The organism is Kribbella antibiotica, from assembly GCF_004349055.1.
GTDB classification, from domain to species: Bacteria; Actinomycetota; Actinomycetes; order Propionibacteriales; family Kribbellaceae; genus Kribbella; species Kribbella antibiotica.
Map to the genome: position 1 here is coordinate 1 of NZ_SMKX01000044.1, position 55,294 is coordinate 55,294.

Sequence of the window (55,294 nt, forward strand, 5' to 3'; positions counted from 1 at the left end):
GTGCCTGGACCGACTCGTACTTGTCCGGCAGGAGGCTGGTCTGGTCCTTGCTGGTCACATCGCCGAGTGTCGGCGCGAAGGCGAGCACGGCGACAGCCGCGACCACCCACGCAGCGATCACCTTCCATGGATTGCCGACGACGAATCGCCCGAGTTTTGTGAACACCTCGTACCCCTCCCAGTGGTCAGCAGGTATCCTCTACCTGTCGGTCGGTAAGTAGACTACCTGCCGACCGGTAGTTGGACAAGATGAGAGGATGGGTGACGTGCAGCAGGTGACGAATCCCCGGGACACGAAGGCGGCTATCCATCGGGCCGCGCTCGACCTGTTTTCGGCGCAGGGGTACGAGAAGACGAGCCTGCGGGAGATTGCCGAGCAGGTCGGCATCACCAAGGCGTCGCTCTACTACCACTACAAGTCCAAGCAGGAGCTGCTGCGCGCGATCATCGGCACCTTCCTCGACGACGCGCGCGAGGTGATGGTGCGCATCGAGGGGCTCGAGTGGTCGCCGGAGGCGGAGCGGGACGTGCTCAGCGCCTACCTAGACGTCACGATCAAGCACCGGACGATCGGTCCGTCCCTGATGCGCGACATCGGCGCGATCCTCGCCGCGTTCGACGAGGACCTTGAGGGCATCCTCGCGATGAGCCGCGGCTTCCAGCTCTGGCTGGGCGGCATCAATCCCACGAACGCCGACCGGCTCCGCGCCATGGCGGCGATCGAGGTCCTCGGTGCGGCGATGTCCGTCGACCTCCCGCCCGGCGAGGAGGTCGACGCCGAGATTCACGCCACCCTCCTCGACGCGGCGCTCGCCGTACTGGCTCGTCGCGACGTCTAACCGTCGAGGTGGGCCTTGACGGCGTCCAGGTTCGAGTCTCGGTGACCGGCGGGTGGCGGCTACTTCTTGGTGCCGTACGTGACCGACTGGAATCCGCCCTGCCGGCCAACGATCACTTCGGAGAGAGGGCCGTACCTCCGAACCGCTTCGGTCGGTGTCATTCGTGCGGTCACCGCCGCCTGACCGCCTTCGGTCCGCTCGTGGCCAATCGCCGGTTCGCCAACCCGCGCCCAGGCGACAGGCTCGCCAGACCAGCCGTCGAACAGACTACGTTGGTCCGCCGTACCGAACGCGGTTTGTGATCGTTGAGGCTTACCTGCGGAACTTGTCGAGCAGGGCCAGGAACGGCGCGATCAGCGAGCCGACGATTGCAACGACTGCCACGACGCGGCGGGCGATTGAGGGGTTCCATGCCCGGTAGTTGGTCGTGTCGCGTGGTGCTGCCCATCCCGGGCCAAGTGGGCTCAGGTCTCCGATCACTGCAACGCGAATCACGCGAGTGATGGTCTCGCTCGACCCGATCGTCCGCGTGCCGTTCGCGAGGTCGATCAGCTCCGCGAACAGTGGGCGCGCGGACAGCATGATCTGCTTCTGGTCGAGCCCTGGCAGGGTCTTTGCCCTGCGCCACAACGTGTTGTGCAGGGGTTTAAGGGCGCTCAGGAGCGCGTACCGCTCTGGCGTGCGTGCCTGGGACCATAGTTCGGCCGGTGCTCGCGTGGGTTCCAATGTCGTGTACGGGCCTTGCGGCGGAAGTTCCGCTGGTGGTTGGGATGCCGGATCGCACGCACGCCCAAGTCTCCGCAGAAGTACGTCGGTGCTGCGCATCCGTACCTCGACAATCACAATGATTGCCATCAGGACAAGGGCGGGGAGAAGACAGGCCGCACCTGCCAGTCCCAGGATCGTTATGCCACCCCGCCATGCTCCGGCGAAGCCACTCGCTATGGGGACTGTAGGCAGCGACACCGCGATGATGCTGGTGATGTTCGACCGGACACGCTCCCGCGCGAGGTCGCGGATCTGTTGATCATCGACGCCGTGCCGGGTGAGCCATGCCAGGTCCTTGGCAGCCAACCTATCAACAGCGCCAGGTACGTAGATGGCCAGAGTGACGGTGATACCGCAGAGAACCATCAAGGTTGAGTCGCCAAGCCACGCATCTTTCTCGTACATAGCCAGGGTTAGTAAGAGATAGACCAGCACACCGAATGCTCCGAGGCCGGTAAGCAGCGCTGTCGCTGGGATGCGGAAGCTGCCGGCTTGGCGCACAGCTCCGCGCCATCGCGTCAGAGGCATCCAGAAGAACATGGCGCTCAACGTCAGCACCATGGGAATCCATAGGGTCTGTAGCAAGACGACGCGGACATATTCGTACAGCTGAGTCATGTAGGACGGCTCCTAGAACGTCGCAGCCTGCCGCTCGGTCACGAGAATCTCAAGGTGTCGGTTTGGCGGAGGTGGGGACTATGCGGGCGGGGATGTTGAACTCCTTGCAGAGGGCGAGGAGGCCCGTGGCGTCTATTAGTTGGAGGGGTTTGCCGTTGGCGAAGGTGTAGCTGGAGGGGCCGTAGCCGCTGGTGGTGATGAGGATGCCGGTGGTGGCACCTTCGTGTTGCATGGTGCCGTAGAGGTCGCGTACCGCCGCCGGTTGAACGGTCTTGCGGTAGAGCTTCACTTGGATGACGTACTTGCCGCCGCGGATCGGGGTGGGGTCGTAGGCGACGCAGTCGACGCCACCGTCGCCGTCGGCTTTGAAGAGCAGTGTGTCGAAGCCCATGCGATTGAAGAGGTTCTGGATGAAGTGTTCGAACTCTTTCGGGGTCAGCTCGAGGAGGTTCGGGCGCTTGTCGATGCCGCTGATGATGTCGACGGCATCGATGACACGTGGGTCGGCTTTGTCGAAGGTCATGACCGGCTGGACTGCCTGGAGTTCGTCCGGGTGCGGGGAGACTTCGGCGGCGAAGTACTTGCGGATGCAGGCGACCGGGTCCAACTTCTCGAGGACAAGCCCTTCGAATTGGTCGCGGGTTGCTCGCAGGGTGATCAGGCAGGGCTTGATCGTCTGACCGGTCGACGGGTCGATCGCCTTGACGATTCCGTTGAAGACGACCGTAGTGACCAGCTCACGCTCAGCCGCGCTGAAGACCACCTGGAGGGCTCGGAGCGCCATCTGAGCTACGAGTTGCTGATAGAGCTTCCGTACGTCCGCGATAGGGCGGGGTGTGCTTTCGATGGCGTCCCGGGTCTTGATGTACTTGAACGTCTTCTTATCCGGGATGATTTCGACTCCGGGGATGCGCCATTCGAGAGCCAGCAAGTTCGACTCGGGCACGTAACCAGCCAGGCGGCGGGTAGGAAACCCCCTGGGATCTGGCGTCCGTTCGATCAGCATCTTGAAATAGCGGCTAACAGCAAGCCTGTCGCCGGCTCGCACTCGTTGGGCAAACAGCTTGATTTCGTCGTTGTGCTTGGCGGTCTCCGCGTCCTCAGCGCCCTGTTCGCGCGCCTGCTGGCTTCTCAGGTTCGCGACACGTCCGAGTCGGGCGGCTTCAGCGGCTTTGTGCGCTTCGACATCTCGGGCGAAGGCGCGCTCGGCTTCGGCCTGCCGCCTCGCGTAGCGACCTTCGCCGCCGAAGAGTCGAGAGAGGGCGCCGGGCGGGAAGGGGGCGTAGTTCCCCCAGCCAGGTTCCGGCGCGGGGCGTGCATCGTCCCCGAGATCGAGGCGTACGACGGTCCGCCTGCGCAGCAGAGAGTTGAAATCGATCCGCGGTGGCGGTCCCTTGAGCGACCTCGCGAGAAGTCCGGAGAGCTCGCCTACCCGATGCTCGGCTTGTGCTGTCAGCCTATCGGCCTCGTCGAGCCGCGACTGAACGTACGCCTCGCGTTGCTCCTTCTCCAGAGCCTTCCGCTGCCGTTCGAACTCCCGGGCCGCCTGTGCCTGGGTGCGCTCGTTAGCCCGGCGTTGAGCCTCCGCTGCTCGGCGCCAGTCTGTGTTCTTTCCCCGGCTCGCCATCTGGCTACCTCCTAGCTGGTCGCTTCCGGGATCAGACCGTACGGCGGAGAGTCCGCCCGCCGGGTGAAGCGGATGACGATGTCCTCGTCAACACTCTCGGGAGGAGAGTTGTCGACCACGATGAGCTGTGCGCCGGCGCCGTCTGTGGCCAGCCAGTTCTTCGCATGGGCGTAGAAGTTCTCGACCAGTTGCGCGTCGGCGAAGTCACGGTCGTCGCCCTTGGAGTTGTGGCCCAGGTTTTTCTGCGGGCTGTCGATGATCAGCAGGCCGGGAGCGTCCGCATCCCGCTCGTGCGCAATCTCCCAGAGCGCGAGATTCCATGCCAAGGCGATCAGGACCATGCCGCCACTGCTGGCGGCCGTGTAAGGAAGATGCCGGACATGGGGAACCAGGTCGTCCCCGATGAACGGATCCTGCAGCTTTGGGTAGCCGATCTCGGTGAGGATCTGACCGAAGCGTGCTGACAGGTCGTGGATCAGTTCGGCTCGATCCGGGCGCTCGCGATGTTCCTTCCGCTGTGCATTGATCCGTCTGGCCTCATTGGCCAGTTCCTCGGCCTGGGCGTCCGCTTCGGTCACCCGCTGCCAGGCCGCCAGCCCGGTCTGTGCAGACTGCTGGACCAGCGTGGCCTGAATGAGACGTTCGTTCAAGCCGTCCCGAATCGCAAGCCAAGGGGCCGGCGCTGTGACGATCGCGTCGACTGCACGAGCCGCGGCGTCAGCTGCCTCGTTGGCCACGACGCTCTCTTCGAGCAAGACGTTCTGGTGCAGGGTGAGGCGTTGCACGTAGTCGTTGAGGCTCTTCAACCGGGTTTTAACGGCTCGGAGTTCGGCTTCCAGGACAGCAACGGAAGCTTGGCTTGGATCATGCGAGTCATGGTCATCAACCGGGTTGTGACAAAGCGAGCAGTGACCGTCCACGATGACAGGTGAGGTGGTGAGTGTGTTGAAGCAGGCCGGACAGGTCGTGACCTGCAACGGATCGAAGAGCCGCTCGGCCTCGAGCAGGAAGTTGAGCTTGCGCTGATCGTCGGCATACTGACCGCGGAGAGCGTCCAGGCGCGTGATCAGGCTGCGGCGATCGCTGACGCGGATTTGGGCGTCCTTGGCGTTTCGTTGGGCCCGATCGAGTTGCTGACGCAGGTTCACGGAGGCAGCCTGCGTACTTCGTTGCTCCACGTCTAATGCTGCGAGCTCGGTACCGAGCGAGGCGATGGTTGATGCGGCCTCGCTCAGGTCCAGCTCCAGTTGCATCGGTCCGCGGGGATGTTCCGAGTCAGCGAACTGCCGCAGCGCGCGTGCTTTTCCCTCGGCGATCCGGGCGTTCTCGCGTGCAGTGCGGTACCGAGCGGCCAGGAAGGCCTGCTCGTTGTCGTGGATGCCGAACATGGCGTCGATCGACTGACGGAACTTCTGGCGCACCATGTGGTTCGCCTGCTCGAAAACCAGACTGCGGTTATCGAGCCGTTCGTTGGGCACGAAGATGACCCGAAACAGGTCGCGGATGCTCAGCAGGTCGCTGTCTGTTTCGTCCTTCGATGCTGACTCTGGAAGCAAGACACCTTGCAGATTGCAGGCAGCTAGGAGGAACTGAGAGAGCCCGTCAGAGTCGCCCACCGGTTCTACACTCAGGCGCAGCTCGTCCGCCGATCTCAGCTCATCAAGCCTCGATGTCCAGACCGAAGCGAATTTGGATGCGCTACCGGTCGCGGCACGCTCGATCACAGTCGGCGAGCCGTCGAGCTCGGTCTCCAGCAGAGCTGACCGGACCGCCTGGAGGACTTCCTCGTGTTGAGGATGCGTGCTGCCTCCGAGGCAGTAGCGGATGTAGTCGAGGATGGTGGTCTTGCCGGTCTGGCTCGGTCCGGCGATCACCGAGAGCGAGCGGATCGTCGAGCGTTCGCGAAAGCTCACGCCGTAGGTCCGGTCCGAGCCGGTGGACCCCGCGAGGCGTAGCTGGCCGATGCGAATTCCGGTCATCGGTTGCCTCCGTCGGGTGGAGCTGCAGGAAGTTCGGACAGCGGGGGTACGACGGCGTCGGTGACTTCATCGAGGAGGTCGAGCAGCAGGGACGAGTGGCCGAGCCAGGTCTCGACGTTCGATTCCAGGCTCTTCGCGGACATCGGGTAGAGACGGCGCAGTACGATCTCGGACGACTTGCGGTAGGCATCCGCGTATGCCGTGCGGAGCGCCTCGGTAACCTGTGCACCTTGGGGTGTGATGACGTACCCGTTGCTGTCGATCGCAGCGAGTCTCAGGGCGACGAGTTGAGCGACATCGTGCTGGAGCCGCCGTCGGCGGGACGCGAACCGCTGGCCAGAGCTCGCATAGGCGAGCTGGGCGCGGCTGAATCCGGCGATCTCCAGCGTCACGGCATCAACAGGATCAGTCTTCTTACTGCCATCGAGGACGATGAACGGATTGTCGGCGAAGAAGTCGTAATACCCCAGTCGGTCGAGCGATTGAATCTTCCGACCCTCCTGCTGTGCCACAGCCAGGAGCAACAGCATCCGTGCGAGCCTGAACCGAGTATTGTCCTCGGGCCTGAAGGTGGCTGCCTCCTGCGTCGCGGTCAAGGTGTCGCCACCGGCTCAGCCTGACCTGCTATGGCAGGCGCGTTGCCATCGGGAACCTGTACGACGTCGCCTTCGACGGCCCCCGGCTGCACGTGTGATGCGGCGACGTCGCGCCAGTGGGCGACCCAGCCGGCCTTCTTCTGCTCGACCAGGCGGTGGGCGGTGCCCTTCTTGTGGGCTCGCGCGAGGTGCAACCCGTGAGGATTGGGGCAGGCCGCCGCAGCATCGGTGACGAGACTCAGCAGACGAGGCAGTCGTCCGTCGTCCTGCGCCGTCACTAACTGCTCGTTGAAGTTGCGTTCCCAGATGTCGTGCACCTCGAGATGCAGCTCCGTCATCGAGGTCATCGCATCCTCGTGGCCTTTCGCTTCGAAGTCCCTGATCAGTGCGTCGGTCGCGAAGAAGTGGGCGCACGCCGAGTCGGTCTCAACGCTGCCCGCCTCGCGTAACTGGCGCACGAACAAGGCTCCTTCGAACTGCGTCAAGTCGTCGGTCACCGCGATCGGCTCGGCGGATTGGATGCCCAAGGCAACTGGTATCGATTCCACAGTATGCGGGAAGTACTCACGGCGGACGTCCATGGCGTCCCGGGTGAGCAGCTGATTGCGCAGTTCGGTGCCGTCCCACAGTTGGATCGCGATTCCGGTGGCTGCCGACTGTCGCTTTGCCCAGCCTTGGAGCCACTTCAGCTGGTCCGGTGCCAGCTTGCACGGCACCGCTAGCGTCCAGGCTGTGATCTTGTACTTCTCTGCGGTCGCGTGCTTTACAGCGCTTTCGAACGAGGTCCTGATCTGCGACTGTGGCGTCTTGTCCTGCCAGTCGCGGATGTACTTGGACTGCCAGACCAGGACAGAGCCACCGGCCAGCTGCCCCCAGAACGTGTCGATTCCCCAGTCCCGGTTCCCGGGGCCTTCGACCGTTGTCGCATCAGGGTGTTTCACCTTGACGAGGTCGGTGACCAGCATCTCGAAGCGATCGCGCGCGGCCCCGGACGACCCGGCGTCGCTGTCGAACCTGGCGAACAGTTGCGGCACATCAGGCAGGGCGGGATTTGCCATCAGAGCTCATCCGATCCCACGCCGACGCACCCGCCCCCCACCCCGGCCCCTGGAGCGCGCCTCCTGTCACCCGTCACCGGCGTCATGTCGGCGACAATATCTGCCCCGCTCACGCTCCGCTACATTTCGCGTGTCGAGGGCGGGGCAGGCTGTTGTCCCCGGCAACAGGCCCGCTCTTGCACGAGGTGTGCGTGAATTGCGGTGGACACCGTTATTGGCGATGGCTTGGCAGCGGGTTGCCGTTGGGCTGCCGGACAGACGGATCCGGGCCCCGGCGATCGTCAGCCGCTGGTAGGCCTCGGTCGCGATTGCCGAGCCGAATCGGAAAGACTTGAGACAGCGCCAGTTGCCGGCCGCCGAAACCAGTCATCACATCCCGAGCGCCGCGCCAACCGTAGATGGCCTGCGCGGAGTCGCCGACCATGACGAGCTGTGCGTGCCTGCCCTGATCGAGAAAGACCCGCTCGACTGCCGGGTCCTGTGCCTCGTCCAGCAATAGAAACTCGCCGGGAATCTGCGGGCGGGTCAGTGCCCACATCTTCAGGTAGTGATCGTGCTTGAACGGCACCTTTCCAGCGACTGTGCCAGCCTCACCGTGGACATCCGCGACCGGTCCATCCGCTCCTTGAACCGGTGCCGACCGCCTTGAAAGCCAGGCTGTGCGCGGTCGAGCTCCGGATGTTGCTGCCGAACCTCCGCTCAGCCTCGACCGCGATCGACTTGTTGAACGCCAAGTACCGGCCTTGCCGTCGCGTCGCCGTACCGAGCATCGTCAATGTCGTGGTCTTCCCGGTCCCGGCGCCGGCTTGCAGCACCAGGTCGTCACCTCTGCGGAAGGCAGCCACGGCATCTTCCTGCTCCGGTGTCGGACGGTGTGACGGCATCGACTTCCTCCCTACGACAAGTGTGCGGTGCCACGACAGGCCAACCACCAGGTCGTCATCCAGAACGACGATCAACAGCGGATCGGCGCGGTCACAGCCGCAGCACTCTGCGGGAATGCCAGGGCGCCATCCGTTAATCAGTGTGTGCGGTGGATGGAAAACTCTGTGCTGTTGAGCAGCTTGTCTAGGGATTGGCGGCTGCCAGGAACGAAGGACAGCCGATCGAGTGCGTCACGGGCCAGGGTCATGTATCGCTGGGAGATCGACTCCGCCTGGGATCGTCCTCCGGCCTTGTCGATAAGTTGTGTGACCAGAGAAATTTCGTCTTCGCTGAAGGGCTCCGGGCGTGCGTACATCCGGCGAAGGTTCTCGCCCCCAGGGTTGTCGGCCGTGAGGGCGGCGACAACCGGACCGGACTTCTTCCGGCGTCGCACGTCGGTGGAGACGGGCTTGCCGACGGCGTCGGGCGTGCCCCAGATGCCCAGGATGTCGTCGATGAGCTGGAATGCGACTCCCACATGGTGACCGAACACGTTCATCTCCTGGACCGTTTCCTCGCGCGCTCGCGCGCAGATGGCGCCGAGGCCGGCCGCGCAGCCGAAGAGCGAACCTGTCTTGGCCGCCGCCATGGTGATGTAGTCGTCGACTGTGACGTCGGAGCGTTGCTCATAGTCCAAGTCGAGCATCTGGCCGCGCAACATGTACTGGAAGCTTTCGGCGAGATGGCGGGCCGCGCGGGCGGCCACTGGGCTGTCGAGCAGCACCTGAAACCCCAAGGTGAGGACGGCGTCACCGGCCAGGATGGCCTCGGGCGTGCCGAATGCCGCCCATACCGCAGGCCGATGCCTTCGAATACTGTCAGCGTCGATGATGTCGTCGTGGATCAGCGACTGGTTGTGGACCAGGTCGACGGCCAGCGCTCCGGGAAGCGCGTCCTCCACGGATCCGCCAAGCGCCTCCGCGACGGCGATGGTCATAATGGGACGAAGTTTTTTTCCCGCCGGGGACGTCGAGGGTTCACCGGTGCTGGTCTGCCAGCCGAAATGATATGCGGCGATGTTGCCAAGCGGATCCTCGAGCCCGTTGACGGCAGCGTGCAGAGCCTGTTCGGCGAACTCGTTGGTCCAGCCAGGGAGGCGGTTTTCATGGAAGTTCATGGCCATCGACTCCCGCTGCGTACCGAGAAGTCGGTCCGGCACCTTTCTTGGAATCTCCGACAAGTAGGCAGGACTCCAGATAGTTTGCGGCTTTGCCAAATTCGACCGGCGCCACCTCCCGATAGCGAGCAGTTTCCAGCAGCCACTCAACATTGCCGCCGAGATGATTGTGGATCATGACACAGGAATCCTGCACCGTCTTGGCCAGATCGGGGCCCGCGAGGTCGGCAAACCGCTTTTCCTCGAGTAGGAGTTCTTCGATTCCGTTCTTGATGTTCAGATCGACGACATTCACTGCTTCTTGATAAGAGCAGCCACGGCCATGTCGCGTCGCGATGACGACGTTGCTCTGATCATGCGAGGTGATGTCCTTTTCCAGGGACAGAATGTCGTTGCACCACCAGATGATGTTTTCGGCGATGCGCATCAAGTTCTCAGCGGGACCGGGCTCGGCTTCGGTGCCGAACAATCGGGCCGGAATCTCGATACCTGCACAGGCCAGCCAAACCTCGATGGCGGTGCGGTTGATGCTGCCGCTGGCTCTCTCGGCTGCCAACTCGTTCTCGGTGGGGACCCGCCCCGACGCCTGTCGCGTCATCTCCGTGTTGATGGAATCGAGAACGATCCGCGTACCTCCACGGAACCGGCGGCGCCATTCCAGGCTCATGTCCGCGGCGGTGCGTTGCCACAGGTCGGCGAACGACTTGCCCAATGTGGTCCTGGTCTGGACCGATGCACAGTCCTCGGTCAGCGCCGACATGAGCTCGTCGAAGACCGTACGCGCGAGTTGGAGGTCGTAGCGCAGTTCGCCCTCGTCGCAGTGATCGTCGAACACCACGATCCAGGCCAGCCAGTCCGTCACCAGATCCACAGTGGTCTGGCCCGCGTGGGGATGGATACGCGCACCGAGCCGCTCAAGCCTCGCAGCCAGGAGATGACGCACTGCGATGTCATTGCGTGCGAGCCCCATGCGGTACGCCCAGCCCAGACAATGTTTGCCTGCGGCGACCGCACCCGGATGGAGCAAGCTTGCGAACGGCAAATTGAGCTCGGGCACTATCAGGCTCTCATTGCCAACGATGAGGCGACCTTGCGTCATCGAACGACCTCCGGCGAGAAGTTGGTGTTGAGCGACCGAATAGTTCCCTTTTCCGACACTGAGTTCTGGAAAGGAAACTTCATGACCTGCGACCGCGCGGAGGGTGGACAGATACTCATGCAGAACCTCGCTCGTCCGCCGCAGGTTCCGTCGAATCGGGTTCGCAACCTCGCCGCTCGGCTTTCCCGCGCTCACAAGTCCAGGAAGTGATCGCCCGGACCTCCCAACGATTCGGCGCCGGACCATACTCAGCAGAAGACCACTCAAGTAGCGGAGCCTCCTTGAGACCTTCCGCAGCTTTCGAGGCATTGAGCATGCCCAGACGCTACCCATGGCATCACTCAGAGCAGAAGGCTGCTTTTGCCCATGGAGACCATTGATCCTGTCGATACCACCGCGGCTGTTCTGGCGTTCAGGTAGCCGATTCTCCGACGCTGTACACATTGCCGCCGAGGGATCCGGATCAGCACTCGGTCGTCCACGCTGACGGTCTCATCGAGATTGTGTTCCCCGCGGGTTCGCGCCAAGGGCATCGAGGATCGCCGACGGTACGGGCGGACTCTCTTCCAGTGCGCGATCCGCTTCGCGGGGCCAGTGCCACCTTGAGCCCCTACCAGCCATCTGCCACCCGCCGAAACCGTCGAACCGCGCTCAAGGCCGCAGCACCAACCCACCTTGAGCACCCTCAACCATCCCCCCGGCCGCACAAACGACTGAACAGTGCTCAACGTCGCACCAGCCCACACCGAGCCCCAACAGACCAGCCCGGGTCCACCCCCGAAACCTCACGCCACCGCGACCCACGCTCAGCCCAACCACGCCGGGCCCTCACCAAAGCCCTGAGACCACCCGACCGTCACCCACCTCACGAGACTCAACAGCCGACCACGCAATGCAGGCTTCAGACCGGGTAGTGCTGCGATGGCCTGGTCCAGCAGGGCGACGTGGTCGGTGGCGGTGTTGCTGCCGGCGTTGCCTGGCCGCAGCAGCCCGGCCAGTGCTTCTCCGCCGGCGATGTCTGGGCGGTCCAGGTAGCACAGCAGGGCGTGGAACCCGAAGCCTTCCTGTTGGGTGCTGCGTTTTCCTTGTCCGAGTGCACGGTCAGCAGGGTCACGTCGAAGTGGAGCCACAGTTGTCTGGTCTGGTCAGGTCCGGGCCTGCGCCGACCGTCCAGGCTCGTTCTCGTACTAGGGCGCCACGCGGTCGGGTCGGCAGCGACCGGCCCGAACCAGGTGCGGCTGGTCCCGCAGCGTCCGCAGATGCCGTAACGCGTTCCCACCATCGTCGATCAACGCCTCGGTCCACCCGTCGACCAGCCCGGTCGCGGCCGCCAACTCCCCGCAACAACGCGGTCCCGGCATGCGACACGATCCCTCTACCGTCCGCCGACACCCTGAACCGACGCGCCGCCTTGCTAACCTCACCTGAGAGTGCCTTCCTGCTCGGGACGATCTGGACTTCGACAAGCCCAATTTTCCCTTACGGACAAGGCACTCTCGCCCTTTCACCTCACGCGTCCCGCCAATTTCCGTGAAACGTGGAGGCTAGCCGGGCGGCCGATTCTTGCCGAGCGTCTCGTGTGCGGCGACGAACTCGTCGCTGCACAGTGCGGCGAGGCAACTGACTTCGCCGGCCAGCATGAATGCGGTGATGATTTCGGCGAGTTTGGCTGCTTTGCCGTCGCCGTAGCAGCCAACCATCTCGAGCGTAGCCTCATAGGCGGACAGACCAGTTCCGCCGCCGATCGTGCCGACGATGATCGTTGGCGCTGTGAGGGTGACCTCGAGCTCGCCTTCAGAGATGAACCGCGAGCTCAGGATCAACTGGGAGCATTCGCCGAGGTAGGCCATGTCCTGTCCGAATGCCTGGAACAGTGCGGCCATCCCGTTGACTCCGTGCACGTTGAGCGACGTCGCGCCGTTCAGTGCCAGCATGTCCTTCGCATCCCTGATGTAGTCGTCGAGTTCGTGTAGCGTCGTCCGTCCGAGTCGTTGCATCACCTCTGCCGTGAGGACGGTTCGCGCGATGACCTTCTTGCCCTTGGTGCGGGCAGGGATGTTCTTCTTGTCCTCGCAAAGCGGGAAGTGGGCATGATGGACCAGGTCGTTGCTTTGTGACACATAGCGTGCCACGGCGGCTATTGCTTTGCTGACCATGTTGCTGCCCATAGCGTCGCCGGTTGAGCAGGCAATCGAGATGGTGACCGTGGAGCCGAGACAGTCCACGGCCAGGTCCGTCACGGCGATGTGGTTTCCGGTAGCGCGGACGATTTCGGTGATGGTGCTGCGATGTGCGGTGATCCAGCGTCGTAGTTCGCCGGACTCTCGAAGGGAGCCGGTCTGGAACTGCGCGGAACGCAGGAAGTAGTCGTCGTAGGTCAGGGTTTCGCATCCTCCTGACTCGTTGATCATTTTTGCGCCACGTGAGTAGGACGCGGCCAGGGCACCTTCGAGGGTCGCCATGGGAGCGATAAAGGTCCCGGCTGCTGCAGATCCGGAGATGCGCAGTGGACCGCACAGGGCGAGTGGTACCGGTACAGCGCCGACGAAGTTCTCGATGTTTCCAGCGACGTCGTCTTCGCTGAGCGTTGTATCGAGGTGGTTCACGAGGTGCTGCTTATTCCCTAGAAGGGTCCGGATGGTGTCGATCCTGGCCGAGTGGCTGTATCTGTCGATACGCAGCTCGCCGGGCGGAACACCGTGGGACGTGGATGCCGGTGCCGAGATCTCTATCACTGGTGGCTTTCCAATGGGGGGAGTCGTGTGGCTGTGTGGACCGAGCTGCGAGCTGCATTCTGGCCGACGGAAACCTCGTCCTCGTCCAGCCGATGAATTTCGCTTGGGGGGTAACTGCCTAGGACCGTCACTGCGTACATTTGTGCCCGCAGGCTGTCGATGATCCTGGCGCCGAGTCCGGAGGTATTGGACGACTCGAAGTCTATGTACAGCGAATAGCGCCAGGCGCTTCCCGGGATGGGGTGGCTGTCGAGCCGCGATACGTTCACCCCTGGCACGTCGAAAACGCTTAGCGAGTGTTGCAGTGAACCGGAATTTGGCCCAGTGCTCACGATGACGGAGGTTTTGCCAGCCATCGACGCGGCCACCGGTGAATTGTCGATCAGGAAGAATCTCGTGCGGTTGTTGGGGGCGTCGTTGATTGGCCCGGCGACGATGGTTCCGCCGTATCTCTTCGCCGCATGTTCGCCGCCTACGGCTGCCCAGCGAATGTCTGACCGGGCCACTACATCGCGCACACTCATCGCTGTGTCATCGCCCTCGACCAGGCGGGCGTGGGGGAGATGGGCGCCTAGCCAGGTCTCGCATTGCTCCAGGGCCGGCGTTTGAGAGATTACGTCGGTGATGGATTCGAGGCTGAGGCTCCCTGCGGTGATCAGGTACTGGTCAACGTTCAGGCAAGTTTCTGCCTGTACCTGGACTGTCGCGGTCTGTAGCAGTCGGTGGACGGCGTTGATCGAGCCGTAGACGCTGTTCTCGACGGCCACGACTGCACTATGCGCGCGTCCGCTGCCTACGGCGTCGAAGACCTGCCTGAAGGTCGTGCATGGCATGATCGTGAACGGTTCTGTCAGTAGTTCGCACGCCGCCTGGTGATGGAACGAGCCTTCGATCCCCTGAATGGCGACCAGTTTCCGCGGCGCCGCCGGCCAAGTGTCAGCGTGATCTACGTGGGTGGAATTTCGCCTCACGATCCCGGTACCTTTCTCTTTGCGCAGCAGTAGCGAATGGCCGTGCTGCCGCCGGAAACGACTTGAAGTTCCAGCGGGGGATTCGTTTTATGTAATTGCCGATTTTGGGGATGACCCGCAGATCGACTATCTAAACCGCGCAGCCTGTGGGCCGTGTGGATCGCGCTCCGCTCGGCTTTCCCGCGCTCACAAGTCCAGGAAGTGATCGCTCGGACCGCCGGCACTTTCCCGTCAGATGAACAATCAGGCAGAGATTCCCTTGGGACCTTCCGCGGATTTCGAAGCAATGAGGATGTGCAGACAGTACCCGTAGCGTCACGTAGAGCAGAAGGCTGTCTTTGCCCATGGCAATCATTGCTCCAGTCGATACCACCGCGGCTGTGCGATGGCAGGTGACCACTCGAGCGAGCAACGGTGCCGTTCGTCGAGGACGTGCGTGAGTCAGTCGGACGGTGGGCGGCAGGAAGCCGGCGAGGGTCGTCGTGGTTCGCGGCGGCGGTGATCAGCAGCAGCCGGGATCCGGCCGTGACGCGGGTTCTGTAGAAGGCTGCGCCGACCCCATCAGGATTCAGTCCCATGTTTGGTGGTCGAGTAGCCGAGGCGTTCAGATCGACGGAGACGCTCGCCTGTAGTACGCCGTACCGGGCCGGCACGGCGCCGGCGGTCGGAACCAGGACCGACCACAGCCGTCGCCCGCCACCGAGCAGGCACCGCAGTCACTCAAATCGTTCGTCAACGACTGGCCGGTCTTCCGGTATCGAAGGAAGAAAACCCTGTGGAGATCCGCAGGGTTCGGGATCTTGATCCGTAGATCTCTGTCAGACCGCACCAATTCGCCGGACCATCGCCTAGCGTGAATTTGGGGGATCGGTCGGCTGGTCGCCTAGTGAATTGGGGTCATCGATGCCCTGTGGAGGTCGAGTTTCTAGGTGTCAGTGAAACGTTTCAGTGCGATGTGACGGTCGCTATGAATCACCAGGTTGCCTGCAGTGTCCCACCAGCCTTGCTGGGTTTAATTCGTCAACCGCCTCATGAAGGATTCATCAATGAAAACAATGAAACGCCGTCTGGCTGCAATCGCCGCAGGCGCGGTGACTGTCGGGGTTATCGGAACGGTGCCGGCTTACGCGATCAACGAGGTCAATATCGTCCGCTGCACGTTCGAAAGCGGGTATTTCGGCGTCAGGTTCCAGGAGCCGGCGGCGACGCTGGCCGCCCGGCGTTGCTTCGCCAACGCTGGCGAGATGAATATCAATCAGAAATACGTCAACGGTTTCTCCAGTGGTAACAACGCCGGCTGGTTCATCTACGCCCCAGGTGACGGCTCGGAGTATCGCCACTGCTTCCCGAAGAACCAAGTGATCTACAAGTACTACGGCCACATCTACGAGCTGCGCATCAACCCACCCGGCACCCCCTGTCCGTAGTTGAGGGGTGTGTGGTGGTATCGACTTGAGAGATGGTCTCCATAGGCAAAGCGACCTTCCGCCAAGAGAGTGCTCTCAATGGGTTGACATCGTCCACATCGGAACGCGGCCCCGAAACCGGTGGCTCCCAGCGTCAGCGGTCTCTAGGCCGCGTTCCCCCCTTGTGTGGGGCAGCAACCCTGGATGTTGGCCGCCCGCAGCTTTCCGGGGTATGTGGCCTACGCGTATGCGTGGGAGATGATCGGCGCGTTCAATGAGTTGGGGTTCGCGGCGCTGGACCCAAAATGGAGCGGGGTCGACCGAAGCGGTTCGGCCGTCTGCAGGGTCGCCAAGACCCGCCGTCCAAGCTCGGCCGGGCGTTCACGACTTTGAGCCTGTCGAAGCTGGCCGAGTACCTAGCCGAGCACAAGCACATCAAGATCAGCGCAGAGTCGGTCCGTCGGATCCTCAGCCCCGGCGCGGTTGGGGCCACCTACAACCGAATCCGCGGAGTGCGGCAGATGTTCGGCGCGCTGGACCTGGCCACCCGGCTAGATGTTCTACCGGTTCCGTGATCGCAAACGCTGGACCGAGTTCCTGGGCTTCCTCAAACAGCTCCGGGCGCGGTGCCCGACCGGGCAACTGCACGTCCTCCGGCGCACTTGTCGGCAAGGTCGGCTCCGTCTTCGTGGCAGCCGGTACGCAGTACGGCGGTCAAGAGTCCACCGCCCTGACCTTCCACTCACGTTGCTTCATCGCGGCATGCTGGTCGTCGGTCTGCTCCACTACAAGTACCGGGAGGGCTTCGAGAACATCAAGGCTGGAAGCCCGTAGGGCGCGTCGACCGTCACCGCCGGCACCCGGCGGCCCAGCGACTTCGAACTCGCAACAGCCCGCTGCCAGGGCCGACATGTCACCAAGACTGCTGCCGTATTCAGTGGCGAGCAACCACGTCACCTCGTCGGCCAGACCCGGTGAAGCAACCTCGCCACATTTCTGTTCAGTCGTCGGCCGCGACGGGGTGAAGTCGGCGCAAGTAGATTAGCTTCTGCCACGAGCTGCGTTATTGCCGCCACGTTACGGTGATGTTCGCCATCGAGCGGCGGCCCTGCAGGCGAGGCCCTCGTTCCGAGGTTCGAGAGGGCTGATCTCCCGTGTGGCCACGGGTCTGCCGCGCTGACCTGCTGTCCGCAGGTATCGACGGCAGACATGTCGGTCATAGGCAAATGGCCACTTCCCGGTATCAACCGGCGCTGATAGCGTTCGAGGAAATTGATCCGGGGGTCCTCGGTCACGGTGAGGCTACGTCAGAGCTTGCCGCCGATCTCGGAGATCCTGTCGCGCAGCCACTTCTGCGCCGGAACGCACGAGTTGCGTGGATGCCAGAACATAGCCACGGACAGCTTTGGCATGTCAGCGGTCGTCGGGACCTCGCGCAGACCAAGCGAAGGTCCCATATGTTCGAACAAGCGGCGTGGGACGACGGTGATCAGATTGGTTCGGGCAACCGTTTGCAACGCCAGTCCGAGCGAGTCCACCGTGATGGCACCGTTTTGGCGGAAGCCCTGCTCGCTGGGTCGGACGTCGGGGATTGCAAGGTCGGGCACCTTGACCAGTACTGCCGGATGAGCTGCGATCTCCTCGGCCGACAGCGGTTCGTGGTCCGGAGCCCTTGCTTCGTCGGCCACGGTGACGAACTCGTCGGTAAAAGCCAGCAGATGTGGGTAGTTCAGCAACTCCTCCGTCGCCAACTGCAAGGGCCAGAACACGAGGTCGCACCGCCGCAACCGTAAGGACTCGATCCGGTCCGGCCGCAACGACTCGATGGCGAGTCGAACACCCGGCGCAGTCTGCGGCAGGTCGAACATGAGCGGATGCAGCAGCAGGGTGGTGGCGTAGTCACTGGCGATCACCGTGAAGGTCCGCTTGACGCTGCCGGGGTCGAAGGTCGATCCGGCCGTCAGTGCCTCTGTGGCGGCTAACAGGGCGGTCTCCACTGGCTGCTGCAACGACTCTGCGAAGGGCGTGAGTACTAGTCCGCGGCCTTCCCGCACCAGTAGCGGGTCGTCGAAGTAGCGTCGGAGTTTCGCCAGAGAAACGCTCATCGTGGGCTGTCCCACCGCTAGCCGCTCCGCGGCTTTGGTCACGCTCCGTTCCAGCAGCAGTGCGTCCAGCGGCAGCAGCAGATTGAGGTCGATCCTGGCCCACTCTTCGGTTGCCATCACTTCTCCCAAACCTTCTGTTCTCCGGGCGGTCAGTCCCCGGATCGGTTCCTGGGATTGGCCGCAATCATCCCATAGCACATTGAGGATTTCCCAGCAGTTGCATGAAGCCCCGGTCGGTGTCGGCTCCCGGCGCTGGAGGCGTTGCTGGGTAGCTATCTCCACGAAGGCATCGACGTCCGCTCCGCCCAGGCTCCAGACCTGCACGAGGTCTAGACCCGAGGCAAGGAAAGAGGTCTTGGCCCGAGGCAAGATAAAGGCATGCTCACATGCCAACCGGATGGCACCTTGATCGAGACCAGCCGGGTAACGGTCAAGAACGACAACGGAAACCACACCTGGTACTCCGGCAAACACAAGAAGCGCGGCAGCTGCATTCAGGTCAGGCGAATCCTGCGGCCCTCATGGGGAAGTCGATCTCCGATATGAACTCGGGCTCAGGTATGGGTCTGGTCAATGGGCAGGATGGCCGATTCGTAGCTTCCGGTGCTCGAACGGTTACGGATAGGTTTCGCAGCGTTGGCCACCCGGCGAAACGAATCCAAGCAGTCCGCGCCCCCGTCTGTTGCGAGGTTGTCATGTTTGATCTGTTGGACAGCGACTGCGACTGTTGCCACCTCGGTCCGGCTTCTCGAGGTGCTGGCGATGCCTGACGCCGTCGCATCGCCGCACAGCAGTTCCGCCATGGTTCCGCGGCGAGCCGCGAACTACACCGCGACTCGGCCTCCACACGACGCCACGCGGTCGCGACATACCGATGTCCCGGAGCCGGATGACCACGGCGGGGCGATCGTGCGGGCGATCGCGGTGCTTGGTGCGGATGCTCTGATGTGGGCGGTCGCGGATCTGGCTGGGTTGCCGGTTCCGGAGTTGCTCGTGGGGCTGGATCTCTTGGTCGCTGACGGGATGGTCGTCATCGGTGCTCCCTTGACCCTGACTCGTCGTGGTGCGGCCTGTAGTGCATTGACGGAGATGCCACCTGGCCGGCGGATTCAGGCGCACCTTGAGGCGGCGCGCCTCTTGAGGGAGGCTGGCGCCGGTGCCCGGGCGGTTGCGGCCCAGCTCATGCAAGCCGGCCCGGTCGGGCTTCCCTGGGCGGCCGGGACGCTGCGTGCCGCTGCCGCTGAGGCGAGTGATGGGTCTGAGGCCGAGGCATACCTGCGTCAGGCGTTAGCTGAGCGTATCGACGGCTATCAGCGAGCCGCCGTCATGATCGATCTGGCGGTACTTCGTGGGGGTGCCGAGGCCCGCGATTCCATCGAGATGTTGGTCGAGGAACTTCGGCGGACGTCGCATCCAGCGGGCGTACTGATCCTCGCTGATGAAGTGCGACGCAAGATGATCGCCCAGGGACGGCATCTGGAAGTTCCGCGGCTGCTCGAACTCGCAACCAGCCGTGTGGCAGGTGGGAATCATCCGGCAGAGGCGAGACTTCGGCTGCAGTGCGCGGCGTTCCGTGCCAGGTCGCTGACCGGTGTCAAGGCTTTGGAGGCGACCGTGGAATGGCTCGGGAAGCGGGCCGGAGGAGAACCGGAGCTAGCGCTGCCGCTGCGGGCCGCACGAGCTTCGCGCGCGACGCTACTCGGTCGCGATGCGGAGCAGGCATTGCACGATGCCCGAGCAGTCCTGGCCGGCGCTGGTCCCGAGATGCAGTTCGAAGACTGCTGGCACGCGCTCTTCGCCATGTCGACGGCTGCGGCTCCGGCGGAGCTGGACGCCGCGGTACTCGTACTCCGGAGCAGGCTGGCTGCTGATGCCGATGCATGGGACTTGGCCGAACTCGACAGGTTCCGGGTGCAGGCGTTGCGTCGCAAGGGTGACCTGCCGGCAGCGCTCTCACTCCTGAAGCGCCTGCTCTCGCGCACCGAAATCCTGCGGAATCAGCCCTTGGTGGCCTGTCTGGTGTCGGCCTTGGCCGAGACAACGGTTGCCGCCGGAGGCGGCAGCAATGCCGCGGATCTCCTGGCGGTCCACAAGTTGCTCGACGGGAGGGCCGACATGGACGTCCTGCCGTTCCTCCTTCAGGCCCGCGGCCAGGTCCAGCTTTCATCGGGCCAGTTCGACTTCGCAGTGCAGTCCTTCCTGGAATGCGGGAGCATGCTCACCGGCTCGCTGGTCGACAACCCGGAGCTGATTCGATGGCGACCAGGCGCTGTCCGGGCGCTGTTGCGGCTGGATCGTGGGACGGAGGCGGTTCAGCTCGCCGAGGAGAATCTCGACCGTGCGAAGACGTACGGCGCACGGGGGGCGATGGGCTTCGCACGGCTTGTCCTGGCTGTGACGCAGCCGGAGCAGGCGCGACGGGAGTTGCTGACCCAGGCCGTCGAAGACCTGAGCGGCGCCGGTCAGTTGCTGGATGAGGCGCTGGCGCGCTACGAGCTCGCGAAAACGCTCCGGTCGGATGGTGACGATCAGCCGGCCGATCAACAGTTCCTGCGGGTGGTGTCGCTGGCCGATCAGTGTGGAGCCCGTCCGCTGGCGGAGCGAGCGCGATCAGTGGCACGACCCTCGGCGCTCCCGAGCTGGCGCCGAGGGCTGACCCCGCAGGAGTGGAAAGTCGCACGGCTCGCGGCCGGCGGCTTGTCCAACGCGGAGATCGCGAAGGAAATGTTCCTGGTCCGCCGGACGGTCGAATTCCACCTGTCCGGGGTCTATCGAAAACTCGAGGTCTCCGGACGAGGCGAACTCACGGACCTACTCCGCGACGTCCGATGACCACGCCGGGAGCGGCCTCCAACAGCCGATAGTCGCTCTGGCTCCACCAGGACTTCGTACCCACGGTTTCACTTTCTGCTCACCGTCAAGCTCAGGGGTGTCGAGGCAGATGACGTGGGTCCCACGACAGGAGCCCCGCCGACGGTTGATCGAGGGCCAGGTGGGCTGCTCCGATGGCTCCCGCGTCATCACCGAGAGCGCCGAGAGCGATCAGCGGCGGTTCGGGGGTGATCGGGAGCAGCGTCTCGCGCAATGGCTCGAGCCACTGCGCGAGGGATGAAGCGACGCCTCCGCCCAGGACGATGATGTCGGGGTCGTACGCAGTGGTAAGGGTGGCCAGCAGTTGACTGAGCGCTTCGAAGGCATCGGACCGGGCAGATCGTAGTACTGGTTCAGTGAAGATGGCGCGCGGATCATCGAAGCCTGCCGCTTGTGCGGCCCGTGTCATGGCGCTGCCCGAGCAAGCGTCTTCGAAAGTACCGTGCCGGTACGGCAGAGCTCCGAACTCGCCGACGGCTCCTGACCGGCCAGTCAGCAGTTGCCTCTGCAGAAGGGCCGCCGTACCGACGCCGGTTCCGACCGTCACCATGACCGCGTCAGTCGAGTCCTGAACGACGCCGGCTTTCGCCTCACCGTACAGAGCGGCATTTGCGTCGTTGACGAAACATGAACCCGGCAAGGCGTCCGAGAATGCGGTGCCCTCGAGTCGCGGTGCGTTGGGTGCCGTGCGGATCACTCCCGTCCGCGGATGCACCGCGCCGGGTACTCCGATCACCGTTCGGATCGGTCTCGTCCCGGCCAGCTTCGCGATGCGTTCGGCGAGTTGGCGGGCAATCTGCACACCAGTACCCCGCGGGGTGGTGTCTCGCTCGCGCGCCACCACCCGACCGGCTGGGTCGACGATGGCGATCCGGGTGTTGGTACCGCCCAGATCAACTCCGCACACGATGTCCATCAGCGTCTCCTCTCAGTACTCGGCGCCGGAGACCGAGGCGTTTGTTTGATGATGGAGCCGATTGCACCAGCGGTGCCTCGGCCTTCACCCGGGTCACTCGTCCGAGCCTGACACCGAAGATCGACGGCGGTGACCATCGGCCCTACCTTGGGGTTCGGCCGGGGATGGGAGCGACTTCGCGGACACTGAACCACTTGTAGTACTGAGGTATCGAGGTGGTGATCCCGTCGGTGCGCAGGTAGACGGAGTAGTTGGGCCACGTGAACGGCTTGCTCGCATCGCCGTATGGGTCGTCGTCAGGAGAGGTCACGTGGGTGCACGGTGTCCCGGAGGACAGGTTGCCGTCGTCGGTGTAGGAGTTCACGAGCACCCAGTTGCCGCCGTGCCTCGGCGGTGACGGGTTGGTGGTGTTCCCGATCGACATCTCCTTGTAGAGTTCGAGGCGTACCTGGGTGTCGTTGTGCCAGTCGCGGTCGTTGCCGGCGTCGATGTTGCGGGCGACGAACTTGTACCCGATCCACCGGTTCAGCGGCAACCGCCCGTCGACGCTTCCTTCCGCTGCGGTCCAGTACTTCGGCTTGGTCGCGGTTCGAAAGTTGGTGTTGGGGGTGTGGTACAGCTCCTTCTCGAAGTCGACCCGGCCGTCGAACAGCATCCGGGCGCCGTACCCGCCCGAGGCGCATTGCCAGTTGTCCGGCCAGTGGTTGGTCTTGGCAACGGCTTCGAGGCCGGCCCAGCCGACTCCGGAGTCTCCGGTGCTGTAGGCGTAGAAGGTGATCTCGACGTTGTTCCACTTGTCCTTGGCGCTGATGCCTGGGGGGACCTCGCGCGAGTCGTTCTTGCGGACGTAGACGCGCGGGTACTCGCCGGTGATCTTCAGCTGGCCGGCGCGGTCCCCGGCCGAGCCGTAGATGTCTGCGGAGAACTGACCTCCGGACATCACGAGTTCGGGATCGGCCGCGAGGTTGTTGGTTCCGCTGTAGGTGCGTGCCGGCCCGTTCTTCCAGTTGTTGTTCCACCGTTTGCCGACCGATGGGTTGAGCATTCGCAACCCGAATGCGTCGAGGCCACGGCGGCCGCCGAGGGCCGGGCCGGTGGTTTCGCTGGTCGTCGACGCCGCCACGGTCTGGTCGGAGATGATGATTGGAACGCTGACCGCGGTCGCGAGTAGCGCGACTCCCGCGAGGCGACTGGTTCTCCAGAGTTTCACAGTGCTGTCCTTTCGTGGGTGTGGTGGGTCAGTCCTTGACGGCTCCGGCGAGCCCTTCGATGAAGTAGCGCTGGAAGAAGATGAAGACCAGGACGATCGGGATCACCGACAGCGTCACCGCGGCGGCGAAGCCGGACAGGTCGACGCTGTACTGCTGGGTGAAGGCGCGTAGCCCGACCGAGACCGTCCTCAGTTCGGGGTTTCCGAGAGTGAAGATGAGCGGGACGAAGTACTCCTGCCAGCTGGAGGTGAAGCCCAGGATCGCGGTGGTGGCGATGATGGGCTTGGCGAGCGGGAAGATCAGCCGGAAGGTACGCAGGAAGCCGGCGCCGTCGATGGCGGCGGCGTCGAAGAGTTCTTGGGGGATGGCTGCGAAGTAGCCGCGGAACAGCAGGGTGCTGAAGCCGACGCCGCTGGTCAGTACCAGCACGATTCCCCAGATACTGTTGAGCAGGCCGATGGTCTGGATGAGGTCGAAGATCGGCAGGATGCTGGTGGCGGTCGGCATGAACAGGAATGCCAGGATCAGCAGGCTCATGGTTCGGCTGCCGGGGAAGGTGTAGCGCGCGAGGGTGTAGCCGGCCAGTGCGGCCGATACCACGGTGATTGCGGTGCTGGCTGTGCTGTAGAAGATCGAGTTGATCAGGTAGCGGCTGAAGTTCGCGGTGGTCCAGGCGCGTTCATAGTTCTCGGCGGTCCAGTGGTGTGGCCACAGGGAGAACCCTGAGGTGTACATCTCGTTGGATGTCTTGAACGAGGAGAACACCGGCCATAGGAACGGATAGAGATAGAAGAAGGACACGGCCAGCATCACCGCGACCAGGGCGACGGAGGCGGGCGTCCATTTGCTGCTCCGCAGGGTGCGTTTGGCCATGGCTAGACTCCGTACTCTTTGCGCTTGAGCTGGGCGCGGCCGACGAGCTTGCCGACCAGGGCGTAGATCAGCAGCACCGTGACCCCGAAGATGAAGGCCGCGGCGCTGGACGTGCCGAACTGTGGTCGGGCCTGCGCGAACGCCATCTCGTAGACGTAGTAGTTGATGACGTAGGTGTCCGTGCCGGGTCCGCCGGAGGTGAGGATCTGGATCCAGTCGAAGATGCCGAGCGACCAGATCAGTCCGAGTGCGGTGATGATGACAGCCATCGGCCGTACCAGCGGCAAGATGACGTGCCACATCCGCTGCCGGCTGTTCGCACCGTCGACCTCAGCGGCATCGAGTAGGTTCTGGGGTACCAGTTGCAGGGCGGCCATCCAGAAGATGACGTACTGACCCATGATCTGCCAGGTCGAGATGACCGCGATCGTGGCGAAGGCGATCGGCCCGGACCGCAGGAAGTCCACCGGCTCGTCGACCAGGTGCAACGTCGACAGCAGGTTGTTGATCGCGCCGTCCGAGGGGCTGAGCAGGTAGTAGAAGACCATCGCGACGATCGAGGCCGGCATCAGCCACGGCAGGAAGAACACGGTCCGGAAGAAGGTGGGCCACTTCAGCCAGGAGCGGGTCAGCAGCAGGGCGAGCAGGAAGGACAGCGGCAGCTTGATCAGGGTCTGCCCGATCGTGAACAGCCAGGTGTTCAAGTACGCCTTGCCGAACAGCGGATCACCGAGCACCTTGCGATAGTTGTCGAGTCCGACGTTCGGTGAGTCGCCCAGCGTTCCGATGCCGTCGAAGTCGTGCAGGCTGAACTGGACGGTTCGGACCAGCGGCCAGACTGTGAAGGCCAGGAACAGCAGCGCGAACGGAAGGATCATCAGGTAGATGTATCCGAGGTCCGAGGTGCGCAGCGGGGTGCCCGCCGCCGTCTTCCCGAAGCGGCGCCTGCGTCCGTGGATGCGATTCGCCATGGTTGCTCCAACCTCTCCCTGCCGCGATGACGTCGAGATGAGGGGGCGACGGTCCGGCCTGTCATCCAGGCCGGACCGGTCACCATCGAACTGTGGTGTCACTTCGTGTACTTGAACGGGGTCACGCCGTCCCACGCGGGTTCGGCGAAGCAGTCGGTGGAGACCTTCAGTCCGGCCGAGGCTTCCTTGCCGAGTTCGGCCTCGAAGACCTTGTTCTGCTTGTCCTCCACGGATCTGGCCATCGAGGGCCAGTCACCGCCGCTCAGCAGAAACTTGTTGATCGTGCTGTGCACCAGGTTCTCCTGGATCTGGTCGACCTTGGTCAGGGCCTGCGACTTGGCCAGGTCCGGGCATTTGAGGGCCGGTACCGGGGCCAGGACATGCAGCTTCGGGTCGAGCGGCAGCAGGTCACGGGTGGCGTTGTCCTTCGGTAGCCACTGAGCGGCTTTGTCCGGGGCCACCCAGGGAAGCAGATCGAACCCCTTCTCGGTGAAGTGCTGGGCGTACCACCCGTTGGGTCGGGTCATCCACTCCAGGAACTGAGTCGCCTCCTTCGGGTGTTTGCTCTGCGAGCTGATGAAGAGCTCGGGCAGCGGCGGTCCCTGCGGGATCCGTCCGGCGTAGCCGTCCGGGGCGGCCGTCGTCTTGGCCGGCGGTAACGCGACACCGAAGTTCTTGAACTTGAATGTCTCGGGGAAGACCGTCGACATCCAGCCGCCGTCGAAGTAGAACGCCGCCTTGCCGCCGGCGACCGCCTGCCGGGCGGCGATCTTGTCGTACTGGCCGGGCAGGACGTGCTTCTGCTCGTACAACGACCGCAGGTACTGGATCGCCGCGACGAACTGCGGGTCGGACGTCTCGGTGAACTTGCCGCTCTGCGTCGAGACCTTGCTGGGGGTGTACCCCTTCACGTTGACCGCGACGAAGGTCGACAGCAGGCGCTCGATCTCGTCAGGGCTCTGCGTCGACTGGGCGATACAGCTCGCGCCGGCCTTCTCCTTGATGGCCTGACAGGCGGCTGTGAACTGGTCCCAGGTGGCCGGCAGATTGCCGGTCAGGCCTGCCTTGGCCAGGACGTCCTTGTTGAAGTACATGTACCCGTACCCGATCGTGCCCGTGGAGGGCGGGCGTGGGACCGTGTAGATCTTGCCGTCCTTGCCGTAGATCGGCTCCATCAGGTCCGACGTCCCGCGGAACCGGGACTTGAAGTCGGCCGGCAGGACGGAGGCGTCGAGCGGCGCGGCCCAGTTGTTGCCGAGGACATCGGTCAGCTCGAAGTAGTCGCCGGCCGTCGGCCAGGTGTAGGAGAACAGGTCCGGAGAGTTCTTGCTCCGGAAGCTGAGCGGCAGCGCCTGCTTGTAGTCGTCCTCGGCCAGCGCCTCGGGCACCACCGTGATGTTCGGGAACTCCTTCTTGAACTCCGCCGCGGCCTCCTTGTAGAAGCCAACCCGTTCCTGGCTGTAGCCCTGCCATTTAAGGGTGACCTGGCCGTCCGCGGACGACTCGCCGCCGCTGCTGCTGCAGGCCACAAGTGTGACCATCGCCAGAGCGGCGCCCACCGCCGGCCAGCTGAGCTTGTTGGGTTTCATCGGTACTCCGTTTCGTTGTGAGAACTGGGATTCGGCCCCAGCCATTCTTCTAGGTGGGATGCGACGAAATCGTCGTCTTGCAAAGCGGGATAGGCAGCTGTGACGCGGTCGATCTCCGCGAGTTGGCCGGCCGATAGCTGTTCGTCGGGGTCGAGCATCGTGAGGTTGGCCAGCAGGCCTTGGCGGCGAAGGATCTCGTGCAGGCCTGGCACCGATCCGGCGAATCGGTTCGCCGCGTCGAACAGGGCCGCGTTGGCATCGGTCAGTTGTGCCGCGGTGAGCAGCAGTTCCGCACTGACCGGACCTCGCTTCGCGAGCTCGACGAGAGCGACGGTGGGCCTGGTCCAGACGGCGGCCTGCCCGATCAGCGCGCCGACGATCCGTTTGGTCCGGCCGGCGAACTCGAACGGAGTCATCAGGTCGAGCAGGATGTTGTCGTCGTTTCCGGTGTACAACGCGATCTCGTCGGCGCGGCTCGACTCGCAGACGGCGCGTACGACGTCCTGGGTGAAATACCGGCTGAAGGGCGCGATCTTGATTGCGGACAGCGAGGGCAGCTCGGCCAGCCTGGCCCAGAAATCCGGGCCAAGGTAGGCGCCGCCGACATCGGGCTGCAGGTAGAAGCCGAAGACCGGCATCACCTCGCCGACTTCGGCGACGCGTTCGTGCAGAGCGGTGGCGTCGAGTCCGCGCGGAATCACCATCGCGAGGTCGTACCCGAGCCCCCTGGCCAGGTCAGCCTCCTGGGCGCTCTCGACGCCGGCGACGAGAACCGTCGTGCGGTCGTGTCGTTTGACCTCCTCAGCGGCCAGGGTCAGCACGGGCTCGAGAAGACCGGCGTCACGGATCCCGAACTGGGTGGTGTGTACGCCGACGGCCAAACCGCCCGCTCCGGCCGCCAGGTAGTAGCGGCTCAGTGCGCGCTGACGGCTTTCGTCGAGCTTTCCGTCCTCGGTCAGCGCCAGTGGGTGCGCGGGGATCAGGACGCCCTCATGCAGCGCAGCTGCGGTCTGCGGTCGCATCAGAATCTTCCGTCTCGCTGCTGGAAGTGGCTGTCCTTGCCGTGTACGGCGCCTTTGGCCAGGACCCACTCGGCGGTGTGCTCGATCAAGGTGCGCACCGGAAGGCTCGGATAACCGAACAGGTCGTGGCCGCGGGTTCCGTTGCTGAGCAGGGCGGTCGGGCGTTCTTCGCCGGTGAAGATCGGCTTGCGGCCGAGGAGGGCGCCGAACTGCTCGGCGACCCATCGCACCGACACCGTCTCGGGGCCGGCGGCGTTGATGACCAGTGCAGGCGCCGCGCAATGCTCCAGCAGTCGCAGCGTCATGGAGTTGACGTCGCCCTGCCAGATCACGTTGACGTTGCCCATGGCAAGGTCGATGGACAGACCGGCTCGGACGGCCTTGGCGATCTCGAGAAGGACGCCATATCGCATCTCGACGGCATAGTTCAATCGGACGATCGCGGTCGGAGTGCCGTTGGTTCGGGAGAAGTGCTCGAAGATGCGCTCACGGCCAAGACAGGACATCGCATACTCGCCGATCGGACCCGGGGGAGTGGACTCGTCTGCTCCCCCGCTGGTGACCGCGACGAGGGGATAGACGTTGCCGGTGGAGAAGGCAACCGTTCGTGCAGTGGGGTACCGCTCGCAGACGCGGCCGGGCAGGTAGGTGTTGAGGGCCCAGGTTGTGCTCTCCGCGCCGCTGGTCCCGAACTTGCGACCGGCGAGGTAGATGACGTCGGCGGCATCAGGCAGATCGTCGAGCGGGTCGAGCAGATCCGCCTTGAACGTCTCGACGCCGGCGGCGTGTAGCCGATCGGCCAGGGCCGGTTCGAGGGAGCGCGCGACGCCGATCACCTTGTCGGTGCGCCCCGCCGCATCCATCGCGCGCCGGGCCATGATGGCGAGTTCGGGGCCGAGCTTGCCGCCGACACCCAGCAGGATCAGATCGCCCGAGCCCTCGGCGATGCTCTTGACGACCGCGTCGTCAGGCGCGGAGAGGATCTCGTGAAGTTCATTCAGTGTGCGCATCAGTGGCTTCCGATCAGCGTGGTGAAGGAATCGAGGGCCTCTTCCAGTGGGGGCACGCCGGGGTACCAGGCGCGCTCCCACTCCAGCGAGAGCCAGCCGCGGTAGCCGATGGCGTCCAGTTGCGAGAGGACTTCGAGCAGTGGGACGGTTCCGTGGCCGGCCAGGACCGGGGTGAGCTGGTCGGGCGCCGCGACGTCTTTCAGTTGAACGTGGCGGAGCCACGGGGCAAGGAGCCGCGCGGTCTCGGCGATCTCTTCACCGGCCCGCCACGGGTTGACGACGTCCCACAGCGCGCCGATCCGAGGTGAATCGACCGCAGCGCAGATCCCCGCGACGGCCTTCCCGGAAAGAAAGGAGTCGTGGGTCTCCAGCAAGACCGTGACGGGGCTGTCTGTGATGCGCTCGGCAATTGCGGCCAGAGTTTCGACTGCTCTGTCGTAGACTCCGCCGCCGAACACCCGCACGTAGGGGCTTGCGAGCCGTTCGGCGATCTCGACGTGGCGCAGTACTTCGGCGGTGGGGTCACCGTCGGGACGAGCGACCTGGACGTAGGAGGCGACACAGAGGGCCTGGATGTCGCCGAGTTGCTCGCGGACTGCGCGGAGCCTGCCGGGCGTCGCGTCCGGGGAGACGGGTTCTCGGTCTGCGCAGCGCAGTTCGACGGCCCCGCAGCCGAAGCGTCGGGCGAGGTCGGCGACGTGCTCGATCGGGTCTCCCGGGCAGCCAAGAGTGCTGAACGCCAGGCGCCTCATGCCGCAGCCTCCTCGTCGACGGCCGCGATCGACACAGGTCTGCCAAGAGCGGCCGATTCGTACGTCGCCTGCACGGCGGCCACGACTGACAGCCCGTAGTCGCCGTCGACGGTCGGAGCCTCGTTACCCGCGAAGTCGATCAGCTGGTCACGGAAGGCAGACACGAAATCCTGGCGGTCGGTCGGCTCCCGCAGCTGGACGGACCGGCCGGCTTGAAACATCCAAAGACCAGTGTGGTCGGACAGGCGCAGTGCGCCTTCTTCGCACACGACCTCGGTCTCGTTCTGTGGAGGCAGCCCGGTACTGGTGACCGAGATCCCCACCTGCAGGCCACCTGCCAGGCTGAGCAGACCGACCGCCTCGGTCTCCACCTTGAGGCCAGGCCTGCGCCATACACGGGCATCCACGCCGATGACACGCTCGCCGGCCAGGACTTGTGCCCTATCGATGCAGTGCCCGCCGATGTTCATCATGATGCCGCCGCCTGCCATCTCCGGGTCGAAGAACCAGGAGGGACGTACGGCAGGGTCGTAGTCGACGGCGCGGCGTTCGGTGATCAGAAGCGGCCGGCCGAGCTGGCCCGACCGCAGCACGTCAGTGGCCTGGCGGACCGCGGGGACGAATCGTTGCAGGTTGCCGACGGCCAACCGCACTCCGGCCTTGGCGCAGACGTCGATCATCAGCCGGCAGTCGGAGACCGTGGTGGCCATGGGCTTTTCCATCAGGATGTGCAGACCCGCTGCCGCGGCGTCCACCGCCATCGGCGTGTGCAAGGCGTGGGGTGACGTGATGACGACGCCGTCCAGGCCACCCGCGGCGAACATCGACCGGTGGTCGTCAAAGACCTGCGCATGTGCTTGAGCGGCCAGCGTCTCCGCGGCATCCCGGCGCACATCACAGACCGCGGTGATGTCGACGACCGGGAGGCCTGCGGCCGCCTCGACGTACAGGGTCGCGACGCTTCCCGCGCCGACCAGGCCGAGTCTCACTTAGATGCTTCCTTTCACAGGAACGCGCATTGGTGCGGTCGAGGATCGAAGAACCAGGCGTGGCCGCAACTGAACCTGGGGAACAGGGATGGCGGGTCCGCTTTCCAACCGGCGCAGGAGCAGTTCGGCCGCCAGCGCGCCGACCTCGGACTTGGGGGGCGCCACGGTGGTCAACGGCACCTCGCCGATCTCGGCGACTTCGTCGTCGTAGGCAACGATCGACAGATCGCGGGGAACCGACAGGCCGACTCGGCGCAGGTGCGGTAGCAGACCCGCGGCGTCACGGTCACCGAGGCAGAACACAGCGGTGATCTCGTGTTCACGGCACAGTTGCGCATAGGCCGCGAGCTCCTCCTGCGTCATCCACTCGCCATGCAGCACCACTGCTTCGGGGACCTCCTCGAGGCCGAGTTCGTCCGACGCGCGGTGGAAGGCCTCCGCCACCGGAGCTCCGGTGGGGCTGTTGACGCGGCCCAGGTGGCCGATCCGCCGATGTCCGAGTTCGGCGAGATGGCGAACGGCCGCATACGCGCCGCCCAGGTGGTTGCTGCAGACATAGGCCGTGGCGTCGTCGGGGGCGGGATTCGCGGGACGCCGTTCTACCAGGACGTAGGGGACCGGCAGCTCGTGCAGCCGGTCGACGTGTGCCTGTGGGTCCTCCACCATGTGGAGATTGGGAACGAGGAGCAGACCGTCCACGCCCGCCTGCAGCAGATGCCGCGTCTGCTGCTCCTCCAGTGCCAGGTCGTAGTCCGAACTGGAGAGCATCATGCGGACGCCCGCCGCGCTCAGCACCCGCTCGATTCCCTCGATCACTTTCGGGTAGAAGTACGAGGTCGACGGCACGAGCACGCCGACCAGCCGGCGGGCGCCGGGGGCTGGGGGCGGTACGGCGAGGACGAAGGTGCCAGATCCCTGCCGTCGCTGCAGCAGACCCTCCTGGCCGAGCACGTTGATCGCGCGCCGGACCGTGTTGATGCCGACCTGATGCTCGCGTGACAGTTCGTGCTCGGTCGGCAGCCGCACGCCGACCGGCCACCGACCCTCGGCGAGGCCTTGTCGGAGGAGTTGCGCGAGGGCGACTGACTTCGTCCCTCTAGGGAATGAATGCAGTCCATCAGGTGCCGTCATAGTGGGAGTTTGCTGAGCAGTAGGGGCTATGTCAATCCCTAAATGGCGACAATCTGTGATTCATGGGGAATGAATTTCTTCCATTTGTGTCTCTCTTCAGGTGGTCATTCCATTGATTGCGTCCCTTCGTTCGGGCTACGTTCTGCTTCGTCATGGAGGGGAGAACGACGCCTATGGGTGCGGAACACATCGCTCTGCGAGCGCGCTGGGCAGACATCCTGATCGGCCGCGAGATCGATCCTGGAGATCCGATCTTTTGCGGAGCGCTGCGTCGAATGAGCGACGAGGCCGTGGCTCTGACCGAGGTCCTGCGGGCTGGGCTGGAACATCACAATTCGATGCTCATGCGTCAGTCTTTCCAGCTCTTGCGGACCCTGGCTGTTGCTTGCCGGACGCCCGGTGCCGCGCAGTACGGCGATGCCGGCCTGGCCACCGAAATCGTCGCCGGCCTGGATCTGCTGTGCGAGCGTGCCTACCGTCCAGGCGTCGAGCCGGCCGGAAACTGGTGGGACTGGGAGATCGGCACGCCACACGCACTGACGGATACCTGCGTGCTCCTGTACGACATTCTCATCCCGGATCAGCTGGCCGGCTACCTGGCGGCCGTCGAACATTTCGTGCCTGACCCGCGGTGGCAACAGGCAGGTGTCAATCCGTCGACCGGCGCTAATCGCAGCGACCTGTGCCGGGCGCAGATCCTGTGCGGCCTTCTCGCCGGAGACGACCAGAAGATCTCCGAAGGGGTCGCCGCTCTGCCGCCGTCCTACGCTTGGTCGGACTCCGGCGACGGGTTGCACAAGGACGGATCCTTCATCCAGCACTACAACATTCCCTACACCGGCCTGTACGGCGTCATCCTGCTGGACGGGTTGGCGAACCTGTTCGCTCTGCTGGCGGGATCGCGATGGGAGATCTCCGATCGAAGCATCTTGCACGAAGCGGCACTCGAGGTGTTCGCGCCGGTGGTGTGGAACGGGCTGGTGTTCGACGCTGTCCGTGGTCGAGGGGTGGTTCGCAGCTACCGATCGGACCACAAGGACGGTCGGCTCGTCATCGCTGCCCTGCTCCGTCTCGCGGAGGACGTGCAGCCCGAGGTTGCCTCGCGCTACCGATCGCTGGCCAAGGGATGGATCGAGCGCAGTGGTCACGAGCCGTTCATCGATCACGCATTCGTTCCCCAGTTGGCGCTGGCCAAGGCCGTGCTGTCCGACCGTACTGTCCTGCCGGCCCCGGAGCCGGTGGAGCACCGGCAGTTCCCGGACATGGATCGGGTTGTGCATCGCCGTCCAGGCTGGGCGTTCGTCATCAGCATGGCGTCGTCGCGAGTCGGCCGTTACGAGGGAGGCCCGATCGAGAACGAGAACCTGCGTGGCTGGCACACCGCCGCCGGTATGACGTACCTGTACGTGGACGGGGACCGAGGTCAGTTCTCGGACGGATTCTGGCCGACCGTCGACCCATACAGACTTCCCGGTACCACGGTCGACACTCTCCGACTGGCCGCCGGGGACGGCTACCGCGAGACCACGTCAGCGAACTGGGTCGGCGGGACGACGCTCGGCCAGTTCGGCGCGGTAGGCATGCAGCTCGAAGGGCTGGGCTCTGGAGAGGTGGCCTCCAGCCTGCGGGCGACCAAGTCCTGGTTCTGCTTGGACGATGTAGTCGTGGCGCTCGGCGCCGGGATCGCTGCTACTGACGGCCGAACCATCGAGACGACAGTCGAGAACCGCCACCTGAAGGATGTCGAACTCGTCATCGACGGGCGGGACTACCCGATCGCCGGCGCGCCGGCCGTGGTTGATGGAACGCGATGGGCGCATCTCGGCGGTGTCGGCGGCTACCGGTTCTTGGTGCCTGCTGACCTTCAGATCGTGGTCGAAGACCGGACCGGCTCTCATCGCGACATCGGTCCTACTGACCCTCTCGGTACGTCGCTCACCAGGCGTTACTGCACTCTCTGGCTCGATCACGGACTCAATCCCACTGCCGGCGCCTATGCCTACATGGTGCTTCCGGGAGCCGGGCAGGACGAGACTGTCGCCCGCCCGGCGCCACAAGTCCTTGCCAATACCCCAGCCGTCCAGGCGATTCGCGATGGACAGACCGGGGTGACGGCAGCGAACTTCTTCGAGGCAGGGAGCGCCGGCGGGATCACGGTCAGCGGGCCGGCCTCCGTCGTCGTTCGGGAGCAGGATGGTCACCTCGAAGTGTCGGTCACCGACCCCACCCGTGGAGCGGGGCCGGTGACCGCCGTTCTCACATGGCCGAGTAGTGCGCCGCGAGCCGGCTAGCCGGGACCTCGTAGCCATAGACGGCGACCTTGCCGATCGCCCCCTGGAAGTACGACGCGAAGTCGCGGGTGCCGATCCGGAACGGCGCCGTGCCGTTGCCGGGAATGATGGAGTAGCCCTGCAGGCTGTCCGTGTCGCGCAACACCCCGTTCTTGTAGACCTTCGTGTATCCGGTGGGGTAGGTCGAGCTGGTGTCGACCGTGTTGATGACGAGGGTGTAGTGGATCCATTGGCCGGCGGTGACCGTGTCCTGGAAGTAGCTTCCGGCGCCGAGCCCGCCGGCGAGGTTGAAGGAGTATCCAGAGATCCGGTTGGGGCGGCTCTCAGCGTTCGCCTGCGAGTACATCCGGGCCGTGTACTCGTGCTGGTTGGCGACCCCCTTGCCCATCCAGTGGACGTACCCGGAAGCTTCTTGATGGGTGAACTGCAGGACGTCCGGCCGCAGCCATGCCTCGACGGTCAGCCGCCCGGTCGTCGGTATGCTCAGATAGTTGCTGTCAGCAATCTGCGCGTACTGGGACGAGCCGTTGAACTTGGTGGCCGGATCCCCGTTGGGCATCGATGTCGCCGTCGGCGAACCGAAGTACTTTCCGGTCCGGCCACGGCCGCTGCTGTCCTTGACCGTGCGGCCTGAGTCGCCCATCCGCCAGTAGGCGGCAGGTGAATCCGCAAGGACAGCGGTGTCGTACGTCGACAGGCCCCTGCAGGACTCGCCGAGTTCGGCCGCCATGGCCGAACCCGGGGCGATGACAGCGGTGAGAAGGGTCAGACTTGCGATGATCAAAGTGGACAGTTTTTGCTGAGTCTTCATTGGTCTCACACCTCACGCCGGGGGAAGCGGGGCGACTTCCCGGACGCTGAACCACTTGTAGTACTGCGGGATCGCCGTGGAGAGGCCGTCGGTGCGCAGATAGATCGAGTAGTTCGGCCAGGTGAACGGCTTGCTGGCGGCACCGTACGGATCGTCGTCAGGCGACGAGGTGTGGGTGCAAGCGGTGCCGGAGGACAGGTTGCCGGTGTCGGTGTAGGAGTTCGCCAGAACCCAGTTGCCGCCGCCCGAGGGTGCGGCCGGGTTGATCGTGTTGCCGATCGACATTTCCTTGTAGAGCTCGAGGCGTACCTGGGTGTCGTTTTGCCAGTCGCCGTCGTTGCCGGCGTCGATGTTGCGGGCGACGAACTTGTACCCGATCCACCGGTTCAGCGGCAACTTCCCGCCGACGCTGCCTTCGGCCGCGGTCCAGTAGTTCGACTTCGACGCGGCCTGGAAGTTGGTGTTGGGGGTGTGGTAAATCTCTTTCTCGAAGTCGACCCGGCCGTCGAACAGCATCCGGGCGCCGTACCCGCCCGAGGTGCACTGCCAGTTGTCCGGCCAGTGGTTGGTCTTGGCAACGGCTTCGAGGCCGGCCCAGCCGACTCCGGAGTCCCCGGTGTTGTAGGCGTAGAAGGTGATCTCGACGTTGTTCCACTTGTCCGCCGCGCTGATGCCGGGTGGGAGGGAGAACGACTCGTTCTTGCGGACGTAGATGCGTGGGTACGCGCCGGTGATCTTCATCTGGCCCGCGCGGGTACCGCTGGAGCCGGAGACCTCCGCGGCCTGGTCGCCGTTCGCAAACGCCAATTCGGGATCGGCTGTCTGGTTTCCCGCGTTCGTGTAATTGCGGGTGGAGCCGTTGTTCCAGTTGCTGTACCACTGCTTGCCGACCGACGGGTTCAGCATCGTCAGGCCGAACGTGTCGATGGTGCTGGGACCACCGGTGCCGATGTCGGCGGCCGTCACGCCGTCGTAGCGGACGTCGCCGTTAAAGGACACCAGGCCCGACTTGCCGGCGGTCAGCGCACTGTCAGATGCCGACAACTGCTGGACACCGTTGACCGACAGCGTCAGCGCGCTGCCGTTGGCCGAGCCTTTGATGGTGTACCAGGTGCCGGTGTTGACGGTGTACGCGACGCTCGCCAACGTCGTGAGTGCGCCGCCGACCTTCTTCCGGATCTTCAGCTGACCGTCTTCGTAGATGAACAGGTAGTAGTTGTTCGCGTCGACGTACCGGGCCATCACTCCTGCCGTGCGGCCGGTCGCAGCCGACCAGCTGGCGGCCTTGAATGCCGCCTCCACGTTGACATTGGTCGAGGCCGAATCGCCGAACACCGATCTGGCTGTGCTCGACGTCGTCTGGTAGACCTGCGTGCCGTCACTGACGATCGAGTAGGCGCCGGTCGCGACCGTGAACCCGTCCGCTACGCCGTCCTCGAACGTCTCGTTCACCGCTGTCGCCGCACTGGCGAAGTCCACTACCGACACCAACGACAGCGTGACCACCGCCGCCAGCGGCAAGCTCATCCTGCGAAATTTCATGGAACTCATTCCTTTCGGATAGAGGCGAAATTCATTCCCATTTAAATAACCTTCCTGAAAAGGAGAATAGTGAGCAGAATTGCCATGTCAAGATTCCGAACGGAATCAATAGAAATTGTTTCTGGGTGAAATTCATGCCCCTTGACTGGGTGGCGGCGGTTCCGTGACCATGGGGTGTGCGCCCCTTCGACGACCTGAGGTGACCATCCAGGTTCCGGCTGGCACCGGCGGGTTCCAGGCGTTGCCGGTGATGGCGTCGCGTAGTGCGGTGAGCAAGTTGAACCGAGAACGGCCGCGGATCATCCAGCCGCGTATCGGTCGAACACTCCAACCGCGCCGTACCGTCTCCTCAGCTGATCCCAGTGACTCGCCGGCCGGACGCTGGGTTTTTGCTTATCTGACAAGTCTTACCATTCGGCGAGTGTCCTGGACCCTTGGTGTTGAGGTGCTAAGCGTGCAGCGCCCGTCGTCGCAGGTGCGCTCGAGACGACCTCTGGAGATGGTCTGGATCAAGCCGATCGTCCAGCTGGCCGGGCAGCCCCTGAGGGCGAGCAGGCCCATCGGAGCCGGTAGCAAGGAAGGGAATCCGACGAACGGGATCAGGGCGATCGATCCGGCCAGGGCCCCGAACCCGACGGCACCCCGGATGAGATGACGAGGCAACGAAGTACTGGCGAAGTCAGTCATGCGGCTCCTGGAGGTACGCGTGGACCGCGGTTCGCGCGCGATGCAGACGCGACTTCATGGCGGCCGTACTGAGGCCAGCGTGTCCGCCACCTCATGGCCCGATCGGCCTTGGACATCTCACAACACCAGGACCCGACGCTGGCCGACCGGCAGAGCCGCGATGGCCGCAGCGACCCGCTCGACCTCCAGGCGGTGCAGTGCGTCCTCCTCGGCCGATCGAGCCGGCGGGTCGACGCTCGCCTCCGGCCGCCGCAGCGGCAGCCGCGACCGGCGGATGCACTCGTTGCGGACAATCCGAAACCCTGTTGAGCGTCACGGATTCACTATCGCGTTGAAGTAGGAAGCAGATCCGCCCAGGGGTGATTTGCGACTGGTGGTCGTGTCGGTGCTGGAGTGCCAGTCGCGGATCTGGATCCTTCTATCGACTCTGGGGCGTCGCCGTTGCCCTGCGAGGCGCTGGCAGGCGCTGGGGGGCAACGCCGCCCGCGAGCAGTTGGGCAGCAGTTCAACACCATGACCCGCTCCGCAAGGCCTATGTCGCCTGCTGTCGGTGCTCGAACATCCAGGTCTCAGGACGCCTACTGGCTACCTCCAGTGTCGGGTGGGCCGATCGCCGGGTTGCTCTCAGCCACGTCTCAATAGTTGTGCAAGAATCTGGGAGTCTTTAAGAAGTTGAGAGTTGAACAATCCTTGGACCTGGTCATATACTGTGGAAACTTATTGAACTTTGCGAAACTATTCGATGGGCGGTCGACGCGATACCCGGGGGCGCCGTTCTCAATCCCAGAAGGAGATGTCCGTGGCAGTGAGGTCGTCGGCGCTCGCGCCCCCAGAAGTAACCACCGTGCTCATCCAGTCGGACCTGATCGACGAGTTCTTGGATAGTGCTTTGCCCCACTACCAATCGCTCAAGGTGACCCGAGAGCCGAACTCGTGTTTCGCCGTGCTCCTCGGCGACGTCCTGGACGGGGCGGCCAGGGTTCGCTCCCTGCGCACCGGCGGCAACGTTCGAGCATCCGATCCCAGCGCCCGCGTCGAGTACGCCGACCGGATCATCCCTGCTTTCGGTGCGGCGTACGAGCATCCGGGGAGAGGCTTCTGGATGGATCCCCAGGACCTGCTGCGGATCTCTCGCGAGGCCGACTCTCTCGGCCTGGAGATCCTGGGGTCCATCCATTACCACCCCGACTGGCACCGCATCAGTTCGTCGGCGGCAGCCGTCCCGCTGTCGGAGCACCCGACCCCCATGGACGACCACAGCTTTCACAACGCCGGCTGGCCGATCAACCTGATCTGCTACATCGAAAGCATCTGCGAGTCGGTCTACTACACGGTCCGGTGTTGGGCGCCCGCGCCCGTGGAAGGTGAGGCTTCCCCACCGATCCCGCTGAGGATCGACCTCTCCACGCGGTCGTCGGCTCGAGGCGGCGTATGACGGGCGAGGCGGCGCGGACCACCGATACCGATCGGACCAGGGCGGTCTGGGCGACGATGGCGCGCGGTTGGAAAGCAGGGTCGGCCGAGCTGTTCGCGTCGATCTTCGCGGAGGACGTCGATTTCATCTCGGTTCGCGGCACGGCGGAGAAAGGGCGCGAGCGGGTGCGCGCCAGACATGCCCTGTTGTTCGAGGGCCAGTATCGGGACACGGTCCTGGAAATTCGGCCGGACCTGGTCAGACACCTTCGCGGTGGTGCCGTCATCGTTCACGCGACGACCCGCGTCATCCGGCCCGACGGTTCCTCGATGTCCTTGACGCACGCGCAAGCAGTGCTGGTCGAAGATGCCGGTGCGTGGCACATCGCAGCCTTTCACAACATGATCCCCGCGGTCCCTTGACCCATCATTGATCGGAGCTCACCATGAACCGCCCTCGGCTACGCCATCTCGCCTTTGTCGCTCGTGACGCCGCGAAGCTGGCCTCCTTCTACGTGGAGCACTTCGGGATGGAGCAGTTCCACCAGGAAGCAGACGGAAGCCGCTTCCTGACCGACGGCTACCTCAACCTGGCGATCATTCAGCAGGCGTTGGACGGAGAGGTGCCCACCGGCTTCAATCACTTCGGCTTCCACGTCGAGGACGCAGACTTGGTCCGTGGCGAGTTGACCGAGGCGGGGCATCCGGCCCCCGCGTCACGCATGACCAACCGCCCGTTCGCCGAATACCGGGGCATCGATCCCGAAGGGAACTGGTTTGACATCTCAGCGGGTGGATTCGTCCCGCCGCACCTCGAACAGCGCTGAGGCGGCGAGCCGCGAACGTGGCGATTCAGGCGTGGTGGCCCACCTTCGAGAGGGACCGATACGAGGTGTTGTCTCTATCCCACCCGGAGTGTCCCAGGGTCAGCTGATCGGCAAGCGGTCGTAGGCCTCCAGGCGCCTAGGGCCTGGATCGTCACGATGTCTCCGTATTCGAGGGTCGGTGCGAAGTGCAGCGTCGTCACCCTGTACGACGGATCTGCGGCGTCGGCGCAGTAGTGCGCCGGCTTCGGCAACCACTCTCGCACCTTGGCGACGTCCCGTGCCTCGGTGTGCTCGAGGTACTCCATCGACTCATGCGTGGCGTGCGCGTCGTCGGAGAAGCCCTTGGCCAACGCCTCGGCACACCAGGCGGCGGCCTGATCGCGCCACAGATGCTCGATACCCATCCGGTCCAGCCGTCCGACCAGCCCGGCGGTCGGATTGAGGCCGGGCACATACCTCCCACTCGGAACATGTGCCCGGCTCGCGGGTAGCCCTCAATCGCCGGCGAGGCGAGCGAGACAGCGCCCTCCGGCGTCGCGACCGACTGCATCCAGTCGCAGACTCGGCGTACCAGTTCGTCGCCGCGGGCCTCGGCGGCGAGCAGGATGTCGAAGGCGGTCTCCACATCGAGCGCCATACGGTCCGGACACCGCTCCTTGAACCGAGCCAGGTACTTGTAGAACGTCTCCGGGCTCAGCCCCGCTCACGACACGACGCAGCGACATTGACCTTCTCACCACGCGTCTTGGCGGACACCGCCGCCGCAACAGCGGGATGACCCGCAACTCCGTCTCTGCTTTGTAAACCACGATCAGAGAGGCCTTCCGCCAGCCCAGACCGTCACCCATGTCCCGAGCCCCCCCAACCGTTACCGATCTGATGAGACTTGACCTTGGCGCTATCGTGCTGGGTTCTGACCGGAAAATAGGTACAGGTTCGCCGCATGGGACAGGTGCGGGTGGTGTTGCAGGCTTCGAATCGTCGATGCCGGGTGTCGGTGATCGGGGTGCTGGTGGTCGCGGCAGGCGCAGCGCGCCCGCCAGATGGTGGCGGTTGCGGGGTTTCGGGGAGCAGAACGGACCTGTTCCGGTGCATTCCGCTCCCCAATCCGCCGGTTGCGGCGGCGGCCGGCCACAGCCGACCGTCCCAGCAGTTGCCTCGGCCGACGCGAACCTGTTCCCGCGCGAACGAACCCTCATAACGTCCGAAAATCCGGAGGCGGGCTCTCCGATCGTTCGGACGTTACGCGGGACAGGGGTGGGGCACATTTTCACGCCTTCAAGACGTCACCACCAGTGCCACCACGTCTTCGGACGCAACGGTCTGTCAGGCGGTGTGGAGTCGCAGGCCGTAGGCGTTGAGGATCTCGTTCACCGGCTGGAACAGGGACGGACCGCCGGAGCCACAGCTGCCGTACATGCCGGAGGTGACGCCCTGGGCCTGGTCACCGGAGAGGAAAGAACCGCCGGAGTCGCCGCAGTCCGCGTGCGCGCTCGTCTGGGTGAGGCCGTGGACGACGTTGCCGCTGCCGTAGTTCACCGACACGTTCCTGTTCTGGACGGTGCCGCAGCGCCAGCCGGTGGTCGAGCCCGAGCGGCAGACCCCCGCACCGACCGGGGCCTCCCGCGAACCGCGGACGAGCTTGTCGCCCGTGCCGTGGCCGTTCACCACTGGCACGGTCCACCAACCGTGCTGGACCTCGACCCACGCGTAGTCGTTGGTCGGGAAGGAGGAACCCCGGATGGTACCCATCGCCGAGCGGTCCCAGCCGAACACCGCGGACCCGGCGCGGCCACAATGGCCGGCTGTGACGAAGCGATAGTTGTGGGCTGAGAAGCCAATGGAACAACGGGCGTTGCCGATGTAGTACGGGTCTCCGCCGACCGTGCCGGCGGCTGCGGTCATCGGCGCCGGAGTACTGACCTCGCGAACGGTGACCGGTCCAGCCTTGGACACCTTCGCCACGAAGGCATCGACGGCCTTACTTCTTTTACCTGCTTGAACATCGACCACTACGCCACCACTGTGGGGATCGGCCGACCAAGCGCTCACAGCTGCCGGAACGGACTTACCTGCCAGCTTGTCGACAGCAGCCACCTGCTTGTCCAGAGCGACCGCGGTCACCTTCGCGGACACCACCTCCGCACCAGCAGCCCGTACGGCGCTAGCGCGGCTCTGGTCGGTCAACGCTACCACCAGCTTCTGCTTCGTTTGGTCGTACCAAACACCGCCGAAGGCTGCTCCGGCAGCACGCTGCGCGGCAGGGACCGCCTTGATGGCTGCACCTTCCACCTGCAGGCGCTGTTCGACCTGCGACTTGGTCAGACCGAGGTCGCGTTGCATCGCCTCGACCTGTCCGGTCGCCGCCAGTGGCGGAGCGGGCTCGGGCGACGGGGCCGCCGAGGCCTGGGTGATCCCGGTGCCCAAGGGGGTCAGGATGAGTGCTGCGGACACTAACAGCGCGCTCTTCGTCGTACGCATGGATTTTACTCCTCTACCTCACGGGAGTCCCCGCCGAGCTCGGCGACGCCGCGGATCGGCCCTGGGAAGGGCAGGAACCGAATAGCGTGGCCATCGACAGAACGGCGGTGGACGGGGACGGTGAGAGCGCTCTCGAAGGAAAGAGTGCTGGCCCATGCGCACGCCGTCAAGCGAGATGGAGGCCGACGCTGCCAGTTGCGCAACTCGGTAATCGCTATCCCCGCCTCGTTGTACCCAGCGCAACGTCCGGAAGCGGTCATAGCCCCAGGGGCGCGAGAACCGCCGGCACCCGGAGATGCCGTACCCGGACGACCCGGCTGGCTGCCCGGTACCGCGTCCGCCGGCTGCTGCAAGGGGCGCCACCGTCGGCCGCCGCGCGGCTACGGATGCTGGGAGAAGGGCTGTCGGCAACTAAATCCGCAGGCTGTGCAACCGTTGACGGTGTCCCCGCGTCTTCAGTGCGCGGCTCGCTGGATTCGCTGCGTACGGCGACCGGCTGAGCCCCTCGTGAGGACAATCGAACCGAAGGGACCATCGTGGTATCCACACCACGATCGAGACGTCTCGGCGTAGCCGCCGTGGCCTCGATCGCAGCCCTGGCAGTCGGCCTGACAGGCCCGCCCCAGGCGTCGGCAATTCAGTCCGCGGCACCCGCCCTTGCCGTCGTGCAGGAGCCGCTCAAGGCATCGCAGGCGAGCCAGCGAGTCACCCTGATCACCGGTGACAGGGTCACCGTCACGGAGGCCGGCGTTACCGTCGAGCCCGGCCCGGGCCGTCGCGGAATCGCCTTCAGCACCTACAAGATCAAGGACCACCAGTACGTCGTACCGGCCGACGTCCGTGCGCAGTTGACGAGCGACCGGCTGGACCGTCGCCTGTTCGACGTGACCGGCTTGATCAAGGCGAAGTACGACGACAAGTCGACCAAGTCGTTGCCAGTGATCGTCACCTACACGGGCAAGGCGCAGAAGCGCGCGGCGATGCCGAGCGCGAAGGTCACCCGCCAGTTGCCGGGGATGAACGGCGCGGCGCTGAAGGTCGACAAGGCCAAGGCGGGCTCCTTCTTGTCCGGTCTCGGGATCGCGCGGTCGGCCGACGGCATCAAGAAGATCTGGCTGGACGGCAAGCGCCAGCTCTCGCTGGACAAGTCGGTCCCGCAGATCGGTGCACCGACCGCCTGGCAGGCCGGCTTCACCGGCAAGGGTGTGACGGTCGCCGTCATCGACAGCGGCATCGACGCGAAGCACCCGGACCTGGTGGGAAAGGTGGTCGGTGCGAAGAACTTCCTCGACGATCCGACCGAGGAAATCGCCGATCACGGGACGCATGTCGCTTCCACGATCGCCGGTACGGGAGCGGCCTCCGAAGGCAAGTACAAGGGCGTCGCGCCGGACGCGAAGCTGTACGACGGCACGGTCTGCGACGTCTCCGGCGGTTGCCCGGACTCGGGCATCCTGGCCGCGATGGAGTGGGCTGCGACCGAGATGAAGGCCAAGGTCATCAACATGAGCCTCGGCGGCCCGGACTTCCCGGACGTCGACCCGCTCGAGGAAGCGGTCAACCGGCTGACGGCCACCACCGGCGCATTGTTCGTGATCTCTGCAGGCAACTCAGGTCCCGGCGCCGGCACCGTCGGTTCTCCCGGCAGCGCCGACGCTGCTCTGACGGTCGGCGCCGTGGATCACGAGGACAAGCTCGCCGGCTTCTCCAGTCGTGGTCCGCGGGTCGGCGACGGTGCGGTCAAGCCCGATGTCACTGCTCCTGGGGTGGGCATCATGGCCGCCAAGGCCGGCGGCACGGCCGGTGACTACTACCAGACGATGTCCGGTACGTCGATGTCTTCGCCGCACACCGCAGGCGCGGCCGCCCTGCTGGTTCAGCAGCACCCGAACTGGAAGGCCGCCGAGCTCAAGGGCACGCTGATTGCGTCCGCGAAGCCGATCTCCGATCAGACCGTGTTCGAGCAGGGCGCCGGCCGGATCGACCTGGCCAGGGGCATCAAGCAGTCCGTGTTCGCGGAGCAGGGCAACCTCTCGTTCGGCCGGACGGTCTATCCGCACCACGACGACGAGCCGGTCACCAAGACCGTGACGTACCGCAACCTGGGTGACCAGGCTGTCACCCTGAGCCTGGCCGCGACCCTGAACGCTCCGGACGGCAAGCCGGCGCCGGCCGGTTCGTTGCAGCTCAGCGCGACCACGGTCACCGTGCCGGCCGGCGGTACGGCGTCGGTACAGGCGATCTCGAGCACCAGGCACGACGGGCCTGACGGTATCTACTCAGGCCGGCTGACCGCGACCGCCGGGGACGTCTCGGTCACCTCGGCGATCGGCGTCGACAAAGAGGCGGAGAGCTACGACCTGACTCTCGAGGCGATCGGTCTGGACGGCAAACCGGCCGATCTCCAAACCTATCTGTTCGGTTTGGACGATCTCTCGGGGTACCTGGTCGGCGGCACCAAGAAGACGCTCCGGCTGGTCAAGGGCGACTATATGGCCGACAACCTGTACTTCGCGCCCAGCGCGGCCGATCCGGACCGGGGCGGCTATTACCAATTGGCGCAGCCCAATCTGAGGCTCGACAAGGACACCACGGTGGTGTTCGACGCCCGGAGCGCCAAACCGATCAAGATCACCGTACCCACGCCCGGCGCGGCTCCCCTCGCGGTCGGGGTCGGAGTGGACCGGGCCGCGGCCGGAGGCCGCCGTCTCCAGTGGGCCATCATCGTGGACTCGCCGGGCGGCAGCAGCCTTCATACCGCGCAGGTCGGCCCGGATCTTCCGCCGGAGGCGATGATCGGCAGTATCTCGTCGCAGTGGGCGCAGCCGGGAGCCGACGGCAAGTTCGTCAACTCGCCGTACGTCTACGGACTGATGAACAAGTTCCCGGGCAAGTTTCCGACCGGTTTCCAGCGCGACGTGAAGGCCAAGGACCTGGCCGTGGTGCAGCGGACGATCAATGTGATGAGTGACCGGGCCGTCGATCACTTCGTGTTCGGTCAGACCGGCCACGCCACCGCCTTGGCGGTGCCGATGCGCTACGACCAGCCGACCGCGGTGAAGTTTCTGGCGGACGTGGCACCGATCGAGTGGGCCTCCCAGGTGTATGAGGTCATCGGCGACCCGGGCAGGAGCGTCAGCCAGCTCACCTCGCCGTTCCGGGCCTACCGAGCCGGCCGGACGTACCACGAGCGGCACGGCGCCGCGGCGTTCACGGTGTCGCCGGAACTCGTCGCCCGCCGGCAGGACAGGATGGGGTTCTACCTGTTCAACCTGATGGATGCCGATGGCAACAAGGGTTACAGCCGGACCGACACCGCCTCGACCAAGCTGCTGAGTGGCGGCAAGGTGCTGGCCGAGTCCGGCCAGTTCGGTGCGGTCGAGACCGCCGGGCTGCCCGCAGCCAAGACGAAGTACACGCTGCAGGCCACCCAGACCCGGCAGTCGTACTCGGCGTTCAGTACCAGGACCGATCTGAGCTGGACCTTCACCTCGGAGGCCACCGACAAGCTGACGCAACTGCCGATGGTCGGGCTGCGCTACCGGCCGAAGGTCGACCGGAAGAACGTCGCCGAGCGTACGGCGGTGACGGTGCTGCCGATCGGTCTGGAGGTGCAGCAGGGCGGAACCTTGCCGGGCATCAAGAAGCTGGAGCTGCAGGTCTCCGGTGACGGCGGCGCGACCTGGAAGAAGGCAGTGGTCACGTCGCGCGGGAAGGCGGCGTACCAGGCCGTTTTCGTCACCCCGAAGGGCGCGAAGACCGTGTCGCTGAAGGCCCATCTGGTCGACGCCGCGGACAACGTCACCGATCTCACCACGATCGACGCCTACCCGCTGCGCTGACGGGCGCCCAATAACGGTCGGGTTCTGCAACCTGTTTGACCGGAGGGATCTCGCTTGGGAACAGCTGGGTGATCCTCAGGCGTTGTCAAGGGTGGGCCCGTAATATCACGCTACGACCCACAGCGGGTCGACAGCGGGTCATCATGAGGTTGACATGCAGAGCAGTAACCCGGTCCTGAACCGGTCGAGTGGATAGGCCTGGCCAAGGCCAGGCCTATCCCGGGCCGCTCCGTACGGTCAGCCGGGTCCGTTGACAATTAGGTGAGCAGTCTCAGCGCGCCCATCTGTCAGGGAGCACGGCAAGGTGCCAAGGGCGCCGACCGAAGCCTCGGACGACTAACGAGCCACGCGGCCGCCACTGCAACCGAACGGGTCGCCCAGGCGTCATAGGTGGTACTGACGCCCAGGCGTCATAGGTGGTACCGAGAGGAAGCGATGCGAGACACCGTTGATTTTGATGAATTCTACGCCGCTTCCTCCCGTCGCGTCCTGGGCCAGGTCTACGCCATGACCGGCGACATGGCCGCGGCTGAAGATGCGGTGGCCGACGCCTTCGCTCTGGCCTGGCAGCGGTGGGCCACGGTCCGGCTGAACGATTCGCCGCAGGCATGGGTGCGAACGGTCGCGACCCGTAAGGCGGTGAGTAGTTGGCGCAAGGCCCGTAACCGCCTGCTCGCGCATCGGCGTACCCATGAACCCGCTGACTTCGCCCCGCCCGGCCCGGACCACGTGGTGCTGATCGCGGCGCTGCGGCAAGTTCCGGAGAAGCAGCGCCAGGCGTTGGTGCTGATGTACTTCGCGGATCTCAGCGTGGCCGACATCGCTCTGGAGATGCGGACGGCCGAGGGCACGGTCAAGTCCTGGCTGTCTCGGGGACGACAGGCGTTGCTGGCCAATCTGGGCCCGACGTCCCTGGTGGAAGGAGAAGTGAGATGACGGACGATCTGGATGACCGGCTTCGGGATGTGGTGTCCGCAGCCGGGACGCAGGGACGGCTGCCGAGCGCGGCTGAACTGCGGCGCCGGGGTGATCGCCGCCGCCGCGTCCAGCGGGTCACGGTCGGCGCCTTGGCCCTGATCGTGATGGGCGGCAGCTACGCCCTCGTTGCCGGCCGGGGCGAACTCGGTGGGAACCCGGCACCGGCCGGACAGGCCACAGCCCCGAGCGCACCGAGCTCTACCTCGACGTCGAAGAGCGACCTGGTTCGGCAGGAGAAGGAAGCCGCCCAGACCTCAGGCTCGGCGAAGGAGCAGGAGCTGACATCGGCCGGCCGGCCGCGCCCCGGGCCGATCCAGCTCTCCGGGCCGACGGCGCTGGGCGAACGACGATTCGTGTGGGTCGCCCCGGACGGGTCAGCAACGGTGGATGCCCGCGGCGAACCGAAAGCCGACGGGACCCGGTTCACCCTGCGCTCGATCGGTGCGGACACATTCATGGTCGAATGGAAGACCAGCGGTCGATGCCTGAACGCGCGGCCGAACGCGCCTTTGGCGCTGGCCGATTGCGACGCCGGAGCCCCGTTTCAGCGCTTCGTCTTCAGCTACCGGGGCAGTCACCTCTACACGATCGGCACGCCGTCCGGGCAGCTCGCGATCGATCCGACGTCGTTGAACATCACGGTGACGAACGAAACCCCGACGATCTTCGCGGTCACGGCGAAATAACCGCCGTTGACCGCAACCGGGGTCCGACCCCAGGCGTCATGGAAGAGCGAGCACCAGCGCAGGACGCGCTGTTCATCACTCACCTGAGACAAAGGATTCCCATGCCCCGCATGACCATGATGAAGACGGGTACCATCTTTGGCGGCCTCGCCCTGGCCATCGCCGTCCCACTGCTGGCCCACTCCTTGACCGCGCAGGCCACCACGTCGCCATCGTCGTCGACGTCGACGTCGACTAACGAGATCACGCAGAAGGCCAAGGAGCGGGCCGCTGCCTCGACGTTGACTGACGAGATCACGCAGAAGGCCAAGGAGCGGGCCGCTGCCTCGACGTTGACTCACGAGATCACACAGAAGGCCAAGGAGCAGGCCGCCGCAGAGTTTACCCGGGCCAAATAGACCGGAGCGGTTAGGGAGAAAGCCGCCCCCACCACCTGACCCTCTGTTCGAGGTGGTTTCTGACCCGGCTGCCGGCTGCAGTACCCGCCTCGATCGAACGGGTGATCTCAGGTAGGCCACGGCCCGCCCGGGGGGAACGGGGGACGGTCGGGACCAGGTGAGGGTGGTCCCGGCCGTCCCCGCGCTGGAGACCGCCGACGGGTCTGGTTTGTCGGGTGTCGTACGGCTGTCCGATCTCGGGCCACGACCGCTCGTGCTCTCCGCTGACTGCGCTGCTGCGGGCCTTTCGGCAAGGCACATGGATCCATTGGACGACGCGGGACGCTCCAACAGGGAGATCGAGGAGACGACCCTGGTCTACCTCGAGTGCAACCAGCAGGTCCACGTCACCGCTCGGCAACTGGCTGTGCACGACAACACCGTGCGCTATCGCGTGAACCGCTTCCACGAACTCACCGGGCTGGACATCCGCAAGCCCGAGGACCTGATCACCGCCTGGTGGCTACTCAACCGCCGGCGCGCAACGGTGCCCGCGTCCGGCTCCGCGCCCCTGCCGGATAAAGCGAGCGACCACTGAACGGGTCGAGCAGGGCGCGAAGTGCCAAGGGAGCGGGTCTAGACAGCAGCGGCCAGTTTGCGCTCCGAGATCGACGCAAAGCAGTCAGGATCCGCCGGTAGGCGGGCATGAACCAGTTGTGTGGGTTGCCGTGACCGCGTTCGGCGTCGCCGCTGGTCGGGCTCTCCACAAGGTGACTCAGACTGAGGGCTATGTCTTGGCGTGGGCCTGGTCGTAGCTCTGCTGGGCGTCGAGGATGCTGGGCATGCTGCCGGTGAGGTAGCCGATCAGGTCGAGCAGCTTGGCGGCGAGCACTTCGCCGGTCGGGGTCAGGCTGTACTCCACCTTCAGCGGGAAGGTCGACTGGACCTGCCGGTTCACCAGGCCGTCGCGCTCGAGCGCCTGCAGCGACTGGGCCAGCATCTTCTGGCTGACGCCCTCGACCCGTCGGCGGAGCTCGTTGAACCTCATCGGGCCGTCGGCGAGCGCGCCCATCGCCAGCGACCCCCAGCGCCCGGTCACGTCCTCGAGCACCGGCCGGGATGGGCAGGCGGCGCCGAAGACGTCGTAATCGACGTCACTGTCCACGCCTCCAGCCTACTCTGTCCCAGGAGCCAGTTACTTGAAGGTTGCAGTTGCTGCTGGTAAACAGTTGCTAACGGAAACTACAGCAGGCTCGACCGAAGGATGCGACACCGATGATCGATCGACGTTCTCTGATCAGGAACAGCAGCGCGGCAGGCTTCGGCGCGCTGGCGCTGGCCGCGGTGAGCAGCGGCAGCGAGCTGGCCTACGGCGCCACCGACACCGCGCAGACCGGCGGCCACCACGGCGGCGACGGCTTCCCGGCCAACCTCAGCCGGACCGAGCGCAAGCACCTGAAGATCTTCGACGAGTTGGACTTCGAGGTCTTCACCGGCCAGAAGTGGGACCGGCTGCACGAGAGCCACGCCCGCAACATCCGGGTGAACTGGCCCGACGGGCACTTCACCGATGGGATCGACAAGCACATCGCCGATCTGGCCGCGCTGTTCGTCTGGGCGCCGGACACCCGGATCACCGAGCACCAGTTCAGGCTGGCGAACGACCAGTTGACGGCTGTCACCGGTGCCATGAAGGGCACCTTCAGCAAGCCGATGCCTGACGGCAAGGGCGGCTACATCAAGCCGACCGGCAAGTCCTACTCGCTCCCGATGGCGACGGTGGGCATCTGGAACAAGCGCAACACGATGGAGGAGGAGTACCTGTTCTGGGACAACCAGTCCTTCTACGCCCAGATCGGCCTCGGCTAGAGTCCGGAGTAGACACAGCTAGGTGCTGCGTTGCGCCGGCGCAACGCAACCTAGCTGGTCGGCAGTCCCGCAGGGGGCCAGTACTTCGGTCTGCAGTCCTGGATGCGCGGAAACCTCGACTGGTCGCTCGGCGCCGATCGGTATCAAGTCGCAGACGGAGTTCGACTGACGACGGATCCGTCGCTGGTCTCCCCTGAACAGAGCAGGATGAGGAGCGATTCGATGTCGATCATTCAGAGGACAAGCAGCCCATCGGCTCATCAGGTCCTGGCGTGGAGCCGCGAACTGGTGGAGCCGGCCATGCGGGCGGCGGTCGGACAGTTGCCGCCGGCAACTCAGCGCATCACGAACTACCACTTTGGCCGGCAGGACGAGGACGGAACGCCGAGCGGCTGAGTTGGAGTTGCTCGCACGGCTGACGACCCACCGCGATCGCTGACGAACGCGACTACCCGGCGGACCGTCAAGACCCGCCCGTTGTAAGGAAAGCGTCTATTCATCCCTGTTGTGAGGAGTTTGTTGTGAGTGTTTCGCCGCGTGTGTTGGTTGTTGGTGGTGGGCCGGCTGGTTCGACGGTTGCTGCGTTGTTGGCGCGGGCTGGGGTCGGGGTGACGTTGTTGGAGCGGGAGCGGTTTCCGCGGTATCACATTGGGGAGTCGTTGTTGGCGTCGTGTTTGTCGACGTTGCGGGTGTCGGGGGCGTATGACCGGGTCGCGGCGCATGGTTTCCAGATCAAGCGGGGTGGGGTCTTCTTGTGGCAGAAGGACACGTGGTTGTTGAACTGGGCGGCGTTGGTGGACGCGGAGGCGTGGTCTTGGCAGGTCGATCGGGCCACTTTCGATGATTTGTTGCTGCGTAACGCGTCGGATCAGGGGGCTGAGGTGATCGAGGAGGCGACGGTCAAGAAGGTGCTGTTCGACGACGCCGATCGGCCGGTCGCGGTCGAGTGGACGATGGCTGGTGAGGACACTGTCCGAACGACCGAGTTCGATTTCCTGGTCGATGCGTCGGGGCGTGCGGGTGTGTTGGCGCAGAAGCATTTCCGGATGCGCCGGCAGCACGAGGGTTTCCGCAACATCGCTATCTGGTCGTACTGGACGGGCGCTCGTCTGCATCCGGACAGTCCGGAAGGCGCGATCAATGTGGTGTCGACACCCGAGGGTGGCTGGTTCTGGCATATTCCGCTGGCGGATGGACGGTTCAGTGTCGGCTATGTGATCTCCACGCGTAAGGCTGCCGAGCAGGTACGCGTGCACGGGTCCCAGGCCGCGTATTACCACGACACGATCCGTAACACCCCGGAGTTGGTGAAACTGCTCGAGGGGGCGACGCAGGTCGCCGATATCCGCGCCGATCAGGACTATTCGTATGTCAGTGACCGGCTTTGTGGTCCGGGCTATGTGATCGTGGGTGACGCGGCCCTGTTCCTTGACCCGTTGTTGTCGACCGGGGTTCATTTGGCGACTTATGGTGCGTTGACGGCGGCGGCGTCGATCGCGACCGCGTTGCGGGGTGAGATGAGCGAGCCGGATGCGTTGTCGTTCTTTGATTACACGTATCGGCGGGCCTATGAGCGGTTCTTGGTGTTGGTGTCGAGGATGTATCAGGAGTATGTCGGGTCCGACGAGTATTTCTCGCATGCCAGTGCCCTGACTGAGGCACATGCTGATGACACGGCGCAGGAGTCGTTCACGAGGATCATGGCTGGCCTGACTGATGTGGATGAGTCGTCGGGGGCGCAGCAGCGGACGGGGAGCGACACGATCGCCACGAAGGCCGATGGCCTCCACGATTACGCGTCCGGGGCGAATATCAGTTATATGGGGCATCTGGACATGTCGCCGGTGTGGAACGTGTGGCGTGATCCGCTGGGCGCGGACACGGCGATGGGTGATCTGCGAGTGACTACCGAGCCGGTGCTCGGCCTGACCAGGCGACCTCGCACCGACGCGGAGAAAGACGCGATCGCCCGTCCGGTCAACCCGCCGGTCGGTGCACCGCCGGTCACGCACTAACCGGTTGCTGGCGGGGATATTTCGGTGGAAACCATTGCGTGGCTGTCGTGACACGCTTCCGGTCGGTCCGCGAGGCGCCAGCCGGCTCTGCGGCGGGCGTTTCGGGTTTCCGGATGCGCCGGGACGAGATCATGGCCTTTGGTGATCCGTTGACCAGGATGTTGCTGGCTTCGGACGGTTTCACGATGCCCGCGCTCGAGGCGGTCATCGGCAGGGACCTCCACGTTCAGGTCCTTCATCAAGTAGATCACCTGGCGGATTGCCTGCCGGTCACCGTGACAGCGTCCTTGCGGGTGTCCGCTGTCGGCCGTGTCATCGTCCGCCGGTCTTGCCTGGTCGACGCGGCCGCCACGGTCGACGCGGCCGTTTCCGTCAACCATGTTGTCAGCCTCAGTGGGCCTGCGGCCACCTATGGGCTGGCTGATTCCCAGGTCCCGATCGGTCAGAACCTGATGTCGCAGGGCCTGTCCCAGCGGCGTCACCTGCTCCGGGCCGGCTTGATGAGGTGGCCAGACGGCCGCCTGGCTGCAACCAGGGCCTACCTGCTCCTGCTCGGAGACCGGCCCCTGTGCTACATCCGCGAATCGTTCAATCCCGCCATCATCCCGCCCGACCACACACCCATAACCGACCGCGACCTGCACTGGGCCGACGAACCCCAGACCGACAGACCAGCCCCACCACCTGACTAACCCGCGATACCGGCCGCACAGGGAGAAACAGCCATGCCAACGCTCCTGCAGATCACCACCCACCTATCCCTACAACTCGCGGTCGTTCTACTGACCTATCGACTGCTTTGGCAGCTGTTTCGGCGGCTTCGGCAGGTGCAGGTGGTGGCCATCCTGGTCGCGGGATTCCTATTGGGCCCGTCAGCGCTCGGCTTGGCGTGGCCCGCTGCGCAGCAGTGGCTGTTCCCGATCAAGCTCATCGTGGGCGGCCAGACGATCATGCACCCGAACCTGATCGCCATCTATGTGATCGGGCAGCTCGGCCTGATCCTCTACATGTTCCTGGTCGGGTCGTCCTTCAGCCTGGATGTCCTCCGTTCGCATCGGCGGCAGGCGACCGCCACCTCTACGGCCGGGGTCGCGGTGCCGATGCTGCTCGGCGCGGTGGTCGGCTGGTGGATGGTCGGACAGGGCCGGTACTTCACAGACCGGATAGCGAATTGGCAAGGGGCACTTTTCGTGGCGGCCGCGATCGCAGTTACCGCGTTCCCGATCCTGGCATGGATCATCTACGACTCCGGGCTGACAGGCACCCGCCTGGGCACCATGTCGCTGGCGTGCGCGGCAGTGGACGACGCGTGTGCCTGGATCCTGCTCGCGGTTGTCGTGGCCACCGCGCAAGACAGTCCGGGCGGCGCCTACCTCGCGGCCGGTGGTGGCGTGGCCTACCTGCTGTTCATGGCCCTGATCGGGCGGCGGCTGCTAGCCCGACTCAACACCTGGAAGCCGCGAGCCGACGACACAGAGCGCACCGGCGGACTTCCGGTAGGCCCGTTCGTGGTTGTGCTGGTGGTGGTTCTCCTCGCCGCGAGTTTCACCGATTTCATCGGCATCCACTCGGTACTTGGCGCGTTCGTGGCAGGGCTGTGCATGCCGCGCGGCGAGCTGATCGAACAGATCCGGCAACGGCTGGAACCGGTGGTCGGATACCTGCTGCTACCGGCCTACTTCGTCTACACCGGACTCAACACCCAACTGGACCTGATCTTCGAGCCGAAGATCCTCGCGGTGACCGCGCTCGTGCTGGCCGTGTCGTTCGCCGGCAAGTTCGGTGCCATCGGCCTGGTCGCCCGCTCGCAGGGGATGGGCTGGCGCGAAGCAGGCGCGATGGGTGCATTGGCCAACGCGCGCGGCCTGATGGAGCTGGTGCTCCTGAACATCGGCTTGTCTGCCGGCCTCATCACCGCCGAGTTGTACACGATCCTCGCGCTCATGACCGTCGTCACCACCATCGCCGCGACCCCACTACAGCGAATGTTCGAGCGCAACGCCTGGAAGAACGGAATCGTCTTCGGCCCCACCGGCGAGGAACCCCAGAAGGCGAACCTAGCGTTGAAACAGCGGTTGAGGTCTGAATCTCAACGTGTGAGCGGGCCGTGAGGGACTGCGCGGTGGCCGCGAGGGTTACGGGCATGTCTGAGTGCTCAGCAGCAGGGTGTTCGGTGCGGCGGGGGAGTGGCGATGGCGCGGTCTGATCTGCGTAATGTGGATCTGAACGCTCATGGCCCGTTGCATGCGTTGCTGACTGAGCGCAGTGTCACGTTGGCTGCGGAACGGTTGTCGGTGAGTCAGGCGACGGTGAGGGTGTCGTTGCGCAAGTTGCGTCGTCTGCTCGATGACCCGTTGCTGGTGAGGCGGGGCCGGCAGATGACGCTTACTCCTCTTGCTGAGGTGTTGTTGCCGCAGGTTGAGGAGGTTCTGGTGCTTGTGCGGCGTCTGCTGTCTAGCGCGGCAGTGTTTGATCCAGCCACCAGCCGGCGCAGCTTTATTATCGCTGCCGGTGACTACCCTCTGCTGGTACTGATCCGGCCGCTGCTGCACCAGTGGGACACCGTCGCGCCCAGTATCCGGATCAATGTGGTGCCGATGAGCGTGGGGCAGCAGGGGCTGCTGTACTCGGCCCGCTGCGACCTGTTGTTGTGGCCGCCCGCCGTGGCGCTGGCCGAGATGGTGGCCTTCCCCAGCGCCGTGCTACTCAGCGATGAGTTCGTCGGGGTGGTCTCTGCCGACCATCCTGAGGTCGGTGAGTATCTGACCGAGGAGCAGCTCGCAACGCTGCCCAGCATCCGGGTGGACGGCCCGACCCCGCTGCCCCTGAACGACAGACTGTGCAATGTCGTCACCACGACGGAGACTTTCACCGGTGCCGCGCATATGGTGCCGGGCACCCGCCTTTTCGTTCTGGTGCCGCGCGGCGTGTTCGACAGCTTCGGCGCGGGAATCGGCCTGCGCGCGGTGCCGCTTGAGGGACCGGCTGTTCCGGCGATCGAGTCCATGTACTGGCACCCGCTCCTCACCGAAGACCCCTCCCACCGATGGCTGCGCACGAGCCTGCTACGTCTGGCCGCCGACCAGGACCAAACCAAGGACTCCAACCACCAGCGGGACGATCCCAGGCTCCATACACCTGTCGGATCGAATCAACTTGAGCGATGGTCTCCATAAACAAGGCGAGCGTCTGCCAGGGCGTTCGCAGTAGTCTGACATTGTCTAAATCGCGCAGAATTGGCCCACAATGGACATCTCGAACGCACGGCCGAATCGTGTGGCAGGCGACCACTGGACCCTGATGGAGGAACATGAAGATGCAATCGCGCAAACCATCACGGAGCGCTCCGACCAGTCTGTTGATTCTGTCTCCATTTCCGACCCCAGGGCCATGGTGAGGTGCCACGAATCTTCCGGACAGTGGCCCCCACTAAGATTGGGTCGTCTGGAAAGGGAAGATGTTGCCGCGTCCGAAGAAGAATTTCACTCCTGAGTATCGGGAGGAAGCTGTGAAGTCGAATTACGCTACAATACTAAACGTCGCCACTCGGGGCTCGGCTACAAGACTCCAAAGCAAGCCCACGACGAATACCTGGAATTACAGTCTGCAGCGTGAATTAACCGTGAATAGGCTGTCCGGAAAACGTGCGGCACCTCAACCGCCGGCTCCTCGGAGTCTTTAGCTTTTCGCACCCATCTACCCAACGTCATCTCGTGAACACCGATATTGCGGGCGACCTCAGCAACCGACCGGCCACCCTCGACCACGAAATTAACCGCTTCCCGCTTGTACCCCTCGGTGAAACTACGGCGTGTCGAACCCATCTACAAACTCCCGACGAATCGGGCAGCTACTCACCTGCCACTGGCTCTTGGCCAGGTCGCCGGGCACATCCGCGGGATACCCGGGTGGACCCTGAGCGACCACGCCGACCGGCTCGACAAACGCCACCACGACCATCGGCTGGACACCGCCGTCGAACTCGCCCTCGACCTGTCCTACCAGCACCTACCCGCCGCTGAGCAGCAACTGTTGCGGCTGCTGGCACTGGACCCCGGCCACGACATCGACGCTTACGCGGCCGCCGCCCTGACCGCGACCGGGCTGGCCGCGGCACGTCGGCAACTGCGCCAGCTCAGTCTCGACAACCTGCTGCAAACCCTGTCGGCGGACCGCTACACCTTCCACGACCTGGTCCGCGTTTACGCCACCGGCCGCGCCGACGACGACGAGCCCGCCTCAGCCCAACGCACCGCCCTGACCCGCCTGTTCGACCATTACCTGGCCACCGCCACCGC

Annotated in this window: 47 protein-coding genes and 2 pseudogenes; 20 read left to right on the plus strand and 29 right to left on the minus strand. The window is 64.7% G+C overall.

What is annotated here, in order from left to right:
* Positions 1 to 257 precede the first annotated feature (257 nt).
* Entirely contained in the window at positions 258 to 839 is a 582-nt protein-coding gene (locus E1263_RS17295) for a TetR/AcrR family transcriptional regulator (protein ID WP_202868924.1), read from the plus strand.
* Between the two features lie 312 nt (positions 840 to 1,151).
* Here E1263_RS17295 and E1263_RS17300 read toward each other — a convergent pair whose 3' ends face one another.
* From E1263_RS17300 to E1263_RS17345, 12 genes and pseudogenes are all read right to left on the minus strand, one after another.
* Positions 1,152 to 2,225 (minus strand): hypothetical protein, encoded by a 1,074-nt coding sequence (locus tag E1263_RS17300; RefSeq protein ID WP_132168535.1) that lies wholly within the window; start codon positions 2,223 to 2,225, stop codon positions 1,152 to 1,154.
* 49 nt (positions 2,226 to 2,274) lie between these two features.
* Positions 2,275 to 3,852 carry a restriction endonuclease gene (locus E1263_RS17305; protein WP_132168537.1) on the minus strand — a complete coding sequence of 526 codons (1,578 nt, stop codon included), beginning with the start codon at positions 3,850 to 3,852 and terminating at the stop codon, positions 2,275 to 2,277.
* A gap of 11 nt (positions 3,853 to 3,863) precedes the next feature.
* Complete coding sequence (locus E1263_RS17310; RefSeq protein WP_132168539.1) at positions 3,864 to 5,831, minus strand: DNA recombination protein RecN; 1,968 nt, start codon at positions 5,829 to 5,831, stop codon at positions 3,864 to 3,866.
* A complete protein-coding gene (locus E1263_RS17315) occupies positions 5,828 to 6,361 on the minus strand; it encodes a hypothetical protein (protein ID WP_132168541.1) in 534 nt (177 codons plus the stop codon). The genes E1263_RS17310 and E1263_RS17315 overlap by 4 nt, the downstream gene beginning before the upstream one ends.
* A gap of 62 nt (positions 6,362 to 6,423) precedes the next feature.
* The gene (locus E1263_RS17320; protein ID WP_132168543.1) at positions 6,424 to 7,485 is read right to left on the minus strand and encodes a hypothetical protein; all 1,062 of its coding nucleotides are present in this window, start codon (positions 7,483 to 7,485) and stop codon (positions 6,424 to 6,426) included.
* Between the two features lie 211 nt (positions 7,486 to 7,696).
* Positions 7,697 to 8,053 (minus strand): UvrD-helicase domain-containing protein, encoded by a 357-nt coding sequence (locus E1263_RS43265; RefSeq protein ID WP_202868925.1) that lies wholly within the window; start codon positions 8,051 to 8,053, stop codon positions 7,697 to 7,699.
* A 22-nt stretch (positions 8,054 to 8,075) separates the two neighbouring features.
* The gene (locus tag E1263_RS43270; protein ID WP_202868926.1) at positions 8,076 to 8,369 is read right to left on the minus strand and encodes an AAA family ATPase; all 294 of its coding nucleotides are present in this window, start codon (positions 8,367 to 8,369) and stop codon (positions 8,076 to 8,078) included.
* A gap of 137 nt (positions 8,370 to 8,506) precedes the next feature.
* Positions 8,507 to 9,526, minus strand: a complete 1,020-nt coding sequence (locus tag E1263_RS17330; RefSeq protein ID WP_165956646.1) for a polyprenyl synthetase family protein — start codon at positions 9,524 to 9,526, stop codon at positions 8,507 to 8,509.
* The gene (locus E1263_RS42750; RefSeq protein WP_165956647.1) at positions 9,513 to 10,820 is read right to left on the minus strand and encodes a terpene synthase family protein; all 1,308 of its coding nucleotides are present in this window, start codon (positions 10,818 to 10,820) and stop codon (positions 9,513 to 9,515) included. Before E1263_RS42750 ends, E1263_RS17330 begins: the two co-directional genes overlap by 14 nt.
* A 713-nt stretch (positions 10,821 to 11,533) precedes the next feature.
* Positions 11,534 to 12,077: pseudogene (locus tag E1263_RS44360) on the minus strand (transposase family protein); the annotation flags it as partial.
* Positions 12,078 to 12,169: 92 nt separating this feature from the next.
* Positions 12,170 to 13,360 (minus strand): hypothetical protein, encoded by a 1,191-nt coding sequence (locus E1263_RS17340; protein ID WP_165956648.1) that lies wholly within the window; start codon positions 13,358 to 13,360, stop codon positions 12,170 to 12,172.
* A complete protein-coding gene (locus E1263_RS17345; RefSeq protein ID WP_165956649.1) occupies positions 13,357 to 14,331 on the minus strand; it encodes a prephenate dehydratase in 975 nt (324 codons plus the stop codon). The genes E1263_RS17340 and E1263_RS17345 overlap by 4 nt, the downstream gene beginning before the upstream one ends.
* A 1,046-nt stretch (positions 14,332 to 15,377) precedes the next feature.
* Here E1263_RS17345 and E1263_RS17350 point away from each other — a divergent pair.
* Positions 15,378 to 15,758 (plus strand): beta/gamma crystallin domain-containing protein, encoded by a 381-nt coding sequence (locus tag E1263_RS17350; RefSeq protein WP_165956650.1) that lies wholly within the window; start codon positions 15,378 to 15,380, stop codon positions 15,756 to 15,758.
* A gap of 284 nt (positions 15,759 to 16,042) precedes the next feature.
* Positions 16,043 to 16,312, plus strand: coding sequence for a hypothetical protein (locus E1263_RS43285; protein WP_202868928.1), 270 nt, complete (start codon positions 16,043 to 16,045; stop codon positions 16,310 to 16,312).
* 732 nt (positions 16,313 to 17,044) lie between these two features.
* Here E1263_RS43285 and E1263_RS17360 read toward each other — a convergent pair.
* Positions 17,045 to 18,295 (minus strand): LysR family transcriptional regulator, encoded by a 1,251-nt coding sequence (locus tag E1263_RS17360; protein WP_132168553.1) that lies wholly within the window; start codon positions 18,293 to 18,295, stop codon positions 17,045 to 17,047.
* 309 nt (positions 18,296 to 18,604) lie between these two features.
* Between E1263_RS17360 and E1263_RS17365 the strand changes: the two genes are divergently transcribed.
* Positions 18,605 to 20,674 carry a helix-turn-helix transcriptional regulator gene (locus tag E1263_RS17365; protein WP_132168555.1) on the plus strand — a complete coding sequence of 690 codons (2,070 nt, stop codon included), beginning with the start codon at positions 18,605 to 18,607 and terminating at the stop codon, positions 20,672 to 20,674.
* A 91-nt stretch (positions 20,675 to 20,765) separates the two neighbouring features.
* Here the strand turns inward: E1263_RS17365 and E1263_RS17370 are convergent, their stop codons facing one another.
* From E1263_RS17370 to E1263_RS17415, 10 genes are all read right to left on the minus strand, one after another.
* Entirely contained in the window at positions 20,766 to 21,629 is an 864-nt protein-coding gene (locus tag E1263_RS17370; protein ID WP_132168557.1) for an ROK family protein, read from the minus strand.
* A 142-nt stretch (positions 21,630 to 21,771) separates the two neighbouring features.
* Positions 21,772 to 22,839, minus strand: a complete 1,068-nt coding sequence (locus E1263_RS17375) for a hypothetical protein (RefSeq protein WP_132168559.1) — start codon at positions 22,837 to 22,839, stop codon at positions 21,772 to 21,774.
* A gap of 28 nt (positions 22,840 to 22,867) precedes the next feature.
* Positions 22,868 to 23,713, minus strand: a complete 846-nt coding sequence (locus tag E1263_RS17380) for a carbohydrate ABC transporter permease (protein ID WP_132168561.1) — start codon at positions 23,711 to 23,713, stop codon at positions 22,868 to 22,870.
* Between the two features lie 2 nt (positions 23,714 to 23,715).
* Positions 23,716 to 24,684, minus strand: coding sequence for a carbohydrate ABC transporter permease (locus E1263_RS17385; protein WP_132168563.1), 969 nt, complete (start codon positions 24,682 to 24,684; stop codon positions 23,716 to 23,718).
* A 98-nt stretch (positions 24,685 to 24,782) separates the two neighbouring features.
* Positions 24,783 to 26,273, minus strand: coding sequence for an ABC transporter substrate-binding protein (locus E1263_RS17390; protein ID WP_165956651.1), 1,491 nt, complete (start codon positions 26,271 to 26,273; stop codon positions 24,783 to 24,785).
* Positions 26,270 to 27,295 (minus strand): dihydrodipicolinate synthase family protein, encoded by a 1,026-nt coding sequence (locus E1263_RS17395; protein ID WP_132168567.1) that lies wholly within the window; start codon positions 27,293 to 27,295, stop codon positions 26,270 to 26,272. The genes E1263_RS17390 and E1263_RS17395 overlap by 4 nt, the downstream gene beginning before the upstream one ends.
* Positions 27,295 to 28,305: an NAD-dependent epimerase/dehydratase family protein gene (locus tag E1263_RS17400; protein WP_132168569.1), complete on the minus strand. Its 1,011-nt coding sequence runs from the start codon at positions 28,303 to 28,305 to the stop codon at positions 27,295 to 27,297. The genes E1263_RS17395 and E1263_RS17400 overlap by 1 nt, the downstream gene beginning before the upstream one ends.
* Positions 28,305 to 29,057, minus strand: coding sequence for a sugar phosphate isomerase/epimerase family protein (locus E1263_RS17405; RefSeq protein ID WP_132168571.1), 753 nt, complete (start codon positions 29,055 to 29,057; stop codon positions 28,305 to 28,307). The genes E1263_RS17400 and E1263_RS17405 overlap by 1 nt, the downstream gene beginning before the upstream one ends.
* Positions 29,054 to 30,046 carry a Gfo/Idh/MocA family protein gene (locus tag E1263_RS17410; protein WP_132168573.1) on the minus strand — a complete coding sequence of 331 codons (993 nt, stop codon included), beginning with the start codon at positions 30,044 to 30,046 and terminating at the stop codon, positions 29,054 to 29,056. The genes E1263_RS17405 and E1263_RS17410 overlap by 4 nt, the downstream gene beginning before the upstream one ends.
* Positions 30,047 to 31,177 carry a substrate-binding domain-containing protein gene (locus tag E1263_RS17415; protein ID WP_132168575.1) on the minus strand — a complete coding sequence of 377 codons (1,131 nt, stop codon included), beginning with the start codon at positions 31,175 to 31,177 and terminating at the stop codon, positions 30,047 to 30,049. It lies immediately after the preceding gene.
* 173 nt (positions 31,178 to 31,350) lie between these two features.
* Between E1263_RS17415 and E1263_RS17420 the strand changes: the two genes are divergently transcribed.
* A complete protein-coding gene (locus E1263_RS17420; RefSeq protein WP_165956652.1) occupies positions 31,351 to 33,468 on the plus strand; it encodes a polysaccharide lyase 8 family protein in 2,118 nt (705 codons plus the stop codon).
* Here E1263_RS17420 and E1263_RS17425 read toward each other — a convergent pair.
* Positions 33,434 to 34,279, minus strand: coding sequence for a LamG-like jellyroll fold domain-containing protein (locus E1263_RS17425; RefSeq protein ID WP_132168579.1), 846 nt, complete (start codon positions 34,277 to 34,279; stop codon positions 33,434 to 33,436). The genes E1263_RS17420 and E1263_RS17425 overlap by 35 nt on opposite strands.
* A 12-nt stretch (positions 34,280 to 34,291) precedes the next feature.
* Positions 34,292 to 35,821, minus strand: a complete 1,530-nt coding sequence (locus E1263_RS17430) for a LamG domain-containing protein (protein ID WP_132168581.1) — start codon at positions 35,819 to 35,821, stop codon at positions 34,292 to 34,294.
* A 1,486-nt stretch (positions 35,822 to 37,307) separates the two neighbouring features.
* Here E1263_RS17430 and E1263_RS17445 point away from each other — a divergent pair.
* From E1263_RS17445 to E1263_RS17455, 3 genes are read left to right on the plus strand one after another with little or no spacing between them, the layout of a single operon-like run.
* Positions 37,308 to 37,943, plus strand: a complete 636-nt coding sequence (locus E1263_RS17445) for an MPN domain-containing protein (RefSeq protein WP_132168585.1) — start codon at positions 37,308 to 37,310, stop codon at positions 37,941 to 37,943.
* Positions 37,940 to 38,344 carry an SgcJ/EcaC family oxidoreductase gene (locus tag E1263_RS17450; RefSeq protein ID WP_132168587.1) on the plus strand — a complete coding sequence of 135 codons (405 nt, stop codon included), beginning with the start codon at positions 37,940 to 37,942 and terminating at the stop codon, positions 38,342 to 38,344. Before E1263_RS17445 ends, E1263_RS17450 begins: the two co-directional genes overlap by 4 nt.
* A 23-nt stretch (positions 38,345 to 38,367) precedes the next feature.
* Positions 38,368 to 38,748, plus strand: coding sequence for a VOC family protein (locus E1263_RS17455; RefSeq protein ID WP_132168589.1), 381 nt, complete (start codon positions 38,368 to 38,370; stop codon positions 38,746 to 38,748).
* A gap of 74 nt (positions 38,749 to 38,822) precedes the next feature.
* On the opposite strand, the gene E1263_RS43290 is transcribed toward E1263_RS17455, so the two are convergent.
* Positions 38,823 to 39,200, minus strand: a complete 378-nt coding sequence (locus E1263_RS43290; RefSeq protein ID WP_202868929.1) for a hypothetical protein — start codon at positions 39,198 to 39,200, stop codon at positions 38,823 to 38,825.
* A gap of 874 nt (positions 39,201 to 40,074) precedes the next feature.
* Entirely contained in the window at positions 40,075 to 41,229 is a 1,155-nt protein-coding gene (locus E1263_RS17465; protein ID WP_132168591.1) for a S1 family peptidase, read from the minus strand.
* A gap of 578 nt (positions 41,230 to 41,807) precedes the next feature.
* Here E1263_RS17465 and E1263_RS17470 point away from each other — a divergent pair.
* The 5 genes from E1263_RS17470 (at position 41,808) to E1263_RS17490 (ending at position 47,710) form a co-directional block, all read left to right on the plus strand.
* Entirely contained in the window at positions 41,808 to 45,071 is a 3,264-nt protein-coding gene (locus tag E1263_RS17470; RefSeq protein ID WP_238161300.1) for a S8 family peptidase, read from the plus strand.
* Between the two features lie 435 nt (positions 45,072 to 45,506).
* Positions 45,507 to 46,007: a sigma-70 family RNA polymerase sigma factor gene (locus E1263_RS17475; protein ID WP_132168595.1), complete on the plus strand. Its 501-nt coding sequence runs from the start codon at positions 45,507 to 45,509 to the stop codon at positions 46,005 to 46,007.
* Positions 46,004 to 46,735: an RICIN domain-containing protein gene (locus E1263_RS17480; RefSeq protein WP_132168597.1), complete on the plus strand. Its 732-nt coding sequence runs from the start codon at positions 46,004 to 46,006 to the stop codon at positions 46,733 to 46,735. The genes E1263_RS17475 and E1263_RS17480 overlap by 4 nt, the downstream gene beginning before the upstream one ends.
* A gap of 119 nt (positions 46,736 to 46,854) precedes the next feature.
* Positions 46,855 to 47,133: a hypothetical protein gene (locus E1263_RS17485; protein WP_132168599.1), complete on the plus strand. Its 279-nt coding sequence runs from the start codon at positions 46,855 to 46,857 to the stop codon at positions 47,131 to 47,133.
* A gap of 157 nt (positions 47,134 to 47,290) precedes the next feature.
* Positions 47,291 to 47,710 (plus strand): helix-turn-helix domain-containing protein, encoded by a 420-nt coding sequence (locus E1263_RS17490; RefSeq protein ID WP_132168601.1) that lies wholly within the window; start codon positions 47,291 to 47,293, stop codon positions 47,708 to 47,710.
* A 189-nt stretch (positions 47,711 to 47,899) separates the two neighbouring features.
* Here the strand turns inward: E1263_RS17490 and E1263_RS17495 are convergent, their stop codons facing one another.
* Positions 47,900 to 48,277 carry a winged helix-turn-helix transcriptional regulator gene (locus E1263_RS17495; protein ID WP_132166272.1) on the minus strand — a complete coding sequence of 126 codons (378 nt, stop codon included), beginning with the start codon at positions 48,275 to 48,277 and terminating at the stop codon, positions 47,900 to 47,902.
* A 110-nt stretch (positions 48,278 to 48,387) separates the two neighbouring features.
* Between E1263_RS17495 and E1263_RS17500 the strand changes: the two genes are divergently transcribed.
* The 6 genes from E1263_RS17500 to E1263_RS17525 all read left to right on the plus strand — a co-directional run bounded on the left by E1263_RS17500 (position 48,388) and on the right by E1263_RS17525 (position 54,172).
* Positions 48,388 to 48,981, plus strand: a complete 594-nt coding sequence (locus E1263_RS17500; RefSeq protein ID WP_132168603.1) for a nuclear transport factor 2 family protein — start codon at positions 48,388 to 48,390, stop codon at positions 48,979 to 48,981.
* Positions 48,982 to 49,203: 222 nt separating this feature from the next.
* Positions 49,204 to 49,377 carry a hypothetical protein gene (locus E1263_RS17505; protein WP_238161301.1) on the plus strand — a complete coding sequence of 58 codons (174 nt, stop codon included), beginning with the start codon at positions 49,204 to 49,206 and terminating at the stop codon, positions 49,375 to 49,377.
* A 125-nt stretch (positions 49,378 to 49,502) separates the two neighbouring features.
* Positions 49,503 to 50,996, plus strand: coding sequence for an NAD(P)/FAD-dependent oxidoreductase (locus E1263_RS17510; RefSeq protein WP_132168605.1), 1,494 nt, complete (start codon positions 49,503 to 49,505; stop codon positions 50,994 to 50,996).
* A 38-nt stretch (positions 50,997 to 51,034) separates the two neighbouring features.
* Positions 51,035 to 51,688, plus strand: coding sequence for a chorismate pyruvate-lyase family protein (locus E1263_RS17515; protein ID WP_132168607.1), 654 nt, complete (start codon positions 51,035 to 51,037; stop codon positions 51,686 to 51,688).
* 33 nt (positions 51,689 to 51,721) lie between these two features.
* Complete coding sequence (locus tag E1263_RS17520; protein WP_132168609.1) at positions 51,722 to 53,107, plus strand: cation:proton antiporter; 1,386 nt, start codon at positions 51,722 to 51,724, stop codon at positions 53,105 to 53,107.
* A gap of 81 nt (positions 53,108 to 53,188) precedes the next feature.
* Positions 53,189 to 54,172: a LysR family transcriptional regulator gene (locus E1263_RS17525; RefSeq protein ID WP_132168611.1), complete on the plus strand. Its 984-nt coding sequence runs from the start codon at positions 53,189 to 53,191 to the stop codon at positions 54,170 to 54,172.
* A gap of 381 nt (positions 54,173 to 54,553) precedes the next feature.
* On the opposite strand, the gene E1263_RS44365 is transcribed toward E1263_RS17525, so the two are convergent.
* Positions 54,554 to 54,820, minus strand: coding sequence for a transposase (locus E1263_RS44365; RefSeq protein WP_132168613.1), 267 nt, complete (start codon positions 54,818 to 54,820; stop codon positions 54,554 to 54,556).
* On the opposite strand from E1263_RS44365, the pseudogene E1263_RS17535 reads away from it, so the two are divergent.
* A pseudogene (locus E1263_RS17535) lies at positions 54,795 to 55,294 on the plus strand (hypothetical protein); the annotation flags it as partial. The gene E1263_RS44365 and the pseudogene E1263_RS17535 overlap by 26 nt on opposite strands.

Excerpts from the sequence above, each read along its gene's own strand:
- E1263_RS17320 (WP_132168543.1), bottom strand. The coding sequence starts at position 7,485 with ATGGCAAATCCCGCCCTGCCTGATGTGCCGCAACTGTTCGCCAGGTTC.
- E1263_RS17505 (WP_238161301.1), top strand. The coding sequence starts at position 49,204 with ATGTCGATCATTCAGAGGACAAGCAGCCCATCGGCTCATCAGGTCCTG.
- E1263_RS17315 (WP_132168541.1), bottom strand. The coding sequence starts at position 6,361 with ATGCTGTTGCTCCTGGCTGTGGCACAGCAGGAGGGTCGGAAGATTCAA.
- E1263_RS17305 (WP_132168537.1), bottom strand. The coding sequence starts at position 3,852 with ATGGCGAGCCGGGGAAAGAACACAGACTGGCGCCGAGCAGCGGAGGCT.
- E1263_RS17310 (WP_132168539.1), bottom strand. The coding sequence starts at position 5,831 with ATGACCGGAATTCGCATCGGCCAGCTACGCCTCGCGGGGTCCACCGGC.
- E1263_RS43270 (WP_202868926.1), bottom strand. The coding sequence starts at position 8,369 with ATGCCGTCACACCGTCCGACACCGGAGCAGGAAGATGCCGTGGCTGCC.
- E1263_RS17330 (WP_165956646.1), bottom strand. The coding sequence starts at position 9,526 with ATGAACTTCCATGAAAACCGCCTCCCTGGCTGGACCAACGAGTTCGCC.
- E1263_RS17520 (WP_132168609.1), top strand. The coding sequence starts at position 51,722 with ATGCCAACGCTCCTGCAGATCACCACCCACCTATCCCTACAACTCGCG.
- E1263_RS17350 (WP_165956650.1), top strand. The coding sequence starts at position 15,378 with ATGAAAACAATGAAACGCCGTCTGGCTGCAATCGCCGCAGGCGCGGTG.
- E1263_RS17485 (WP_132168599.1), top strand. The coding sequence starts at position 46,855 with ATGAAGACGGGTACCATCTTTGGCGGCCTCGCCCTGGCCATCGCCGTC.
- E1263_RS17430 (WP_132168581.1), bottom strand. The coding sequence starts at position 35,821 with ATGAAATTTCGCAGGATGAGCTTGCCGCTGGCGGCGGTGGTCACGCTG.
- E1263_RS43285 (WP_202868928.1), top strand. The coding sequence starts at position 16,043 with ATGGAGCGGGGTCGACCGAAGCGGTTCGGCCGTCTGCAGGGTCGCCAA.
- E1263_RS17295 (WP_202868924.1), top strand. The coding sequence starts at position 258 with ATGGGTGACGTGCAGCAGGTGACGAATCCCCGGGACACGAAGGCGGCT.
- E1263_RS17500 (WP_132168603.1), top strand. The coding sequence starts at position 48,388 with ATGATCGATCGACGTTCTCTGATCAGGAACAGCAGCGCGGCAGGCTTC.
- E1263_RS17380 (WP_132168561.1), bottom strand. The coding sequence starts at position 23,713 with ATGGCCAAACGCACCCTGCGGAGCAGCAAATGGACGCCCGCCTCCGTC.
- E1263_RS17400 (WP_132168569.1), bottom strand. The coding sequence starts at position 28,305 with ATGCGCACACTGAATGAACTTCACGAGATCCTCTCCGCGCCTGACGAC.
- E1263_RS17370 (WP_132168557.1), bottom strand. The coding sequence starts at position 21,629 with ATGGACATCGTGTGCGGAGTTGATCTGGGCGGTACCAACACCCGGATC.
- E1263_RS17465 (WP_132168591.1), bottom strand. The coding sequence starts at position 41,229 with ATGCGTACGACGAAGAGCGCGCTGTTAGTGTCCGCAGCACTCATCCTG.
- E1263_RS17420 (WP_165956652.1), top strand. The coding sequence starts at position 31,351 with ATGGGTGCGGAACACATCGCTCTGCGAGCGCGCTGGGCAGACATCCTG.
- E1263_RS17525 (WP_132168611.1), top strand. The coding sequence starts at position 53,189 with ATGGCGCGGTCTGATCTGCGTAATGTGGATCTGAACGCTCATGGCCCG.
- E1263_RS44365 (WP_132168613.1), bottom strand. The coding sequence starts at position 54,820 with ATGGGTTCGACACGCCGTAGTTTCACCGAGGGGTACAAGCGGGAAGCG.
- E1263_RS17450 (WP_132168587.1), top strand. The coding sequence starts at position 37,940 with ATGACGGGCGAGGCGGCGCGGACCACCGATACCGATCGGACCAGGGCG.
- E1263_RS17475 (WP_132168595.1), top strand. The coding sequence starts at position 45,507 with ATGCGAGACACCGTTGATTTTGATGAATTCTACGCCGCTTCCTCCCGT.
- E1263_RS17480 (WP_132168597.1), top strand. The coding sequence starts at position 46,004 with ATGACGGACGATCTGGATGACCGGCTTCGGGATGTGGTGTCCGCAGCC.
- E1263_RS17405 (WP_132168571.1), bottom strand. The coding sequence starts at position 29,057 with ATGAGGCGCCTGGCGTTCAGCACTCTTGGCTGCCCGGGAGACCCGATC.
- E1263_RS17385 (WP_132168563.1), bottom strand. The coding sequence starts at position 24,684 with ATGGCGAATCGCATCCACGGACGCAGGCGCCGCTTCGGGAAGACGGCG.
- E1263_RS17395 (WP_132168567.1), bottom strand. The coding sequence starts at position 27,295 with ATGCGACCGCAGACCGCAGCTGCGCTGCATGAGGGCGTCCTGATCCCC.
- E1263_RS17300 (WP_132168535.1), bottom strand. The coding sequence starts at position 2,225 with ATGACTCAGCTGTACGAATATGTCCGCGTCGTCTTGCTACAGACCCTA.
- E1263_RS17425 (WP_132168579.1), bottom strand. The coding sequence starts at position 34,279 with ATGAAGACTCAGCAAAAACTGTCCACTTTGATCATCGCAAGTCTGACC.
- E1263_RS17365 (WP_132168555.1), top strand. The coding sequence starts at position 18,605 with ATGCCTGACGCCGTCGCATCGCCGCACAGCAGTTCCGCCATGGTTCCG.
- E1263_RS17415 (WP_132168575.1), bottom strand. The coding sequence starts at position 31,177 with ATGACGGCACCTGATGGACTGCATTCATTCCCTAGAGGGACGAAGTCA.
- E1263_RS17455 (WP_132168589.1), top strand. The coding sequence starts at position 38,368 with ATGAACCGCCCTCGGCTACGCCATCTCGCCTTTGTCGCTCGTGACGCC.
- E1263_RS17390 (WP_165956651.1), bottom strand. The coding sequence starts at position 26,273 with ATGAAACCCAACAAGCTCAGCTGGCCGGCGGTGGGCGCCGCTCTGGCG.